This window comes from Pseudoalteromonas sp. CNAT2-18.1 (assembly GCF_022347865.1).
GTDB classification, from domain to species: Bacteria; Pseudomonadota; Gammaproteobacteria; order Enterobacterales; family Alteromonadaceae; genus Pseudoalteromonas; species Pseudoalteromonas ruthenica.
The window spans coordinates 1-41,220 of record NZ_JAKRFR010000012.1; the positions used below are offsets into that span (position 1 = coordinate 1).

33 protein-coding genes are annotated in these 41,220 nt (G+C 47.7%); 21 read left to right on the plus strand and 12 right to left on the minus strand.

Translation table 11 applies throughout. From position 1 onward, the window contains the following. Positions 1 to 208: 208 nt before the first annotated feature. Together gppA and rhlB are read right to left on the minus strand one after the other, a co-directional pair. A complete protein-coding gene (gppA, locus tag MHM94_RS18210; protein WP_235420165.1) occupies positions 209 to 1,702 on the minus strand; it encodes a guanosine-5'-triphosphate,3'-diphosphate diphosphatase in 1,494 nt (497 codons plus the stop codon). A gap of 55 nt (positions 1,703 to 1,757) precedes the next feature. Continuing rightward, positions 1,758 to 3,029 carry an ATP-dependent RNA helicase RhlB gene (gene rhlB / locus MHM94_RS18215; RefSeq protein WP_235420166.1) on the minus strand — a complete coding sequence of 424 codons (1,272 nt, stop codon included), beginning with the start codon at positions 3,027 to 3,029 and terminating at the stop codon, positions 1,758 to 1,760. Between the two features lie 91 nt (positions 3,030 to 3,120). Between rhlB and trxA the strand changes: the two genes are divergently transcribed. From trxA to MHM94_RS18230, 3 genes are all read left to right on the plus strand, one after another. Further along, positions 3,121 to 3,447, plus strand: a complete 327-nt coding sequence (gene trxA, locus MHM94_RS18220; protein WP_022943568.1) for a thioredoxin TrxA — start codon at positions 3,121 to 3,123, stop codon at positions 3,445 to 3,447. A 173-nt stretch (positions 3,448 to 3,620) separates the two neighbouring features. Then, entirely contained in the window at positions 3,621 to 4,880 is a 1,260-nt protein-coding gene (gene rho / locus MHM94_RS18225) for a transcription termination factor Rho (protein WP_022943569.1), read from the plus strand. Positions 4,881 to 4,996: 116 nt separating this feature from the next. Further along, on the plus strand, positions 4,997 to 6,259 hold the full coding sequence (locus MHM94_RS18230) for a methyl-accepting chemotaxis protein (RefSeq protein ID WP_138508518.1): 1,263 nt from the start codon (positions 4,997 to 4,999) through the stop codon (positions 6,257 to 6,259). On the opposite strand, the gene MHM94_RS18235 is transcribed toward MHM94_RS18230, so the two are convergent. After that, positions 6,251 to 9,037 (minus strand): ATP-binding protein, encoded by a 2,787-nt coding sequence (locus MHM94_RS18235; RefSeq protein WP_045979501.1) that lies wholly within the window; start codon positions 9,035 to 9,037, stop codon positions 6,251 to 6,253. The two genes, MHM94_RS18230 and MHM94_RS18235, sit on opposite strands and share 9 nt — an antisense overlap. 72 nt (positions 9,038 to 9,109) lie before the next feature. Here MHM94_RS18235 and MHM94_RS18240 point away from each other — a divergent pair, with 72 nt between their 5' ends. From MHM94_RS18240 to MHM94_RS18260, 5 genes are all read left to right on the plus strand, one after another. Continuing rightward, the gene (locus MHM94_RS18240; protein ID WP_235420167.1) at positions 9,110 to 9,709 is read left to right on the plus strand and encodes a DNA-J related domain-containing protein; all 600 of its coding nucleotides are present in this window, start codon (positions 9,110 to 9,112) and stop codon (positions 9,707 to 9,709) included. A gap of 51 nt (positions 9,710 to 9,760) precedes the next feature. Further along, positions 9,761 to 11,830, plus strand: a complete 2,070-nt coding sequence (locus MHM94_RS18245; protein ID WP_235420169.1) for a TonB-dependent receptor — start codon at positions 9,761 to 9,763, stop codon at positions 11,828 to 11,830. Between the two features lie 114 nt (positions 11,831 to 11,944). Next, positions 11,945 to 13,339: a M20/M25/M40 family metallo-hydrolase gene (locus MHM94_RS18250; RefSeq protein WP_235420170.1), complete on the plus strand. Its 1,395-nt coding sequence runs from the start codon at positions 11,945 to 11,947 to the stop codon at positions 13,337 to 13,339. Positions 13,340 to 13,402: 63 nt separating this feature from the next. Then, entirely contained in the window at positions 13,403 to 14,254 is an 852-nt protein-coding gene (locus MHM94_RS18255; RefSeq protein ID WP_235420171.1) for a tetratricopeptide repeat protein, read from the plus strand. A gap of 121 nt (positions 14,255 to 14,375) precedes the next feature. Beyond that, entirely contained in the window at positions 14,376 to 15,662 is a 1,287-nt protein-coding gene (locus MHM94_RS18260) for a hypothetical protein (protein ID WP_235420172.1), read from the plus strand. A gap of 109 nt (positions 15,663 to 15,771) precedes the next feature. On the opposite strand, the gene MHM94_RS18265 is transcribed toward MHM94_RS18260, so the two are convergent. After that, complete coding sequence (locus tag MHM94_RS18265) at positions 15,772 to 17,730, minus strand: S9 family peptidase (protein WP_235420173.1); 1,959 nt, start codon at positions 17,728 to 17,730, stop codon at positions 15,772 to 15,774. 745 nt (positions 17,731 to 18,475) lie between these two features. Here MHM94_RS18265 and ubiD point away from each other — a divergent pair. From ubiD to MHM94_RS18280, 3 genes are all read left to right on the plus strand, one after another. Further along, on the plus strand, positions 18,476 to 19,942 hold the full coding sequence (ubiD, locus tag MHM94_RS18270) for a 4-hydroxy-3-polyprenylbenzoate decarboxylase (RefSeq protein WP_053911849.1): 1,467 nt from the start codon (positions 18,476 to 18,478) through the stop codon (positions 19,940 to 19,942). A 69-nt stretch (positions 19,943 to 20,011) separates the two neighbouring features. Beyond that, positions 20,012 to 20,725 (plus strand): NAD(P)H-flavin reductase, encoded by a 714-nt coding sequence (fre, locus tag MHM94_RS18275; RefSeq protein WP_045979494.1) that lies wholly within the window; start codon positions 20,012 to 20,014, stop codon positions 20,723 to 20,725. 150 nt (positions 20,726 to 20,875) lie between these two features. Further along, positions 20,876 to 21,289: a CBS domain-containing protein gene (locus MHM94_RS18280; protein ID WP_138549049.1), complete on the plus strand. Its 414-nt coding sequence runs from the start codon at positions 20,876 to 20,878 to the stop codon at positions 21,287 to 21,289. 1 nt (position 21,290) lies between these two features. On the opposite strand, the gene add is transcribed toward MHM94_RS18280, so the two are convergent. From add to cyaY, 8 genes are all read right to left on the minus strand, one after another. Beyond that, positions 21,291 to 22,295: an adenosine deaminase gene (gene add / locus MHM94_RS18285; protein WP_045979492.1), complete on the minus strand. Its 1,005-nt coding sequence runs from the start codon at positions 22,293 to 22,295 to the stop codon at positions 21,291 to 21,293. A 62-nt stretch (positions 22,296 to 22,357) separates the two neighbouring features. Then, positions 22,358 to 25,024, minus strand: coding sequence for an ATP-binding protein (locus MHM94_RS18290; RefSeq protein ID WP_235420174.1), 2,667 nt, complete (start codon positions 25,022 to 25,024; stop codon positions 22,358 to 22,360). A gap of 27 nt (positions 25,025 to 25,051) precedes the next feature. Beyond that, a complete protein-coding gene (locus MHM94_RS18295; protein ID WP_235420175.1) occupies positions 25,052 to 26,164 on the minus strand; it encodes a heme biosynthesis HemY N-terminal domain-containing protein in 1,113 nt (370 codons plus the stop codon). A 1-nt stretch (position 26,165) separates the two neighbouring features. After that, a complete protein-coding gene (locus MHM94_RS18300) occupies positions 26,166 to 28,004 on the minus strand; it encodes a uroporphyrinogen-III synthase (protein ID WP_235420176.1) in 1,839 nt (612 codons plus the stop codon). Positions 28,005 to 28,019: 15 nt separating this feature from the next. Next, positions 28,020 to 28,961, minus strand: a complete 942-nt coding sequence (gene hemC, locus MHM94_RS18305) for a hydroxymethylbilane synthase (RefSeq protein WP_138549045.1) — start codon at positions 28,959 to 28,961, stop codon at positions 28,020 to 28,022. A gap of 18 nt (positions 28,962 to 28,979) precedes the next feature. Then, positions 28,980 to 29,855 carry a DUF2914 domain-containing protein gene (locus MHM94_RS18310; RefSeq protein ID WP_235420178.1) on the minus strand — a complete coding sequence of 292 codons (876 nt, stop codon included), beginning with the start codon at positions 29,853 to 29,855 and terminating at the stop codon, positions 28,980 to 28,982. 22 nt (positions 29,856 to 29,877) lie between these two features. Beyond that, on the minus strand, positions 29,878 to 30,537 hold the full coding sequence (locus tag MHM94_RS18315) for an alpha/beta fold hydrolase (RefSeq protein ID WP_235420180.1): 660 nt from the start codon (positions 30,535 to 30,537) through the stop codon (positions 29,878 to 29,880). Continuing rightward, positions 30,538 to 30,858, minus strand: coding sequence for an iron donor protein CyaY (gene cyaY, locus MHM94_RS18320; protein WP_026110922.1), 321 nt, complete (start codon positions 30,856 to 30,858; stop codon positions 30,538 to 30,540). A 146-nt stretch (positions 30,859 to 31,004) separates the two neighbouring features. Here cyaY and MHM94_RS18325 point away from each other — a divergent pair, with 146 nt between their 5' ends. From MHM94_RS18325 to MHM94_RS18370, 10 genes are all read left to right on the plus strand, one after another. Continuing rightward, a complete protein-coding gene (locus MHM94_RS18325; protein ID WP_022943589.1) occupies positions 31,005 to 31,190 on the plus strand; it encodes a lipoprotein in 186 nt (61 codons plus the stop codon). A 66-nt stretch (positions 31,191 to 31,256) separates the two neighbouring features. After that, complete coding sequence (gene dapF / locus MHM94_RS18330) at positions 31,257 to 32,087, plus strand: diaminopimelate epimerase (protein ID WP_022943590.1); 831 nt, start codon at positions 31,257 to 31,259, stop codon at positions 32,085 to 32,087. After that, complete coding sequence (locus MHM94_RS18335; protein ID WP_022943591.1) at positions 32,084 to 32,695, plus strand: DUF484 family protein; 612 nt, start codon at positions 32,084 to 32,086, stop codon at positions 32,693 to 32,695. The genes dapF and MHM94_RS18335 overlap by 4 nt, the downstream gene beginning before the upstream one ends. Next, a complete protein-coding gene (gene xerC, locus MHM94_RS18340) occupies positions 32,692 to 33,624 on the plus strand; it encodes a tyrosine recombinase XerC (RefSeq protein WP_138589264.1) in 933 nt (310 codons plus the stop codon). The genes MHM94_RS18335 and xerC overlap by 4 nt, the downstream gene beginning before the upstream one ends. A gap of 2 nt (positions 33,625 to 33,626) precedes the next feature. After that, entirely contained in the window at positions 33,627 to 34,319 is a 693-nt protein-coding gene (locus tag MHM94_RS18345; protein WP_235420182.1) for an HAD-IA family hydrolase, read from the plus strand. Further along, a complete protein-coding gene (locus tag MHM94_RS18350) occupies positions 34,297 to 34,611 on the plus strand; it encodes a GNAT family N-acetyltransferase (RefSeq protein WP_235420183.1) in 315 nt (104 codons plus the stop codon). The genes MHM94_RS18345 and MHM94_RS18350 overlap by 23 nt, the downstream gene beginning before the upstream one ends. Positions 34,612 to 34,862: 251 nt before the next feature. Continuing rightward, positions 34,863 to 37,028, plus strand: a complete 2,166-nt coding sequence (gene uvrD / locus MHM94_RS18355) for a DNA helicase II (RefSeq protein WP_053911862.1) — start codon at positions 34,863 to 34,865, stop codon at positions 37,026 to 37,028. Then, the gene (locus MHM94_RS18360; RefSeq protein WP_235420185.1) at positions 37,006 to 39,069 is read left to right on the plus strand and encodes a GNAT family N-acetyltransferase; all 2,064 of its coding nucleotides are present in this window, start codon (positions 37,006 to 37,008) and stop codon (positions 39,067 to 39,069) included. The genes uvrD and MHM94_RS18360 overlap by 23 nt, the downstream gene beginning before the upstream one ends. Before the next feature lie 8 nt (positions 39,070 to 39,077). Beyond that, entirely contained in the window at positions 39,078 to 40,160 is a 1,083-nt protein-coding gene (locus MHM94_RS18365) for an ABC transporter substrate-binding protein (protein ID WP_235420187.1), read from the plus strand. A gap of 73 nt (positions 40,161 to 40,233) precedes the next feature. Then, positions 40,234 to 41,067 carry a chemotaxis protein gene (locus MHM94_RS18370; protein WP_151172252.1) on the plus strand — a complete coding sequence of 278 codons (834 nt, stop codon included), beginning with the start codon at positions 40,234 to 40,236 and terminating at the stop codon, positions 41,065 to 41,067. Positions 41,068 to 41,220 lie beyond the last annotated feature (153 nt).

Genomic DNA, 41,220 nt, shown 5'->3' on the forward strand with positions numbered 1-41,220 from the left:
CAGTTTTACTTGACTCACCCAACTCGTTGAAGTGCTTGTTTGTAAGCAGTCCGCCGTGTCGGTGGATGCGCATTATAGGGAGATTCGATTTCCACGCAACCCCTTTTTTAAAGAAAACTGCAAAAAATGGATCGTTTGCTTTTAATTTAGGCATTACGGCTTAAATTAATACAAAAAGCCGCTGTTCGGCGGCTTTATTGTGGGACTTTTATTGTTGGATGGTTAACTTCCAACCAGCATTACGTTGGTAGAGTGTCTCTTGGTTAAGTTCGCTTAGCATAAGCGGGTGTTGCTTTAACCATTGCGAGTCTATAGATAAGATGAGTGTCTCACCTTGAGCATTAATGGCTAGTTGCGGCAGTACATCATCTTTACGGCGCATAGAGAGAATAACAGCTAAACGCAAAACTCTAACCAAACATATCGCTAGTTGTTGGTGCGCACCAAGGGACTCAAACTGGTTTGCACTCAAGTCCCCCTTGTGGCTTTGCACTAACATCGTCACTAATAAGTGCTGTTGACGAGTGAACCCTGGCATATCGGTATTTTTAAGAATATAAGCGCCGTGTTTTGGATATTGCTTATATTCAATTAATAAACCCACTTCATGGAGTTTTGCGGCGCTATGCAGTAAAGCGTGATCAGTCTCATTCAAATGCCAATCACTGGCCAGTTGTGTGGCGAGCAATTTGGCGATACAGGCTACGCGCTCACCCTGGCTATGATCTACATGGTAACGGGTAACAAAGCTGTCGATAGTACGTTGTCTAATATCTTTACGCTGTAGTTCGGGGATCATGCTATAGAGCACCCCTTCGCGAAGCGCACCACCGGCCAAGCCCATCGCTTCAATTTCTAACACTTCAAAGATAGCAATCAGGATTGCTAATCCAGAGACAAAGACCAAACGACGTTCTTCGCTTAAGCCAGGAAGTTGAAGGCTATCAATATTGCTATATTGTACCGTTAGCTGTCGAATATCATGGAGCTTATCCAGGGTCAGTGTTTCGTCCTGACGCTGTGCGACCATAATTTCTTGAATTGCTTGTACGGTGCCCGATGCACCAGCGGCATAGTCCCATCCGGTGTGTTTATACTTAGCGGCGATCGGCTCGACAATATTTTTCGCCGCAGCAATAGCAGCATTATAGTTTTCTTGGCTTAAAGCGCCGTCTTTGAAATAAGCTTCTAGGTAGGTAACACATCCCATATTGAGGCTTTGATAATGTATAGGGTGGGACCCTTCACCGATCACCACCTCGGTGCTCGCGCCACCAATATCAATAACCAGTTGCTTGCCACTGCATGAAGAAGTGTGTGCAACGCCTTGATAAATGGTTTTAGCTTCCTCTTCACCACTAATAACATTCACCGGGTGACCGAGAATCTCTTGCGCACGGTTCTTAAACTCTTCGGCGTTAGTGGCTAAGCGCAGCGTTGCCGTGGCAACAATGCACACCTGATGGGCAGGAATATCCTGCAAGCGTTCAGCAAATAAGGCCAAGCACTCCCAACCGCGCTCCATCGCCTCTTGGCTCAGGCACATTTGCGCGTCTAACCCTGCTGCAAGACGTACTTTACGTTTAACCCGACCAATTGTTTGCAAAGAGCCAGCAACGGTCTTAGCTATCAGCATGTGAAAACTGTTTGAGCCAAGATCGATTACCGCATATAAATCATCTTGGAGGGAAGGTTTCACCACTTGTTATTACCTCAAAAAAAGCTTGGCATAGGCCAAGCTTGGGGATCATTTACTTCTAACGCGGCTGACGACGCCGATTCTGCCCTTGGCCTTGGCCTCGACCGCCATTACGAGAGCGTCCTTGCGGCCCTCGGCGTTTAATCATTTTTGGTGCTTTGATGTCATCCAACAATGCACTCTTGTCATAATGGGATAATGGGATGCTGTGTTCTATATACTCTTCTATCTCTTGAAGGTTATATGCATACTGCTCACAGGCAAAGCTAATAGCGTGTCCTGAAGCACCAGCGCGCCCAGTTCGACCGATGCGATGCACATAGTCTTCGCAGTCATCCGGTAGGTCATAGTTAAATACATGACTTACTTCCGGGATATGCAATCCGCGAGCGGCTACATCCGTAGCTACCAGAAAGTCTAAATCACCTTTAGTGAATTGCGCCAGGATAGACTGACGTTTTTTCTGATTGACATCGCCTGTTAATAGGCCAACTCTGTGGTCGTCAGCTTTAAGCCATGCATATACCGTTTCGCAACTGTGTTTAGTATTAGCAAACACAATCGCTTTATCTGGCCATTCTTCTTCAATTAAGGTTAGCAGCAGCTTCATCTTGTCTTCTTGTGAAGGATGGAACAGCTCTTCTTGAATACGCTTACCCGTTTTCAGATCCGGCTCAATTTGCACATGCTCTGGATTTGTCATGTGCTCAAACGCGAGCTCTTGGACACGATAAGACAGTGTCGCGGAGAACAATAAGTTCAGTCGCTCACTTGCTTCTGGCATCCGCCTAAACATATAACGGATGTCTTTAATAAAACCAAGGTCAAACATACGGTCGGCTTCATCAAGGACGACCACCTCAATATCATTGAGGGTGTAACAACCTTGCTTATAAAGGTCGATCAATCGTCCCGTGGTGCCAATTAAGATATCAACACCTTTTTCCAGCTGTGCCCGTTGTTTTTCATAATCCTCGCCACCATATAATAAACCTAGTTTAAGGTTGCAGTGTGGCGCCAAGATTTCTGCGTCTTTGTGGATCTGAATCGCGAGCTCCCGAGTGGGAGCCATGATCAGGGCTCTTGGTTGCTGACCCGATGGCTTTTGACTACGCAATAAGTAATGGCAAGTGGCCGTAAGAAACGCCAAAGTTTTGCCGGTGCCCGTTTGTGCCTGACCAGCAATATCTTGGCCAGCCATAATGTATGGCATACACTTTGCCTGAATTGGCGTGCAGTATTCAAAGCCACTTGCTTGCAATCCGGCAACCACTTCCGGTGCTAAAGCAAAGTCTGCAAATTTTTTATCGGTTAAATGTGTCTTATTCATAGCGATAAAGCATAACGCTTAAACTTGCAATAAGAAACAAGAGTGTTTAAATACGCACTAAATAAATTCGCCAAAATTAACGGAGAACGTGATGAGCGATAAAATTATCCAATTAACTGACGACAGCTTTGACGCTGACGTATTGCAATCAGACAAGCCTGTACTAGTCGACTTTTGGGCTGAATGGTGCGGACCTTGTAAAATGATTGCGCCAATCCTTGACGAAGTAGCTGGCGAATTTGACGGCCGTGTAAGCATTGGCAAACTCAACATCGACCAAAACGCAGGCACTCCGCCTAAGTTTGGTATTCGTGGTATTCCAACTTTATTGCTATTTAAAGATGGCCAAGTTGCAGCAACGAAAGTAGGTGCATTATCTAAAGCTCAGCTAGTTGAGTTCTTAGAGAACAACCTGTAATCACGCCGTTAAAAAAGGGCTTTGGCCCTTTTTTACTCTACAATTGTGTTTAAACACTGGACGATGCGCTTTCGAGCTGCTAGTTTATAACCCCAACAATCCTAAGTTTATCCAAAAACCTCACTCGGGATACTTCCATTTCGAGACGATAAATAGTTAAAGAACCCACCAATATGCATTTACGCGAACTGAAAGACAAGTCTATCAAAGAACTTGTAAAACTAGCCGAGTCTATGGGCTTAGAAAACGTAGCCCGCCTTAGAAAACAAGATATTATCTTCTCAATCTTAAAAGCGCACGCCAAAAGCGGTGAAAACATTTATGGCGGCGGTGTCTTGGAGATTTTGCAAGACGGCTTTGGCTTTTTACGTAGCTCTGAAGCCTCGTACCTAGCCGGCCCTGATGATATTTACGTCTCGCCAAGCCAAATTCGTCGTTTCAGTTTGCGTACTGGCGATACGATTGCGGGACTGATTCGTCCACCTAAGGATGGTGAACGCTACTTCGCACTATTAAAAGTGAACGAAGTTAACTTCGATAAACCTGAAAACTCCCGTACTAAAATCCTCTTCGAAAACCTTACTCCACTGCACGCAAACGAACGTTTACGCATGGAACGTGGTAATGGTAGTACCGAAGACATCACCGCACGGGTGCTGGATTTAGCCTCACCAATTGGTAAGGGTCAGCGAGCCCTGATTGTTGCTCCGCCAAAAGCGGGTAAAACCATGTTGCTGCAAAACATTGCCCAGTCTATCAGCTACAATCAGCCTGATTGTGAGTTGATGGTTTTACTGATTGACGAGCGCCCAGAAGAAGTAACAGAAATGCAGCGCTTGGTGAAAGGTGAAGTAGTAGCGTCAACATTTGATGAACCTGCCAGCCGTCACGTACAAGTAGCCGAAATGGTAATTGAGAAAGCCAAACGTCTGGTTGAGCACAAAAAAGACGTGGTTATTCTTTTAGACTCCATTACCCGTTTAGCCCGCGCCTACAACACCGTAATCCCATCATCAGGTAAAGTACTGACCGGTGGTGTTGATGCGAATGCGCTACATAAACCAAAACGCTTCTTCGGTGCAGCGCGTAATGTTGAAGAAGGGGGTAGCTTGACCATCATCGCTACAGCTCTAATTGATACCGGCTCAAAAATGGATGAGGTCATCTACGAAGAGTTTAAGGGTACAGGTAACATGGAACTGCACCTTAACCGTAAGATTGCAGAGAAACGCGTATTCCCAGCAATTGACTTCAATCGCTCAGGTACACGCCGCGAAGAATTACTCACCAAGGCAGATGAGCTTCAGAAGATGTGGATTTTACGTAAGATTGTCCATGACATGTCGGAAATCGATGCCATGGAATTCCTCATCGATAAGCTTGCCATGTGTAAAACCAACGATGAATTCTTTGATTCGATGAAGCGCAAGTAATAACTGCTTTAGCTTACTCCTAGGCCGTGACTGTTTTGCAGTCGCGGCCTTTTTATTTTGCGCCTAGACGAGATTAGTCTATATCTTAGATAGGGCAAAATATAATCAGTAAGCTAATGAATCTTAGAAATTTTTACCTTCTCTTTGTGGCGGTATTAACATTCACGCAAGTGATAGTGGCCTACCAGTTCACATCATCGTGGTGGCACACCGCACTTATTTTATTGCCCACTGTGGTTATCCTCGCCTTATTTATCTACGTTTTGAAGCAAGGCTCTGTACAAGACCATGAGCTGACCGCTGCCCTAGCACAGCACTTGGTAGATGGAGAAAAAGTGAACGTCAGTTTTCGCTTTGATGACAGCAAACACGCTCCCCAATCTTACCTGGTATTCAATAGCTGCTTAGCCACTATTGAGCACTTAATCATGGAGATTCATGCCAGCTCTGCACGCCTTCTTCCGATGGCTGATGAACTTACCGATACCTATTCCTCTGTAACTCAAAAAGCGATGATGCAAAGTACTCATGGTAACGACATGGTAAACTCATTTAATGACATGCTGCACATTACGACCCAACTCGGCGATGGCATTGACAATATTTGTGGCTCGTTGGAGCTGGCAACAAACTCAGTAAAGCAAACCAAAATCGATGCTGATAAAAGCCAGCGCAGCATGCAAACGCTGTCATCACAGATAGCACAAACCAACGATGAATTAGCGCAGTTGCAACAAGACAGCGAAAAAATTAGTTCGGTGATTGATGTTATCAATGCCATTGCTGAACAAACCAATCTACTGGCATTAAACGCCGCGATTGAAGCGGCACGCGCGGGTGAAATGGGCCGTGGCTTTGCTGTGGTCGCTGACGAAGTTCGCCACCTCGCCGCACGCACAACCAAATCCACCAGTGAAGTGCGGGAAATGGTGCACCATATTCAGCAAGGGACGCAGCGGGTCACCGAGTTGATGCAACAAAGCATCTCGCTGACACAGGAAACCGTTGAATTATCCGCGCAAGCAACTAACGAGGTCGACCAAATAGAGCATTCCATGCTCGACATTAGCGCCCATTCAGAACAAATCCGCAGTCAACTGCAGCAACAGCATACGTTGTCGGATAGAGCGCAAAGCTGCGTCGATGCCATGCAAGAGCTCAACTCAGACGCGCTGTCTAGCTCGCGGATACAATCAGTATCATCACAAGACTTGCTCAATCTCGCACAGTGTATAGAGCAGAAGATAAGCTTATTTATTACCAGTGAAGAACATTATGATACCCGCAAACGTAATGATCCCAGCCGAAAACACATAGATGCGCTGCCGCAAAAGACAAGCCATAGTGAGGACCTTACGGGTGATATTGATTTATTCTAGTTCCAGATTTGCCAAGTCTTCGATTAATACGCCGACTTGCTCTTTATCCTGATACTTTGCCGCAAGTTCAATATCGCATACCAACTCCGCAATGGTTTGGCTGGCAAACATCTGCGCAGCCCCTGCTAAGCGGTGGGCGACGGCCTTAATTTCATCGAGGTCATTACGAGCGTGTGCATTTACTAAGCTTTCGATCTCTCTTGGCAAGGTGTGCATAAAGCTTTCGTGCAAGTCGCTCATATCCACACTCTGAGCCGCACGAGCGTCTATTTCAACATTCAAAAAGTGCTCTAGGGTGCGGCAAAACTCTTCTTTTTCGATAGGTTTCGCCAAGTGATTAGTGAACCCAGCAGCTTTGTACCTCTCAATATCATGGGTCATGGCGTTCGCCGTTAAAGCGATGATCGGTTGCGTATAGCCACATTGGCGCAACAAATTAAGAGCCTCAAGACCATCCATTTTTGGCATTTGGATATCCATCAACACTAAATCAGGGCAGTGCTGCAAAGTAAGCTCTACAGCTTGTTCACCATTAGCAGCGCTGTGCACTTTAATACCTAAGTTGGTAAGTAGACGCTCAATTAGTCTACGGTTATCCTCGTGATCCTCGGCCAGTACCACCTCACCGGAAAAGCTCAGGGCCCGTGCTGCCTGAATCGTGTCGTTGCTGCGCTCGTCCATTTCCATACAACGACAAGGGATATAGAAGCTAAATGTACTGCCCTGCCCCAAAACACTGGAGACGCTTATATCTCCACCCATAATCTGCGCTAGTTGCTGCGATAGGCTAAGACCGAGGCCTGTGCCGCCAAAGCGCCGGCTGATGGAGTTATCACCTTGGCTAAAGTTCGCAAAAATGGCATCAAGCTTATCTTCAGCAATACCAATCCCGGTGTCTTTTACACGAAAGCACACGCCTTGCTCATCAGCAGTAATAGCAAGTTCAACCTCACCTTGCTCAGTGAACTTCACCGCATTAGAGCATAAGTTCACCAGCACCTGTTTTACTCGAATGTAGTCAAACTCCGCGCCGAAGCTTGCTGGCAACTTATTATTAATACGAAAAAGAATGCCTTTTTGTGATGCGCTTGGCTGGAACATGGCATTTATATCCGCAAGCAAGGAACAAATACTCACTGTTGAAATAACCAACTCCAGCTTGTTGGCCTCGATTTTACTCAAATCGAGTACATCGTTAATCAGCTCTCCGAGATGTTGGCTATTGTTGTAGATAACTCGTAGCTCCTTGGCTACTTGCTCGGCGGGCACATCGCCTTCGATTATTGCTTGCGCTTGACCCATAATAGAGGTCAAGGGAGTGCGTATTTCATGGCTGATATTGGCCAAGAATTGGCTTTTTATTTCGTTTGCCGCACTGAGCTGATCGGCTAGCTCCTCCAGCTCTTTGGTGCGTTGCTTTACTTTATCCTCTAGCATTGCCGTGGCTTTGCGCTCGGCAGAGCGCCGGAATAACAGCACTATACTGATAAAAGCCAATATCAATATACCTGCAGCTAGAAATGTCATTTGACGACGCTGCTGCGCTTCGAGTTTATCTAACTGTTGCTGTTGCTTGAGCGAGTCAACCTGTTGTTGTAGTTCAGTGGCATTGTACTTAGCTTGGAAATCATTCAAGGAACTGGCTATTTTGTTGCTTAGCATCTCTTGCTGCTGGCGCTCATAGCGCTCGTATAGCAATGCGCTTTTGACATGATCACCCTGCGCCGCAGTCACGAGTAATTCAATTAAGGAAATCGCAGGAGAGGCTTTGTCATCGGTCACCTGCTCGCGCATGGTGTATACCTCTCGCAGCGCTTGCTGTGCCTGTTTATATTGACCTTTAGCGAACAGCAACTTGGCTTCAATTTCTTTAATATTGCTGTTGTAATGCAAATTATCCATTACCTCAGCCTGCGCTTGGGCATCACGCATTTGCGTATAAGCGGCATCAAAACGCCCTTGCACAAAGTTTAATTCAGCTAAGCGAATAAGATTGACAATATGGTTTGGGCGGTCGCCATTTTCTTGGTACTTCACCAGAGCCTTTTGGTAGTAAATTTCGGCTTGTTCGAAATCCATACGTGATTGGTAAATAGAGCCTAAGTTAGTCTCCATTTGCGCTTGCCCTATGGTATCCCCCAAACGCTCAAAGCTATCACCTATTTGCTCATAAATATCAAATGCAGCTTCAAAGCGGTACCAGTCCATATAAGCAACGGCGATGTTGTGCATGATATTAACTTGGTCATATTCGTCGCCATATTCATCGTATAGCTCTTTTGCCTTTGAATAAGAGGCGATGGCCGCTTCGATTTGGTCTGCGCCAGAATAAGCCAGGCCAATATTATTATATAAATGGGCTGCAATAATGGGTTTGTCGATTTGCTCGATGATCTCGATGGCGCGAAGATAATCTTCGATAGCGGTTAAATCTTGACCCCGGTAGTAGTGGCTAACGCCTTGCATCTGTGCATATCGCGAATGCTCAATTACCGTGCCGTGTTTTGCAGCTAGTTGCTCCGCGCGTAAATAGTAGCGAGCCGCCTTTTCGTAGTTACTGTCTTCAAAAAACTGTTTGGCGATAAAGGCATTGACTGCTAATTGTTGAGGTTCAGAAAGAGGTTGAGCGAGTTTGCTGATGGCGTAATCACGTTGCAATTGCTGAGGTTGGGAGCGAATATCGTCAATCAGCGCATCACCATAGCTCAGGCTAGTAAAAAGTGAGCATACAAGTAACTGGATACACACCAGTAACCGAGGGAGCTTCCTTTGCGACATATTCCATTTCACTGTATTTTAAACCCTGTACACCCTACGCTGGGCAATCTCAATTACGTTAACGGTTTTATTATGGACGACTCACATTACAACCCACTCATAGAGCCTATTTTAGCGCTCTTGACGGACGGTCAAAGTTGGAAAGTCCATACCCTGGCTAGCCAATTAAAAGCACACGGTCACCTTGGCCGCCTGGATGAAGACTCCATGGCCGATTTAGCTAAACGCAACTTCATCATTATGAATGCACTGTTTCAGCTGCAAGATGAATTGCTCAAAAGCGACTGCTATTTGTCCATATCTAGTTTACATATTCAGCTCGTTTACGGCCACCCAAAACAACGACCTAGCAGCAACGATTCATTGCGAGAATATTACCTCAATTGGCAGAATTACGCCTTATCTCGCGAGCAAGTTATAGACTTGTTAGACCAGTTTTGGCAAGCCTTGCCCATTAACACTTTAGACGATACGACCCTAGCACGTATTAACAAACGTTGGAAATTGTCACAGCCGATTCAAATGCAGGCACTAAAAAAGCGATGGCGCGCGCTTGCGCTTGCGTACCACCCGGATAAAAACACCCACAGTAACGCAGACTTTCAACAAATTCATAATGAATACCAACAGTTACTTCAATACGTGCGAGTAAAAAATAACAATTGCAATTGATAATTACTTTCATTAACATGCGCAACGTTGTTTTTTATCTAGGTAATTATTATGAACCGCCACGCGCTCACCTTAGCAATCGCAGCTGCCTTCCCTACCGCGACTCTCGCAACTGAAAACATGGAAAAGATCGAAGTCGTCGGCTCTTATTTTAACGACTATAAAGTGGATAGCGCTTCAGGCGCCTTACGCACAAATACTTCACTGCTAGAGACGGCTCAGTCTGTGACTGTTATTCCTGACACTATCGTTAATGAGCAACTGGCCACCACACTCGGCGAAGTACTGAGTAATGACGCCAGCCTTACATCGGGCTCGAAACAGCGTAACCGAGAAACATTCAACATGCGTGGGTTTGGCTTAAGTTCATCGACTGGCTACTTACGCGATGGCCACCAGCATTGGTCTCATTACCAACAACCAATTGAAATTCTTGAGCGTGTTGAGGTTATCAAAGGCCCTTCGAGTATCCTCTATGGTCAGTCTGGTCCGGGCGGATTGGTCAATATGGTGACTAAAAAGCCCACCGCCAATCAATTTATTAACCTTGCGGCAGATATCGATCAACACGGCTCCACTCGCTTTATGCTTGATGCAAGCTCTGCACTAACCGAAGATGAGCGCCTGCGCGGACGCGGTATTTTAGTCAAGCAAGATGTAAACTTCTGGCGCGAATACCCCAATGGCGAAGAACGCGAACGAGACCGCTTTTTGGGCGCTGTGGTGTTAGATTATGACCTCACGGACGACACCTTAATACGCGTACATTACGACCGCACCGATGATAAAACAGGATTAGACACTGGGGCTTGGCTAAACAACGATGGCGAGCTTATCGGTGACGATAAAACGATTTACGATTTTTCTTGGGCTTTCACTGATATTACTGTGGAAAATATCGGTCTTGATGTACGCCATTTCATTAACAACCAGTGGCAAGTGAAAGTAGGCTACAACGAGCAAACGTTCGAGCGCCAACGTTTTGAGTCAGCACCGCGCAAACCGAGCGACTATCAAGTCGGTGATAGCTACACCTCGCGCCCCTATGATCGCTTTGATGATTGGCAATTTACTACCGCCTACATCGACTTTGTTGGCGAATTTAAGCTGGCCAATATGCAACACCAACTACTGATTGGTGCCAATAGTCTAGATTACTATTATGGACAGCTTCGCACCCGCGCAGATGCAGTGGATTACACACTCGCTCAGCAACAGCCAAGCCGCCCCAATGTAAGCTATCAGAGCGATGATAGCTTATACACCGCAGAATATGACTACTATGGTATCTATATTCAGGATTTGATCACTGTGAACCCACAGTGGCAAGTCTCTATTGGTGGGCGCTACGATAAGCAAAATAAAACCGGTGCCGACAATGAATCTGTACTTCCTAAACTAGGCGTACTTTACCACCCACTGGATACCGCCACGATTTACCTCAGCTACTCAGAAGGCTTCGAGCCGCAGGGCGCCGATAAGCTCAATAATGAAACCGACAAGAATCATAATATGAAACTTGACGCTGTGACTTCTGAGCAAATAGAGCTCGGTGCTAAGTGGCAGTTGTTCGATGACCGTTTACTGCTAAGCGGCTCACTGTTTGATATCAGTAAAGACGGCACCTTAGTCACTGAGCTCGTTGAACACCCTGATTATGATTCAATCACTACACAGGTTGGCGAGCAGCGTCATAAGGGCCTAGAGCTCGCCGCACAGGGCGCGGTCACCGATCGTTTTTTCGTCATGGCGTCCACTATGTATTTAAATGCTCAATACGAACGTGATGAGAATTATGAGGGCAACCGCCCTGCGGATGCACCTAAGTGGTCGGCTTCACTGTGGTCACGCTATGAGCTTAACGATGCCCTGGCCTTTAATGCTGGCGTTTTTTACACCGGAAAACGCTTTGCCGACAGTGCCAATACCGTTGAGAAAGATGCGTATACGCGCGTCGATGTCGGTGCTACCTACGCGTTTAAGCTTGCCGGTAATGACATTGACTTAAGACTCAATATTGAGAACCTATTTGATACTGACTACCTTGCCGGCGGTGGCGTCAGTAATGTCACTGTTGGCGAAGGCACGAACTTCCGCCTCGCTGCCCAGTTCAGCTTCTAACCATAAAGAGGTCGCCAATTGGCGGCCTCCTTCCCTCCCGACCTAGCGCATAAATTATCACCATGAGTATGAATGTGATTAAATACACTTTTATCTCTAGACCTAGGAACAACCATGAAGTTTGTCTCTTTGTTGGCACTGCCCCTACTCGCATTAGCGCCAATACAGCAAGCAGCCGCAGAGCAATTTACCACTGAGCAATTACAACACACCGCACAAATTCGTCAGCAGGCACAAAACAGCGAGTTAAGTTGGCAGCTCGTAGAGTCCCTTACCACCGAGGTCGGCCCTCGCCTGCCGGGTACCGAGAATGATAAAAAGGCCGTCGCTTGGGCCAAAGCTCAATTCGAACGGCTCGGCTTCGATAAAGTGTGGCTCGAAAAAGCCCACTTCCCACACTGGCGTCGCTATCATGAATCAGGACATATACTCACTCCTAGCAAACAGCCACTGCATCTAACGGCTTTAGGCAACAGCGTCAGCACCGCAAAAGACGGCCTAACCGCTCCTATCGTGTTATTTGAAACGCTGGCAGAGTTACAAGCTGCACCCGCCGGCTCGCTAGCAGGAAAAATTGCCTATGTGAACTATCGCATGAACCGTGATATTGATGGCAACGGTTATGGGCCTGCAGTAAAAGCGCGCAGTTCAGGCGCCGTTGTCGCAGCCCAAAAAGGCGCAATTGGCTATATGATGCGCTCAGTCAGCACCAGCCATCACCGTTTTGCTCATACCGGTGGCAGTCACTATAAAGAAGGGGTAAGCAAGATCCCCAATGTGGCTATTGCCAACCCAGATGCCGATCAAATTGCGCGACTTATCGCACTCGGCGAACAAGTCACCGTGCACATCAATATACAAACCGAAGATTTAGGACAGGGCGAGAGCTACAACGTGATTGGTGAAATAACTGGCCACAGTAAACCTGATGAATACGTTCTCTTAGCTAGCCACCTTGATTCATGGGATTTAGGCACCGGTGCCTTAGATGACGGCGCAGGCGTTGCAATCACCATGGCAGCAGCAAAGCATGTGGCAGCGGTGAAACGCCCACAGCGAAGTATTCGTGTTGTTCTCTTTGCCGCTGAAGAGCTTGGCCTGTGGGGTGCTAAAGATTATGTCAAAGCACATAGTGATGAGTTAGAGCACATCGTTGCCGCCGCCGAATCGGATTTTGGCGCCGATGTCGTGTATGCGTTCGAATCGAACGTGCATGCCCAATCCTTACCTATAGTGCGCGCGATTGCTGAGCAACTGAAACCTCTTGATGTAACCTATATCGGCGCAAACTCAGCCCGAGGAGGGCCGGACTTAATCCCGTTTGAACGAGCACAATCGAGCCCTATGTTTGCCTTGCATCAAGACGGCACCGACTACTTTGATTACCATCACACCGCTGATGACACCTTAGATAAAATCGAACCACATAAGCTAAAGCAAAATACCGCTGCGTATGCCGTTTTTGCCTATATGGCCGCCGATGCTAAGGACAAAATTCAAGCAAAATAAAATCTTGCTAACATTTTTTAGTTGCGCTAGTGTGAAAATACTTGCGCAACAAGGAATGTTAGTATGCCAGTTTCTGCCGTCCCCACCGAGCGACTCGCTCCGACTCATATCAATAAACGCTTTGGCCGCTATTCAGTTCTCAGTGCTTATGGCTTACCCTTGATGCCGCTAGGCAGGCCCGGCGCAGCTCTGAGCCATTGGCTCATTTGGGCGACTTACCATAGCTTGGGCTTATGGCTTATTGCAGCATTAGTGGTTTTGTTTGTTAATCATAACCACCAACAAGGGCAACAAATGGCTGCCAACTTAGCTGCGCCCAAAGTTTGGGATGTGTACGTCTTCGAAAAGCAAGGCTTAAGTCGTGCACTTGGCAAAGACGCAGCGCCGGGGTATCAAGTGCTTCAGGTTAAAGCTGTTGATCCAGATACCGTCACTTTCAAAGTCAGTAGTGTCACTTATAAGCGAGAAAGCGGCACAGACAAAGCCATCAGCATGGATAATTTAATGCTTGATAGCTACTTTTTAACAAATTCCATCTCTCTTGAGCGTCAGCAGCTCGCCCCTTTATTTGCGCAGGGCACGATTATTTCAGCCCGTCGCCCAGAGCATATCTACATTGACGGCGGCATCGTTCGTCCACGACCTAAGCCAAAACCTCTCTACGAAGGGCCTAAATTAAATCAAGCCAACCAAAAAGGTATTGAGTATTTTCGTCAAGGCTTGTGGGCTGAGGCATTGAGCGCTTTTCAGCGAGGTGCCGAGCAAGGTGATGCCTGGTCGCAATACAACTTAGGTGACATGTATTTAAAAGGCCAAAGCACTGAACAAGACACTCGACAAGCATGTCTGTGGTTTAAAAAAGCCGCCGAACAAAACCACCCTAAAGCTAAAATAGCGCTAAAGCACTGTAGCTAGTAAGCGATAACTCCTAGCTGTTACTAAAAGCCGGCGTCAAGCAATGTTATGTTGCAATATAACATGTTAATGTTACTATATAACAAAACATGGAGCCAGAATAATTATTAAGGAGCTTGCTTTGCGCTTACGTTATTTACCATTATTAGTTGCGACGACATTATTGTGGGGTTGTGGCGACAGTATCGATGACCTAAATCAACCCACAGAAGCTGCACCTGAAGAGCATTCAGAGCATGAGCATAATGATGAGCACATCGCCGGACGCCTGATAATTTCGGCGGCTGAACAGGCTGAAGTAAGCGTATTTAACGCTGAGGACTTAAGCCTCGTCGAGCTACTACCGACAACTTATGTGGTATCTGGCATGTATGCTACACCCTCATTGCGTTACGCCGCGCTGATCCAGCGAGACCAGGGCTTAGTAGAGTTTATTGATGGTGGCGTTTATAGCGAAGACCATGGCGACCATATGCACCCTTACGAGCAAGCCCCTAGCTTGTCATCGTTACAACTTAGTGGTGCTAAGCCGACACACTTTGACGCTGCAGAGCAACAAGCGGCCTTATTTTTCGATGGTGATAAACAAAACACGGTCAACGCATCAGTCACCTTGCTTGACGATCATCATATTGGCGAAGGTGAGGTAATTGCCCACCATGAGTTTGCTACTTATATGCATGGTGCCGCACAGATACGCGGCGACTACGTGCTAGCAACCTATCGAGAGGCCAGCAGTGACACTGTATTGCCTAGCCAAGTTGAGCTGTTTCACCGCCATGATGATCATCTTCACCATGAACTACGCTTTGCACCAACCTGCCCGATGCTCCACGGCAGCGCGCAAAATGAAGAACATATCGCCTTTGGTTGTAGCGATGGAGTACTGCTAATAGAGCAGCAAGATACGAGCTTCAGTGCTCATAAGATAGCCAACCCAGAGGGGCTTGAGGGTCGCATTGGCACCATCAAAGCAAGCCATAACTCGCATGATCTGCTTGCCATTACCTCAGCAAAGCGATTGTTCAGCCTCGATCCAGAAAATCATGATATGACCGAAGTGTTATGGCGTGATGAAGCCGACGTCGATGCTTTGGCTAGCACCTTTAGCGCTCATCACGGTGCTTACTTTATTCTCGATAATCACGGTGACTTACACGTTTTTGAAGGCGATGGAGGCTGGCATCACAGCACTCACTTCAACCTTTTTTCTGAGGTATCAGAGAACTACCAGTTAGCGGTTGCCGCAGACGAGGAAGCTCTTTACGTGCTCAATCAGCAAGAGAACATGCTACACAAAGTGGACTTAGAGTCGCAGGCCATCACTGCGACCCAAGAGCTTAACTTTGCTGCCAGTAAATTGCAGTGGTTAGGTATCGCTGAAGATGAGCATGACCACGCACACTAGGTTTGTTCCCGTGGCCTGCTTGCCCTTGCGGCTGTAGGCCATTTTCTTACTAAAAGGCCCTGTTTCAAAACAGGGCCTTTTTACATCGCTCAATCACAAGCTAAACCTTTTATAAATTAAGGTGTTCAGTGACAAACGCGATCATCTGCTGGTAATAATGAAGTTGGTGCTCGGCGTTATAAAAGCCGTGCCCCTCATCCTCCAGCAACACATATTGATACGGATGTTCGGCCTTATCTAGGGCGGCTATCAAAGACTCGGCCTGTTCAATGGGGGCGCGCTGATCTTCTCCTCCATGAACAATGAGTACGGGCGCCTTTAATTTGTCGACATTGTAACTCGGTGAGAACGCCTTTAGCTGCTTCTTGTCGCTGCCTAAGACCTTGCGTAAGTAGCGCTGGCCACTATCGCGCGCAGCCACGTCACCCTCATCAAACATCAACGGTAAATCATAGACCCCGACTACGCCCACCGCACATTGGAACATATCGGGTTCAATAATAGCGCTTTGCAATGCTGAGTAGGCGCCAAAGCTGGCTCCCATGATGCACATATTATCTTTATCAACCCAGCCTTGCTCTGTCACGTAGTTAACACCGTCAATGATGTCATACTGAATATCACTGCCCCATTTGCGATACCCTGCACGCTGGAAGTTGCCACCAAAGCCGCCTGAGCCCCTGAAGTTGACCTGCAACACAGCTATGCCCCTGCTAGCCAAGAGCTGTACTTCGGGATCGAATCCCCACCAGTCACGAGGACCATGGGGGCCGCCGTGGGGAAGTACAACTAATGGTAAGTCTTTTAATTCCTTACCATGGGGCACGGTAAAGTAACCGTAAATATTCAGCCCATCACGCGCAGTATACTGAATGGGCTTGGTTTGTGACATTTGCGTAGTATCAATCCAAGGCCGCGACGAGAACAAAAACTTCAACTCGTTGGTACTGGCATTAAACAGGTAAAAGCTACTGGGGTGACGATCGCTACCAGTCCACACCACACTCAGGTTACCGTCTTCGGTGCTGCTGGTGATACGCACTTGGCGCCCGGGGACTGCTTGCAAAAGCCCTTTCAGGCGCTTTGCCATTGGCGCATTCTTATCGACAAAAGCATAATTAGGATATTGCGCTTCATATTCAATCGCGAATACCGATTTATCGACCTCATCAACCCATACCTTGCTAGGAGAGACATGCTCTTCTTGATAGACCAATTCATGGGTTTTAGTCTCTAAGTTCAACTTATAAAGGCCGGCTGGTTCGCCATTTTTAGAGGCACTGGCGTACACCACATCCCCTTTTTGGTTAAAGCCATGCAACTTGATATCTGACAACCCCATGGCCCCGCGCTCAAGCTCAACCCACTGACCCTCATCAAGGTCACGTAAGTGAATCTCTTGATCGGTGTAATTATCAGTAGAGACCGATACCCGCAAGCGTCCTTGCTCGTCAGTTAAAAACTGCGCCATACGCGACGGTGAACGGGTGATCTGACGGCGCAACCCGCGATACACATCCACTTCATAAACGATGGTATGGGGCTCCTTGCTGCCAGTCCAAGGGTAGGTAACCACCAGCATGTGTCGCTCATCATCAACCAATGGGTCAAGAATATAAGAGGTGCCGTATACGGAGGTCGCCTTGCGTAAACGCGAGCCTGTCTGTTGCTCCCCCTGATAGCCCATCAGATATTTAGAGCGGCTACCATCGACGTTTACGCCAAATAATTCACCATAATACTCAGGATGGTCTTTCCAGCCTCGTAAATATTCTTTGCTTAACACCACGCGCTCATTATTGACCCACTGATAATCTCCAACCTGTGCGTTGCCGGGAAAACTGACGCCGTGATGCATTTTGAAGTTTTCGGTATCAAGAATAAACAGAACATCCTTGCCCTCTTTTTTGGTCATCGCCCCTAAGTAGGCGCCATCGGGAGATAATTTAAGAGAATGGTACTGTGCGCTACGGGAGAAATGTTCTAGGGGAATAAGCTCTGTTTTGGCTTCCTCGGCACCAACAGCCGTGCTAACAAGCCCCAACAGCAGGGCAATAAATAATTTCATTATTTCACTCCATGAAATGCATTCTAAAAGTAGTACTTTTTATTTTTGTTAAATAAGTTACAAGAGTGTACCGCGATAGCAATCATGGTTCCAGCTACGGACTAGATGAAAGGGTTGCTAACATCAGCACAAACGCCAGTCTCTAGCCCAACGTTGTGTGCGATGCGGATTCAGCGCAATACCAGCACCGAATGCGCCCGCGATTTTTTGTTTGTGCTGATAACTTCATTTATCGTCGCTCACCCAAAGGGTCGGGCGCTCAAGTCATAGCAAAAAGACGGTGAGCTAACGCAGCTTCAATAAATCCTAAAAAAGGGTAATAGGCCCAGTTAAGTGCATACGCTACACTGTAGTTGTCCACAAAATAGGAGTCTTTCACTTATGAAGCCCTCCCTAATAATATTATTACTTGTCACTTTGTTATCTGCGTGTTCAGAGTTATCCATAGAACCATCCGACAATTTCGTTGGCATTAGCTATCGGTGTGATTCTGGATCGGTATTAAAGGTCGAATATAACGACAGCACGGCCACATTAACGCTTGACGGCGATACTTACAGTTTATCGGGAGAACGCTCAGCCTCCGGGAGTAAATATACTAACGGTGAAATGACCTTCTGGGGCAAGGGCGATGAAGCAATGCTAATGATAGGGAATGAAACCTGGCAGTGTCACCGTAGCCACTGATCGCTTTTCCATTGGGTTACAGTATAATGCTGCAAACACTCAGGCTTAACGAGGCGTAATGAAATATAAAGATCTTCGCGACTTTATCGCGTTACTGGAAAAGCGCGGCGAGCTCAAACGAATTAGCCAGCCCATCGATACTTACCTGGAAATGACGGAAATAGCCGATCGCACATTGCGCGCTAAAGGCCCGGCCCTATTATTTGAAAACCCCAAAGGTTACGACATTCCGGTATTAGCTAACCTCTTTGGCACTCCTGAACGCGTAGCCCTAGGTATGGGCCAAGATAATGTAGAGGCCTTGCGTGAAGTAGGTAAGCTGTTGGCCTTTTTAAAAGAGCCTGAGCCCCCGAAAGGTATTAAAGAAGCCATAGGCCAGCTGCCGGTGTTCAAGCAAGTGCTTAACATGCCAGCGAAGGAAGTGAAGAAAGCGCCATGCCAACAAGTAGTATTAGCTGGGGAGCAAGTAGATTTAACCCGCTTGCCCATTCAGCACTGCTGGCCCGGTGATGCTGCACCGTTGATCACTTGGGGCCTAACCGTTACCAAGGGCCCGTACAAGAAACGCCAGAACCTCGGTATATATCGTCAGCAATTATTGGGGAAAAACAAGATCATCATGCGTTGGCTATCCCATCGCGGTGGTGCGCTTGACTTTCAAGAGTGGTGTAAAGAGCATCCGGGTGAACCTTATCCGGTGTCGGTTGCCCTCGGAGCCGACCCTGCCACCATACTAGGGGCGGTAACACCTGTGCCCGATACTCTGAGTGAATACGCCTTTGCAGGTTTACTTCGTGGCGGTAAGACCGAAGTGGTCAAGTCTGTTTCCAACGATTTACAGGTTCCCGCTAGTGCCGAATTCGTGCTTGAAGGTTACATTGCTCAAGACGAGCGCGCCCCAGAAGGGCCTTATGGTGACCATACCGGGTATTACAATGAGGTCGATGACTTCCCTGTTATGACGGTGACGCATGTTACGCACCGTGAAAATCCTATTTATCACAGCACCTATACTGGCCGCCCACCCGATGAGCCGGCTATTTTAGGCGTCGCCCTGAACGAGGTATTTGTACCTATACTGCAAAAGCAATTCCCAGAGATTGTCGATTTTTACCTGCCCCCAGAAGGCTGCTCATACCGCATGGCCGTAGTGACCATGAAAAAGCAGTATCCAGGACATGCAAAACGAGTAATGATGGGAGTCTGGTCGTTCTTACGCCAGTTTATGTACACTAAGTTCGTCATTGTCTGTGATGACGATGTCAACGCACGCGACTGGAATGATGTCATTTGGGCGATCACCACCCGTATGGACCCCGCTCGCGACACCACCCTAGTGGAAAACACCCCGATCGATTATCTCGACTTTGCTTCACCCGTTTCTGGTTTAGGTTCGAAAATGGGCATGGACGCAACCAATAAGTGGCCAGGAGAAACGGATCGCGAATGGGGTGAGCCTATCGTTATGGATGACAAGGTCAAACAACGCGTTGACGAAATCTGGGATTCCCTAGGTATCGACTAAAGTGCAGACTTATCGCCACAGCCGCTTATGTGATACGCTGTGGCGCAGCTAAAATCATAAAGGTTAATCATGCAAACACTAAAAGCGGATGTGGTAAGCATCACGCCACTGACAGAATTTGTTTCCAAGGTTGTCTTGGCACCAGAGCAGCCAGCTGAGTTTGAAGCGGGTCACTACTTGCAGCTCGTTTTAGCCGAGAAAGATAAGCGCGCCTTCTCTATCGCCAGCCGCCCAAGCCAAAAACAGCAAATTGAGCTGCATATCGGCGCATCGGGCGCTGATAGCTATGCGATGCAAGCCCTCGATCATTTGCGCCAGCACCATGAAAATGGCACCCAAGCGCTGATTGAAGTAGGTTTAGGCGTATCGCAGTTACGCATCGACTGCACCCGTCCGGTGGTATTGTTAGCCGGTGGCACCGGTTTTTCATACGTAAAATCAATGGCCGACCACCTAGCTGAAATTGACTGTGACCGTCCCGTCTTTTTTTACTGGGGTGTGAAGCATGAAGATGCTTTATATGCCAAAGAGGAAATGCAGCAGTGGGCAGCTAAACGCAGTAACTTCACTTTTATCCCGGTGGTTGAGCAGCCTCAAGGTGAATGGCATGGTCATACCGGCCTTGTGCACCACGCGGTGATGAAAGACATTGTTTCCTTGGAGCCTTACTCTATTTATATGGCGGGACGCTTCGACATGATAGGCATTGTACGCGACGACTTCATTGAGCATGGTGCCCAGCGCGAATATATGTTTGCCGACGCATTTGCTTTTATCAAGTAGCGGCAGCAAGCTAAAGCCCTACATTTCATCGATGTAGGGCTAACTCTCACTCAACCATCCGTTAAATCGAACACTTCCATTTATTTATTCCCTTTTACCTATCAAAAAGACAAGCCTACACTGCTCCTAAGACTTAAAGGAGTGACGATTATGTTCGATTTAAAAGTACAGCATGCTATGAGCCGCAGCTTTCTTTCTCTCAGCCCAGACTTGGAACTAACAGCGGCCATTGCGCTGCTCAAGAAGCACCAAGTTATAGGCGCACCTGTTGTTGATGAGCAACAACAGTTGGTGGGTTACTTGTCGGAGCAGGATTGTCTGGCACCGCTGACCATCAATAGCTATTTTTGTGATGGCCGCATTACAGTGGCTGATGTGATGCACCAAGATGTGCTCACAACATCCACACAGACGCCACTGCTGGAGGTTGCGCTAAAAATGCAACAACCTCATAAACCCAAGCAATACCCCGTAGTGGAGCAAAACAAAGTGATAGGCATCGTTAGCCGTACTCAGGTTTTACATGCGCTAAGTCGCAGCTATCAAAGCTGCAATGCAGCCTAATTTATGAACGCTGCGCCGCTTTCACTTTTAATGCAGCTTTATCACCGTCACTTAAATAAGCGATAGTCAGGGCGTTTTCTTGGGCCTGAGTGATATGCTCTTGGCTGAGGCCGGCTTGGTAGGCAGCATGCTGATATTCATTAGCAAGCTCGATACCTTGCACCGCTGGGTCATCGGTGTTGATGCTAGCCAAAATGCCATGCTCTAAAAATTGTTTGAGCGGATGTGTATCAATTTGAGCTACTGTGCTGGTGAGTACATTACTGGTCAAGCAAGATTCAATACCGATACGGTGATCGCGCAAATAATCCATCAGTTTGGGGTCTTTAGCGGCGTTAACGCCGTGGCCGATGCGGTCAGCCCCTAATCCTTCAATGGCTTGCCAGATACTGCGTGAATCTTCGGCCTCGCCAGCGTGAATAGTCGCTCGCAAGTCGGCTTTATGAACTTGCCTAAAGTGATCAACAAACAACTCCCCGGGGAAGCCCAACTCATCACCAGCTAAATCAACGGCGACCATGTGCTCTTTGAAGGCTAAGATGGCATCGAGTTCTTGCTGGCACTTTTGCTGGCCAAAGGTACGCGATAAAATGCCAATTAAGTTGACTTGAACGTCATGCTCTTGCACCGCGCTGTGGATACCATCAACCACCGCTTCCACGACACCTTGCGGATGCAAACCATGACTCATCGCCATGTAATAGGGGCTAAAGCGCAACTCGGTATAGTCAATACCTTGTGCAGCTGCGTCTTCGACATTTTCAATAGCAATACGACGACAGGCGTCATAATCCCCTAACACTTTCACTCCCCAATCCAGCTTAGCCAGAAATGAGACTAAGTCTGGAGCAACCTCGATTACCTGAACATGAGGGCGTAGCGATTCAAGATCGCTGCCTGGAAGGTCAAGATTAAACTGCTGACCAAGCTCTAAAATTGTTTTGGCACGCACATTGCCATCAAGGTGGCGGTGTAAGTCGAGCAATGGTAACTGGCGATTGATCATAATGACCCCCTAGGTTTCGATAAAATTTCGCGGATCATACGCACTTGAGGGATAAATTCAAGCTACGCGTGCTGCTTCGCTGGGTGCTGTTTTAACTGCATGGCGATACTACTAAATAACCGCTCCGCGTCTATGGGTTTGACCACGTAATCATTCATCCCGTAGTGCTCAGCCAGCTTAAAATCATGCTCTTGAGCATTGGCAGAGAGCCCAATAATTGGCAAGTCGTCTAGCAGTAGCTCATTGCGAATAGCTCTAGCTGCGGTTAAACCATCCATGTTCGGCATTTGAATATCCATTAGAACTAAGTCATAGTGGTTTTCACTCACCATCTCAATAGCCTCGACACCGTCATTAGCAATATCAGGCTGAGCTCCTTTGCCCTCGAGCATGGCTTTGGCAACTTGTTGGTTTAACAAGTTATCCTCAACTAACAAAATAGCGACGCCGGTGAGGTCTAACTCCAAAGTGGCTTGCTCTTTCGCCTTGGGCACATCGGGACGCACAGCTAAAGGGCTCTGTTTGGGCAAATAGACACGAAAACACGAGCCTAGCCCCTCTTCACTTTCTAGAGAAATACGCCCGCCCATTAAGGTGACCAGTTTCTGACAGATACTCAAGCCTAATCCTGTGCCGCCGAAGCGTCGTGAGGTGGAGCCATCGGCTTGAGAAAAGGGCTTAAACAATTGCTTTTGAATATCTTCGCGAATGCCCATGCCGGTATCCGTGACACTAAAGCAAAGCTCGTTATCGTGTTCGTCTACCTTTAGGCGGATCGCCCCTTGCTGGGTGAATTTAACGGCATTATTTAATAGGTTTAATAACACTTGCTTAAGGCGAATTGCATCGGTGTGGAATACAGGGTTCACTCCCTCGTTAATTTCATAGTCAATCACTAAACTTTTGTTACCCGCTTCCACACTCATAAGGTGTTTTAGTTCTTTGCACAGCTCTTCAAGTTCTAAAGGCTCTTGATACAACTCTAGTTTGCCCGCCTCCATTTTCGAAAAGTCGAGGATATCATTGAGCACCCGAAGTAATACGCTCAGAGCACTGTCGGCTTGAGTGATATATTGCTGTGCTTGTGGCCAATCTTGTTGTTGCAACGCTAAATAGTGCAAACCTTTAATGCCATTGATTGGCGTACGAATTTCATGGCTCATGTTAGCCAGAAACTGAGACTTAGCGTCATTGGCACTATCAGCTTTGGCTTTTTCTTCTCGTAACACCCGGGTTTGTTTTGCTACTTGGTCACGCACCCGAATATTACTGCCGGTAATAGCGATTAAAAAAGTAATTAGTAACCATACAAACAACATGCCTATGACCTGTGCATACCAGTAGCCAGACCATGCGTGGGCTATTCCTTGACGGTGCAAATTAAGTTGCCATTGGCGGTTAGCGATGGCAAAGTCATGACGCATGATAACGGGTCCGGACTGCGCTAAAGGTAAAATAACTTTATGAGGCTGCGCACTCATATCCACCAGCTCAACCCCAACATTATTAAAGGTCAGGTTGGCCATCGCCGAGCGATACAACAAGGGCAAGCTAACCACCGCAGCCACATACCCTCTGATACTTTTATCTTTGGCTCTGACAGGCGACAACACCAAAAACCCTAAGTCTCCTTGAGGGCTACTCTCTAGCGCAAAGGTATCAGTGACGAAGAGTTCACCTTTATAAGCTTGAAGATGCTTAAAATAAGGCTCAGCACTGATATCTAAACCAAAAACCTGTCGCATTCCCTGAGAAAAGTGGCCGTAGTAAACCGGAAAGTGTGCGCCATTATTGGTATCGCGCTCATAGCGGGCAAACACTTTGAAAGGGTTGCTCATTTCCACCGTGGTAGATTGTTCAAACTGAGCGATATCTTGGCTTTTTACTTTAGGCATCCACACCAGCGCGTTGATTTCTGGATTGTAATTCATCTGTTTAGCCGTAAACTCACGAAACTCGCCACGAGTCACCGACTGTTGATTACCAATGAAGGATGCTAACACTTGAGTATTGGCCCGCAGGCGAGTAAGAATTTCGTCGAATTGGTCAACAACGACCTGAGCTTGAGCTTGGAATAATTCTTGGTCTTTATTGTGCTTATTGGTTGCAGCAGCATAAAAGGTCAGGCTAATGGCTGCATAAATCACCATGGATGGCACAATCACTTGTAAGCGATGACGCATCACCGCGAAGTTGAAGCCTGCCAACAACAACGGTGTAAAAATCATAACTCCGATGCTATCGCCTATCCACCAAGTGACGAAGCTGTCCCATCGCGCCACCTCAGGAATAACGCCATTAGTGATAAGCAGCTCAGTCCCCACTGCAGCGGCGAAGACACAAACAACTGGTCCACCAAAAATAATACTGGTGATGGTCAGTTTGAGGTCTGAGAGATCCAGAGGCGCTTTTATTATTCGAGTGATGACCCAGTAACCTAGAAAGGCCTGAGCAGTTGAAGCTGCGGTCACGGAGGCCGCATGCAAAGCAACCTGCCAGTGTAAGATGTCGGCGACCACTTCAAGGTGAAGTAAGTTGGTCATCAACGCGCCAAGCACAATGCCAACCAACGCTCGCCGCCCTGCAATCAATAATGCCGCTAACGCTATTCCTGAGGGGGGCCAGGAAGCCACCGCATAGCCATCAATAGCCAGTAGCGCGTTGCTTAAAAAGCCGGTAATGAAGTAACCCAGTGCTACTACAAAGGTTAAGTTAAAGAGATTCTTCATTACCTTCCCTGCTTCTGGTCTTAAGTCTTAGCTGTGATCGAGAACCAATAATGCTTTTTCAGCTTGCTGCGTTGCGCGATAACTACGCATCGCACGCTGCGGATGAGGCAGGGTTTGTTGTTGTGCTAGCACCTTATCGAAAATACGCGATGCGAGGTCATGCTCTCCTTGGCTTTGTGCCAAGTAAGCGAGGCACAATAGCATTTCTGCTTCGTCAGGTTGCTTCTTCAATTCTTGTTGCAGTGCCTTTTGCAGCGCTTCAACGTCACCTTGCTCTATCTCACTAAGGATAGACAATAATTGCGAATATTCACCGCGTTTCAATAACTTCTTCAGGGCATCAGTCACCGACGCAATGTCGCCTATGCGCACAACAGCACGTAAATAGTGTGTATGTGCCGCCTCACGGATATGCTTTGGCAGCTCACTTTGGCGCTTATCGAGCTGAGTTTTATCTGCTCCTTGGAAATATTGTCGTAGCGCCCAGTCCCATTGGTATTCATTAAGACTTTGTAATTTCACCAAACGCGGCACTAGCTCTGCAAATTCACTGTACTTTCGTAATCTTAGTAGCACCTGTGCATACAAATTTAGCTGCTGTGAAGTCGCTTTTTTACTATTACACTGTTGCCGTAAGGTCGCTAATACCTCTGCATCTGAGTGGCTCTCTAACCACAGTGCTGCCGGCTTCGCACGGTTGGTATCCGAGAGTTCATCAAGCAAGTTAAGGGCTAGATCTGGCTTATCTTGACGCAAACTTGCTTTGGCACGCATTGCCAATGCAAAATCCTGCCAATGGTCTTCCACCTTGCCTTTGCTCAATGTATGTTGCAGCTGCTCCATGTCGTCATTAATCAGCGCCCAAATCGCTTGTTCCAATACGGCCTGTTTGCGCTCTTTCGCGCGCGCGAAAAAGCCATGACGCAAATTGCGGTAACTGCCCCAGCCATAGCGCACCAAGCTGTAAATTAGGTAGCCAAGAAACAGCGCCAAGGCAGTAAGAATGGTGAAGCTTACAATGCTTCCCTCTACAGTCCACTGACCAAACGCAATAAGAACATAACCTTTCTCATCTATCAGCCAAGGCGCTATCGCTGCAACTGCAGCAATAACAATAAAAACAATTAATAAACGCGCCATATTAAGACTCCCCCACAACCTGAACAGAGCTGAGCGTAACTGGCTGCTGAGGAACCAAGGTTTTTAATTGGAGCTGTTTAAGCTGACCCAAAAACTGGCTGGTCTGCGGTTGTTGCAGGTTAAAGTAACGCGTCACGATATCGGCGGCACTCTGCAAAGCTTGTGTATACAACTTGGGATGTTTATGGCTAGCGGCAAAGCCTGCCTGATCAAGATAAAAGTGAAGTCGCTGTTTAATAAGTCGCTGCTGCTGGTTATCTAATAATGGCTCTATAGCGGCCTCGCGCTTGCGCACTTTTATAAAATCATCCACCAGCTTATCCCAGGTTGCAGCTAAATTGCGTCGCCAATCAGATACATTGTCCGACAATGCCTGTGATTGCTCACCATTGTTTTCGGTAGGCGCCAATTCAACCATATTAAATTGTAACTTATCGACCTGACCACCAAGGCCGTGAAGTCGAAGCACCACCGCTTCAACATCGGCCACTTCGATGCTGGCCAGCTGCTGTAAATCAGTGTGAATAGCGCGTCTTAATTGGGCATTCCCAGGATAACTTGCCAGTAATGCATCGAGTCGCTTCAGCGTTGCTGCAGCGCCTGCGTAGTTCGCTTCCGACCAAAGTTGAAAATCAGCCATGGCGACCAAGCGCTTCACTTCGTTGATGTCTAACGGCGGTTGCTCTTGATTGTTCAAGCCATCAATGGCTTGCTCTATTTGCCCAGCTACGGCACGTTGATTAGCGCTTAGCTCACCATTAACTCTATCACTAAACTGTCGTTGCCATTGCTGAGCACTATGTTGCTGTTGTTGCAGAGCGTTGGCCAATGCTTCGAGGCGTTGGTTGAGCGCTTGATTATCGCTTTGTAGCTGCTCTAAATGCTGTTGTAGTTGGTTCTGTCCTTGGTCTTGCGCCTGCTGTTGTAACCAATATTGATATCCAGTTACCCCAGCCGCAGCCAATGCCACCAGCAACGCTAGAACGGCTGTTTTACTTATTTTTTGTGTCATTGGTTTACTCTGTGATGGTACTGCTTTAGGTTGTGTTGCGCTTGGCGCAGGCTCACTCTTTGGTGTGTTTTTTGGTTGTTCGCTCATGTTTCCTTCCTGCTCGGCACCAATACATGCGGCAATGGCCTCGTTGTCGACATCGGCTGCAACCTTAATGTGCTCGCCTTTCACCCCAAGCTTCACTAGGTGCGCCTTAGTGCGCTCACTTACAATGTAAAATTGCCTTGATTTAAGCCACTGTAACAGGCTTTCATCTTGGCAAGCAAAAATAGCATCTGCACCACTGTTACTGGTGATTACCAACGCCTCAACACCCTGCTGCTGCCACTGCTGTAACCATGCCTTGCTGCTACCGTTGACAGCTTTGCGCTCGTAAGTCACCAGTGAGTTAACAAAAGCACCTCGGTCTTTCAGCGTTTTGGCAATCAAAGTGCGCCCACCTCGGCCTTTGATTAACACGACTGTTTTGCCTTCAACCTTCTGCAGCTCGGGTAATCTCAATAACCCTTCAGAGTCATGCTGTTTTTTTGGCACCTTGGCATTACATAAGAATTGCTGTTCAAGGGCTTGAGCGGTCGTGGGTCCAACCGCAAAGCAAGCCAAATTGGCGGGTAAGGTATCGCGCTGTTGATACAATCCTTGCACAGCATCTTGCGACACAAAAATAGCGATATCAGCCTCATCGAGGGTAGCCAGCTGATTTGCGTCGACTGAGAGATAGTCAATCTGCAGCACAGGTGTGGTACTGACGCGATGACCTGCAGCAATCAACAACTCAGCGAGTGCTTCTCCTTTGCCTTGAGGGCGGGTGACCACAATATGCGCCATAGTAATAAATCCGTATTATTTTAGTTCGCCATATACTTCGGCAAGAATACTTCCCGCCCCTTGCGCTAACAGGTCATCCGCTAGCGAAATACCAAGCTGCTCAGCTTCAGAAGCGGGACCGGAGATCTCAGCTCGTAAAATTTGCTGACCATCCACCGAACCCACTAAACCACGTAAATAAACGTGATCTTCGTTGAGCTCGGCATAGGCTCCTATTGGAACCTGGCAACCTCCCTGAAGTCGACGATTCATCGCTCGCTCAGCATCAACTCGAATCCGGGTTTCGCGATGCTCCAGCGGTGCTAGCAATGCCTTAATCGCCATATCATCACTGCGACACTCGATACCCACAGCCCCTTGGCCATTGGCAGGGAGTGATTGCTCAGCACTGATATAACTGCGAATACGCTCGGGCATGTGCAACCGTATTAAACCGGCCGCAGCAAGAATAATGGCGTCATATTGACCATCATCTAGTTTTGCCAAGCGGGTGTTCACATTACCTCGTAAATCACGCACCTCTAAATCTGGGCGCTGCTCTTTAAGTTGGCACTGCCGGCGTAGGCTGGACGTGCCGACGATAGCACCTGCAGGCAAGCTATCAATGTTATCAAACGTATTCGAAACAAAGGCGTCACGAGGGTCTTCACGCTCACAGATGGTGTGTAACTCGAGACCCTTGGGAAACTCTACCGGGACATCTTTCATTGAATGCACAGCGATATCAGCGCGACCATCCAGCATCGCTTGCTCAAGCTCTTTAACAAACAAGCCTTTTCCACCCACTTTTGCCAGTGGCGTATCAAGAATAATGTCACCCTTGGTGGTCATGGTGACGAGCTCTACGGTAATACCCCTGTGATGACGCTCTAGTTGCGCTTTTACAAACTCAGCTTGCCATAGCGCTAACGCGCTTTTGCGAGTAGCAATACGTACTCGCGCGGTCGAATTGGTCATGAAATTCCTACTTCGAATTTATCGTGAGCCAACCAAGCGAAATGCTCGGGTAGCCAATAGTTTATTATTTTCGTCTCTCAGCTCTACTCGCCATGTGCCGAGCTGGCTTGGCATGATGTTCTTAGACGAGAAGGTACGGTAACGAGTGGTATGAACACCGAGCTCAACGTTGGCCATAGTTTGGTCATTAAAGTACCACACATGCTTTACTTTTTGTCCTTGTAAACCATGTAATTCGGTGAAGAAAAACAGCTGTTGCTGGAAGTCACTGGTTTTTACTTCTTGGCCAAGAGAGTTAATCGGTTCACGGTCTTGCACAGCGGTTGTGAGCACCGCTCGGCTTACCTTGTCGGTGTCAATTTTGGTGCCTTGAGACAAGCTTGCTACTTTAGCCTCAGTATTAAACTCACTCTCGGGCGCAGGCGCATCCACTGTCGTGTCATTCGCCTGTGCCTCAGTTGAGGACGCGGAAGTGGAGCTCTCAACAGTGCTCGTTTCATTGGTACTCACTTGTGCCACCAGCATTTGCTCAGACTCCACCATGGCGCTCTTTGAGTCAGCCTCTACTTCATCTTCTTTGTGGGGCTGGCTCGATTGCACTGTTGCCTGCGCAGCTGACGCGACGGGTGCTGCTTTTGCAACCGTGACCTCTTGCGCACTTTCATTGGGCGCTTCAGCCTGACTCTGTATACCATCGGAGGACGCCGTATTCACCTCGCCCTGCTCGGCGTTGGCAGGCGTAAATGCTAGGTACCAAATCGCAGCCACAGAACACAAACCAAGCGTTGCAGCACCAACGATGCGGCGCCAATGCCATTGATATTGCACTTCCTTGCGCTCAATACGTTGAGTCTTGTTATTCATATTCGCTGTGATCACGATTTTTTGTCCCATTACCGTTGTTCCTGAATCATTATTAACTTAGTCGCTCAAGCAGCCATTGTCGAATAGCGTGCAGCTCGGCATCACAGACTTGGTGGGCCATAGCGTAAGATTGCCAAGATACGTTCATGCCTTCATTTTGCAGGTAAGTATAGGCTTGTTTACCTGCTTCTAAAGGCACCACATTGTCAAAATCGCCATGAGCCATGAAAATATTAAGATCGCGATGGCGGGCCTCATCCGTTAAGCGCTCAGGCTCAGACATATAGGTTGATAGCGCCATAACACCGGCCAGCTTATGATGGTAACGCGGCGCTAAGTGTAAGGCGATAACTCCCCCTTGAGAGAAGCCAGCTAAAATAATTTTATCCGCAGGGATCCCGGCAGCTATCTGCTCGTCTATTAATGCACTGATACTTTGCGCCGATTGTTGCACACCTTGGGCATCTGCACGTTTATCTAGATCAAGAGATTTGATGTCGTACCAAGCCCGCATCTCCATACCACCATTGATGGTCACCGCTTGCACCGGGGCGTGAGGGAAGAGGAACTTGACTCCGAGCTCCGCTGGTAGGTTTAAGTGTGCAGCAACAGGTGCAAACCCTTCACCTGAATCGCCTAAACCGTGAAGCCAGATAACTGTACATTTGTGCTCTGGCGCATCAAACACACTCACGCCGTCAAAGCTACTCACTTAATCATGCTCCCAGCGGATTTCAACACCCGCTTGTTTACTCGCCGCATCACACATAAACTGCCAAAATTCCGCACCAGAGCGGTTATCAATCCAAGTATCGCCGCGTAGTTCAAAATGGTGTCCGTTAAACTTAGTAGCGACCCAAACTTGATGTAATGGCGCTTGTTTATTAATGACGATTTTGCTGCGATCAGCAAAGATAATTTCTAATATGCCAGCTGCAGACTCATAATCTAAATCCGCATCAATATCGTCTATCTGCTCTTCTATTGTTAGCATCAAGGCATCGGCTAACTGATGGTATTCGGTATCGGTCATGGTGGTTTCGCTCATTGTGGCTGCGCTCCTATATGCTCGCAGTAACGTTCGATGGGAAATAATTCAACAGCAACGACTACATTTTTTGTATTTTCTGTTACTCTGCGATTATAAAACGAGTCATATTAATTATCTATCGAATCGCTATGTACAAAAGTCATCGTTTGCTTCGTATCCTTGCAGCCTCCAGCTTAACGCTTCTCAGTGCGTGTGGTCAAAGCGGCGCGCTCTATTTGCCACAACAAGAACAAGTAGATAACCAACAAGCAGAAACACCGCTAAATGCCAAGGAAACCGCAAACGATAACGCAGAGCCGTCGCCACAGCAGTAAAAGCAATGGCCTTGGCGCAACTTTGTAGGCATAGTAACAGCATAGAGTGAGCGATTATAAAGCGTTATGTTAGTTAACTTTTCAAAGATGCATGGTTTGGGTAATGACTTTATGGTCGTGGACAATGTTACCCAAAATATTTTTCTCTCCCGAGACCAGATCAAGCGCTTGGCGGATCGCCATTTTGGCGTTGGCTTTGACCAGCTGCTGATGGTGGAAGCACCTTATTCACCGGATTTAGACTTTCATTACCGCATTTTTAACGCCGATGGCAACGAGGTTGAACAATGCGGTAACGGCGCACGTTGTTTTGCTCGCTTCGTACGTATGAAGGGACTCACTAATCGTCATAAAATCACCGTTTCCACTAAAGGCGGCAATATGACGCTGTATATTGAAAAAGACGGGCAAGTGACGGTCAATATGGGGCAGCCAATATTAGAGCCCAAAGATATACCGCTGCAAGCCAATAAGCGTGAGCTAACCTATATTCTTCGCCACCAAGAACATACATTATTTATGGGCGCCGCATCGATGGGTAATCCACACTGTGTGATCGAGGTTGAAGACATTACTGCCGCCGAGGTGCACACCCTAGGTCCAGCTGTTGAGCAGCATGAACGCTTTCCAAAGCGTGCCAATGTCGGTTTTATGCAGATTATTGACGAGTCTCATATTAAACTCAGAGTGTGGGAGCGTGGCGCAGGTGAAACCTTAGCCTGTGGCAGCGGTGCATGTGCAGCCGCCGTTGTCGGCCAGTTGCAAAGCAAGCTTGGGCGCAACGTCAAGGTCGACCTACCAGGCGGAGCATTGCAAATACGGTGGCAAGGTGAAGGTCATCCAGTCAAGATGACGGGCCCCGCAGAGCATGTTTTTGACGGACAAATAGCCTTATGAGCGAATTAACTACACAGCAAGTCAGTGAATACCTACAACAGAACCCAGACTTCTTTTTAGAAAATCCGGGCGTGTTTGCTTGTATGAACTTTGGCTCTCAGCATGAGAGCGTCGCTTCCTTACAACTGCGCCAGCAGCAGCTATTAAGAGAGCAAAACCTTGCTCTTCAAGAACAATTACAACAACTTGTAAGTCAAGCGAAGCAAAACGAACAGGTTTACCAAGTATTCAGTGCCTGCCATCGCCAACTTATGAGTGACTGTGAGTTTGTCGAGCTTGCCAGTAGCCTAGAGCAACTTATTTGCGAGCAACTGCAGCTTAACGAGTGCAAGTTGGTTCAGTACAATGACGCTCTGCAACCGCTAATAAATAGCCGTTTACACGCACAAGGCCATTATCTAGGACGTCTCTCGGAACAAGAGCAGGCATTGATCTTTAATCATACCTGCAAGAGCGCGGCATTGTACTTAATTGGTGAGCCGGATGCGCCCTTGGCATTGCTCGCGTTTGCCAGCGAAGATGAACTGCATTTTGAGCCCGCGCAGGACAGCTTTTTTATCTTCGAGTTTGTGAAAGCATTACAAGAGCGTCTTGCTACCAGTTCATGAGCGAGTCGCAGGCGCTAACATTTTCGACCATGGCTGACACTTGGGCCACACCTGTCCAGTCGTACAGCGATTATCTTCGTTTTGAAAAACAATATTCGCCACTCACCTTAGAACAATATCAACGGCAACTTCTCGAAGTGGCGCGGTATTATCATGAAGAGCGTGATGGTTGGCTGACCTTGAGCGCGGATGATATTCGCCGGTTCGCCATGTCATTGCGAGCACGAGGCCTAAGTGCACGTACCGTCAGTTTGAAATTAAGTTGTCTGAGGGCTTTTTTTCGCTATTTGAAGCTTTACCACCAGCACCACGACAACCCGGCGCAGTACGTAAAAGGGCCAAAGTTCGATAAGCCCCTGCCTCGTAACTTAGATGTAGACCAAATGCATCAGTTGTTGGATATTGATGATGATGATCCCCTTGCAGTTCGTGATAAAGCCATGATGGAGCTGATGTATTCCAGTGGTTTGCGGATCAGCGAACTGGTGAGCTTAAATGTAACCGATATAGACGTGCGTGGCGGAGAAGTTCGGGTCCTAGGTAAAGGCCGTAAAGAGCGTATTGTTCCTGTGGGCCGCCAAGCCATTAGCGCATTAAACTCGTGGCTAAAAATACGCCCAGCGCTGATCGGCCAAGACTCTGATGCGCTATTTTTATCACAGCGCAAGTTGCGCATTTCTGCTCGTCACGTACGTGAGCGCATGCGGGAATGGGGTGTCAAACAAGGGATTAGTGCCCAGGTACATCCACACAAACTACGCCACTCTTTTGCTTCGCATGTACTTGAGTCCAGTGGTGATTTGCGCGCGGTGCAAGAGTTGCTTGGACACAGCAGCTTGTCCGCCACTCAGGTTTATACCCATTTGGACTTTCAACACCTTGCTAAGGTGTATGATAATACCCACCCTAGAGCCAAAAAACAGAAGTAACTATGATTCGATTCAATCGCGCTTTAGAGCAAGCCAAAGTGCTCAGTTTTGATTTGGATGACACGCTGTATAACAATCACCCGGTCATTAAGGCTGCACTGCAGGCGCAACATGATTACTTACAAACATTGCCGCAATGGCGCGAGCAAGAAGCTGATTTTTGGCAATACTGTCGCGAGCAGGCGTTAATGCAGCAGCCAGCGTTAGCGCATGATGTTACCGCCCTACGTAAGCAGGCACTTACTCACGCCATGAATCACTTGGGTGTTGATAACAGCCATGCTGAACATGCCTATCGGGCGTTTGCCGAGGCCCGCAGTGACATTGTTGTTGCCGACAGTGTGCTGGCATTATTGGACACTTTGCGCCAACGCTTTCGCCTGATAGCCATCACCAACGGCAATGTCGATGTCACCCGCTTTAACCTTCATGGCCAGTTTGATGCCGTGTTTATGGCCGGCCCAGACGGTCGTGCTAAACCCTATAGCGACCTTTACCACAAAGCAGCGCAGGCAATGGCAGTCACACCGCAGCAAATAATCCATATCGGCGATAGCTTAGACACCGATGTACAAGGCGCTAATAATGCTGGTTGCAAGAGTGTATGGCTGAATAACCAAGCGATTAGCTACCAGTACAAGGGGCTAGCGGATATGGAGATTAGCGATATCCATGAGCTCGAGATTCTCACTTAAACCGGTTAGTTTGTCCGAGTGTTTAACAGCTCAGCGTCGTATTCCAGAGCTTGCCACTGGTGCCAGCCTGGTTCGTTATGAGCGAAGAATCGCAGCGGCTCCTTTCCTTGCTCTCGTAGCTTATCAGCAACATCATATTATCGGTTTTAAACTGGGCTTTGCGTTGTCACCACAATGTTTTTATAGCTGGCTTGGCGGTGTGGTGCCCAGTTATCGCTCTCAAGGGGTAGCCAGGGCGCTGCTGCAATATCAAGAGCGCTGGGCCATCAAGAAATTCAAGTTAAGAGCATGATGTGCTTTAGCGCTATGCGTGCCATGTTGGCGAAATATCAGTACCTACAACTCACTGCCAATAGCCAAATTGATGCCGACACTAAGATCGTATTTAGCAAGCTGCTATAAAGCCATCAGGTGCCAGTTCGGGCCTGCAACACCATAGTTAATGACAAAGAGACAGCGCACTGGTTATAAAAACAGTATTCTATTTAGCCAAGCTGGAACTCTTGTTATACTGGTGGCAATTATGACAGGTGGAACGCGGCGATGGATGTATCTGAATTACTTGATGGCTTAAACGACAAGCAACGCGAGGCGGTAGCAGCACCGTTGCAAAATATGCTGGTATTAGCAGGAGCTGGCTCGGGCAAAACCCGAGTCTTGGTGCACCGCATCGCTTGGCTTACTCAAGTTGAAGGAGCCTCGCCTTTTAGCATCTTCGCCGTAACCTTTACCAATAAAGCCGCAAAAGAGATGCGTGCTCGTGTCGAGCAGACCATTCAAGGCTCCGTTGGCGGCATGTGGGTAGGCACATTCCACGGCTTGGCACACCGTATTTTGCGCGCCCATCACCGCGAAGCCAAGCTACCTGAGTCTTTTCAAATTCTTGATAGCGATGATCAACAGCGAATGATCCGTCGCTTACTCAAGGCCATGAATATTGATGAGAAGAAGTGGCCAGCCAAACACCTTGCGTGGTATATCAGCGCCAAAAAAGATGAGGGCCTGCGCCCGGGTGACATCCAAGCCTATGATGTCAACGAGCAGCTATTGCTGCGCGTCTATTCAGCTTACCAAGAGGCTTGCGATCGCGCCGGACTGGTCGATTTTGCAGAAATACTGTTGCGCTGCTACGAGGTACTGCAGCAAAACCCCACTCTGCTGCGCCATTATCAACAACGCTTTGCCCATATTCTGGTGGATGAGTTTCAAGATACCAATACCATTCAATACCGCTGGCTTGCACTGATCGCAGGCGATACCAACAGCATGATGATTGTCGGCGATGATGATCAAAGTATCTATGGCTGGCGTGGTGCCCGTATCGAGAATATCAAACGCTTTTTAGACGACTTCGACGCCGAAACCATTCGTCTTGAACAAAATTACCGCTCGACTGCCACCATCTTGAAAGCGGCGAACTCTCTGATTGAGAATAACGCAGAACGCATGGGTAAAAATTTGTGGACCGACGGCAATCAAGGCGAGCCTATTTCCATCTATGCTGCTTTTAACGAGCTAGATGAAGCGCGCTTTATTGTTGGCAAAATAAAAACCTGGATGGATGCGGGCAATGCGCTAACCGATACCGCAATTCTTTACCGTAACAATGCGCAATCTCGAGTCTTAGAGGAAGCCTTGTTACAAGAGGGGTTAAAGTACCGTATTTATGGCGGCATGCGCTTCTTCGAGCGCCAAGAAATCAAAGATGCATTATGTTATTTGCGCCTGGTCAGTAACCGTCAAGATGATGCCGCCTTTGAGCGTGTGATCAACACCCCAACTCGAGGCATTGGCGATAAGACGCTCAGTCATATTCGTGACTGTGCCCGAGCCGAGTCGCTGCCGTTATGGTATGCCGCCAAGGCTATCTTAGAGCAGAAACATTTGTCTGGTCGCGCCGCCACGGCAGTTAATCGCTTTATTGAGTTGGTTGAGGGGGTGGAGCAGCGTATTGCTGAGTTGACCCTCGCAGAGCAGGCAAAATACACCATAGAGAATACCGGTTTGATGGCCATGTATCAGGCCGAAAAAGGCGAGAAAGGCCGTGCTCGCGTGGAAAACTTAGAAGAGCTTATTAACGCTTGCGAGCAATATGAATTACCCGTTGATGAAGAGTTTTCCTCACCACTGCAAGGCTTTTTAGCCTATACCTCTTTAGAGGCCGGAGAGGGTCAAGCCGAAGAGCACGAAGACGCAGTGCAAATGATGACTCTGCACTCTGCCAAAGGCTTAGAGTTTCCACTGGTATTTATGGTCGGTGTAGAGGAAGGCATGTTCCCATCACAACAAAGCCAAGAGGAAAGTGGTCGCTTAGAAGAAGAGCGCCGTCTATGTTATGTGGGCATGACCCGAGCCATGGATAAACTCTATATTACCCACGCTGAAAGCCGGCGCTTATATGGCCAAGAAAAGTATCACAGCCCGTCACGGTTCCTACGAGAAATGCCGGAAGACTGTGTAGAAGAGATCCGTGTTAAAACAAAAATCTCAGCGCCGCAACAAGCTAACCGCTTTAGCCCTTCATTGACTCAAGCAGCGTTTGCCGACAGTGGCTTTAGCCTCGGCCAGCGAGTTCTCCATGCTAAGTTTGGTGAGGGTACCGTGCTTAACTACGAAGGGGCTGGCCCGCAATCACGGGTACAAGTAAACTTCGACGATGTTGGTAGCAAATGGTTGGTCACCGCTTATGCGCGCTTACAAGCAATCTGAGCTAGCCTCGTTACTGAGTGGCTTAACCCAGCGGCGTTGGCGGCAACTGTTGCTGCTGCGGGGTGAGCCGTCATGGTGCACACAGCAACTGCAATATTTGCAACAGGATACCGACAGCGACTGGCTCACTTTAAGTAAATCTAACCACTGTGTTGATAACCAATGGCCGGAGCATCTGCATCAAATTCTTGGACAAGAGCATAGCTTTGTTGCCTACGATTGCTACAGCGGCTTTTATGCCGATAAGGTAGCCGCAGCCGCTGGCACTGTTAAAGCCGGGGGCCTGATGGTCGTTATGCTGCCAGAAAATACCCACGACTTTGTCGACCCTGGTATCAATAAAATTCTGCCTTATGGCCACCCTCAACCCGAGAGCTGCTTGTTTTGGCACTGGTTTGAGCAACAATTAGTCGACTGTAAGCCACTTAGCCTCTGTCAATCAGCGCATACTCACCAAGCACTTACTTATCAATCGCTAACTTACACGACCGCAAGTTCTCAGGACTACAGCGAGCAAGAGCAAGCTATAGCGATGATCATCAAAACAGCCACAGGGCGTGCCAATCGGCCTTTGGTGCTCAGCGCCGATCGGGGTCGTGGGAAATCAGCTGCACTTGGCATAAGTGCCGCGAAACTGCCTGACAAAGATATCATCCTCTGTGCCATTCAGCGCCGCTCCCTCGACAGCGCTTTTAAGCACTTAGCAGAGCAGACACAACTCGATGCAGACAACGGCAATCAACTGGCTAACGTACGATTTATGCCGCCGGATAAATTAATCAGTGAGCAGCCGCAATGTGACGTGTTGTTTGTTGATGAAGCGGCCACCATACCCATTCCGATACTAAAGCAACTCTTAACTCTTTATCCTCGGGTTGTTTTTGCCAGCACCATGGCCGGCTATGAAGGCAGCGGTCGCGGCTATACATTGCGATTTTTAGACTTCTTGAAAAAAGCCTATAAGAATCACCGCACCTTCAATATGGTTACCCCCATACGTTTTGCTAACGGCGATCCACTAGAGCAAAGCATCAACCGACTGCTGTTACTGGATATGCGCACACCCATGCCCACACAAAGGGTGGACCACAGCGAGGTGGAGCTGCTTAAAGTGCCAGCCCATAGCTTGCTGACTGATGCCGCCTTACTTGAGCAATGCTTTTCCTTATTGGTACTCGCTCACTACCAGACGTCCGCCAACGATTTGCGGCAACTGCTTGATGCACCGTCACAACACCTTTATATCTGCCGGGATGGCGCCAAGATTATTGGCGTGGCCCTTGTCAGCATGGAGGGGGAATTAGACGAGGATATATCAAGCTCAATTGCCATCGGCCAGCGCCGTCCTCAGGGTCATCTATTAGCGCAAAGTATGATTAATATGTCCGGCGACGCACAGCTCGGACAATTAAGTTATGCACGCATAGTGCGCATCGCCATTGTGCCCGAGCTGCACCATCAAGGGTTGGGTCATTTATTGTTGTCCTTTATTGAGGGGGACTTACGGCAGTCGCAAGTAGCGGTTATTGGTACTAGCTTTGGCGCGCATGCAGCGCTGCTCGCGTTTTGGCAATCGGCCAACTATCGCACTATCAAACTAGGTAGTAAACGCGACCATGTCAGTGGCGAACACAGTGCCTTGATGGTTAAAAGTCTCAACCCCCTCGGTGCTTCGAGTGTTGCGACTCTGAGTCAGAGCTGGTGCCAAGATATGCCACTGCTGCTAAGCCACTGCTTTAATGACATAGCACCAAAGTTAACATTACAGCTGTTAAAAGAAGCGCCAACAAGGCCACTCACCGAAGCGGACAGGCTTTGTCTAACTCGCTTTGTGAATAATGAGATACCATTGAACCTATGCTACGGAGCCCTGTACCGCGCAATCGCAGGTAATTGGTCATTGCTGTTCAACGTGGACGATGAAGCCCAAGCGCTTATCTTGTATACCTTAGGTATAAATAAGCGGGTGGTTGATTTGCAGCAAAGCAAAAAGCAGACTAATAAGGTATTAATAGCTTTAGCTTCACTAATACTAACCTAAGGATCAGCATGCTCAGTGCTCTACTGCTTTCGCTCACCCTTGACGTTGCAATGCCCGTGGCGACGAAGCAAAAGCAATCTCTGAGTTTGGGCATGTCATGTGCACTCACCGGCCCCGCACAAGAAGTTGGTAAGGCACTTAAGATTGGCGCCCAACTCTACTTTGATAATCATAATAGACACAGTGATACCATCATCAATCTGACGGTCTTGGATGATGGTTATGAGCCAATTAATACTGTGGCCAATACCCATGAGTTCATCACACAAAGAAAGGTCGATGCCCTGTTTGGCTATATGGGAACACCGACTACTGCAGCCATCGTCGATTTAATTTCCAAACACCAAGTTCCGCTATTATTTCCCTACTCTGGAGCAGCTTTTCTGCGCAATCTAGAAACATCCAACGTTATTAATCTGCGTACTAGCTACGACGATGAAGCTATGGCTCATGCCCAGTACTTTAAAGATCGAGGTGTAAAAAGTGTGGGGATAGTTATTCAGGCTGATGAGTTTGGTCTCGAAGCAGGGTCTAGCACCCTAAAAGCACTAGCCAGCAAAGGGTTAGCTGTTAAACAAACGGCACGATTTCGGCGCAATACACAAGATTTAGCCATCGCGCTAAAGAAGCTTTTGCCTCTGCGTCTTGATGCCATCGTGTTGATAGGAACCTACGTTCCGGTTGCTGAGTTTATAAATACCGCAGCAGAACAAGGGCAGGAACCTTGGTTCGCGGCAATGTCATTTACTTCCGAAAGTGCATTACGGCCTCACCTTAAGCAAAGCTCTCGAGCTATAGTCACAGAGGTAGTGGCAGACCCTAACACGTGTCAGCAACCCCTATGTGAAGCCTTTCGGCGGGATTTCTCCGCCGCAGGCATGAGTAAGGCCAATCGCTTACATTTTGAAGGTTACTTAAATGCTTATGCGATGACACTCATTGCTGAATTCTGCCTGCAAAGGCAAGCCCCTATGCCATCCTGCATTGCTCAAAATGGCGCACTCATCAGCTCTCAAGATCCGCAGCTTGCAACACTCTTCAAGCTTTCAAAGCCCGTTGGTGAGAATAGTTACATCGTTCCACTTAATTAACTGTATTTGCTGGTTAAAAAGTCTATCTAGACTAAGCTTTAGAATAACGATTGCGGGCAACTCTTAGACTTTTATGGACTTTGTTAATTTTCGTATTGGCGCTAAAACCATCTCTTTAAAGATCCTTGATATCTTACTCACTGAGCGTTACGACGATAACCTCACCAGTCTTCCTAATGAGCATAAAGCGTTTCTCGGGGTTAAAGACTATATGGATATACCAACACCGGTATTCGATTTAGGTATTATGCTCAATGGCGTCTCCACAAAGCAGAGTAATGCAAACTTGGCGCATAAGTTGGACCAGTTTATTACATTAAATAAAACGTGGTTTACGGCGCTGGAGAACGCCGTAGAAAATACCCAAGCCATGACCAACGAGTACGACGATGATATTCGTCAGTTTGTGCGCTGGTACCAAAATATGCACGCCCACGACAGTGACCTAAAAGATATTCTACAGCGCTTAAGTGACAGCCATCAGCGTCTATTAGAGCAAGCTAAATTGGTGCGCACTGCCACACAAGAACAAGGGCGTGAAATATTGAGCTATGAAAAGCATCACAGCTTTGCTCACCTCAATCGCTTATTAGAAACCGCCAAAGATCAGATCTTATACAACTATAAGCCTATCATCGTTTTTACCACTAAAGATGGTCTAAACCCCTATATTGGTTTGCTTATAGACAGAGTGGAAGACAGCATCAGTGTCGAGCAAGATGATATTAAGTCACTAAGTGAATTAACGTCGGTTGGGTTCAATATAGATAATGAAACCAAACATATGATGGCCGGATTAATAAAGCTCGGCGATAGTCACTCAGTGATCATAGAGCCCAGTGCTATTTTTAGGCCTGAACACCTTTCTCACAGTCCAGAAGAAACGCCCGCGTATGGATTATTCTAATCAGTAAAGGTTTATCCTGGCTAGGTTGCTGTGTTGTGGGTCAGGATTTATCCTGATTAGGATGACGCAAGGCTAAAGCCTGGCCTACAGGTGTGGTGACAGGGGTTTCGGTGTGTTGTAGGTCAGGATTTACCCTGACTAGGATGATGCAAG

What these genes read in the sequence shown, in the direction of transcription:
- rhlB (WP_235420166.1), bottom strand. Translation starts at nt 3,029, where the DNA reads ATGAATAAGACACATTTAACCGATAAAAAATTTGCAGACTTTGCTTTA.
- trxA (WP_022943568.1), top strand. Translation starts at nt 3,121, where the DNA reads ATGAGCGATAAAATTATCCAATTAACTGACGACAGCTTTGACGCTGAC.
- rho (WP_022943569.1), top strand. Translation starts at nt 3,621, where the DNA reads ATGCATTTACGCGAACTGAAAGACAAGTCTATCAAAGAACTTGTAAAA.
- MHM94_RS18230 (WP_138508518.1), top strand. Translation starts at nt 4,997, where the DNA reads ATGAATCTTAGAAATTTTTACCTTCTCTTTGTGGCGGTATTAACATTC.
- MHM94_RS18235 (WP_045979501.1), bottom strand. Translation starts at nt 9,037, where the DNA reads ATGTCGCAAAGGAAGCTCCCTCGGTTACTGGTGTGTATCCAGTTACTT.
- MHM94_RS18240 (WP_235420167.1), top strand. Translation starts at nt 9,110, where the DNA reads ATGGACGACTCACATTACAACCCACTCATAGAGCCTATTTTAGCGCTC.
- MHM94_RS18245 (WP_235420169.1), top strand. Translation starts at nt 9,761, where the DNA reads ATGAACCGCCACGCGCTCACCTTAGCAATCGCAGCTGCCTTCCCTACC.
- MHM94_RS18250 (WP_235420170.1), top strand. Translation starts at nt 11,945, where the DNA reads ATGAAGTTTGTCTCTTTGTTGGCACTGCCCCTACTCGCATTAGCGCCA.
- MHM94_RS18255 (WP_235420171.1), top strand. Translation starts at nt 13,403, where the DNA reads ATGCCAGTTTCTGCCGTCCCCACCGAGCGACTCGCTCCGACTCATATC.
- MHM94_RS18265 (WP_235420173.1), bottom strand. Translation starts at nt 17,730, where the DNA reads ATGAAATTATTTATTGCCCTGCTGTTGGGGCTTGTTAGCACGGCTGTT.
- ubiD (WP_053911849.1), top strand. Translation starts at nt 18,476, where the DNA reads ATGAAATATAAAGATCTTCGCGACTTTATCGCGTTACTGGAAAAGCGC.
- fre (WP_045979494.1), top strand. Translation starts at nt 20,012, where the DNA reads ATGCAAACACTAAAAGCGGATGTGGTAAGCATCACGCCACTGACAGAA.
- MHM94_RS18280 (WP_138549049.1), top strand. Translation starts at nt 20,876, where the DNA reads ATGTTCGATTTAAAAGTACAGCATGCTATGAGCCGCAGCTTTCTTTCT.
- add (WP_045979492.1), bottom strand. Translation starts at nt 22,295, where the DNA reads ATGATCAATCGCCAGTTACCATTGCTCGACTTACACCGCCACCTTGAT.
- MHM94_RS18290 (WP_235420174.1), bottom strand. Translation starts at nt 25,024, where the DNA reads ATGAAGAATCTCTTTAACTTAACCTTTGTAGTAGCACTGGGTTACTTC.
- MHM94_RS18295 (WP_235420175.1), bottom strand. Translation starts at nt 26,164, where the DNA reads ATGGCGCGTTTATTAATTGTTTTTATTGTTATTGCTGCAGTTGCAGCG.
- MHM94_RS18300 (WP_235420176.1), bottom strand. Translation starts at nt 28,004, where the DNA reads ATGGCGCATATTGTGGTCACCCGCCCTCAAGGCAAAGGAGAAGCACTC.
- hemC (WP_138549045.1), bottom strand. Translation starts at nt 28,961, where the DNA reads ATGACCAATTCGACCGCGCGAGTACGTATTGCTACTCGCAAAAGCGCG.
- MHM94_RS18310 (WP_235420178.1), bottom strand. Translation starts at nt 29,855, where the DNA reads ATGGGACAAAAAATCGTGATCACAGCGAATATGAATAACAAGACTCAA.
- cyaY (WP_026110922.1), bottom strand. Translation starts at nt 30,858, where the DNA reads ATGACCGATACCGAATACCATCAGTTAGCCGATGCCTTGATGCTAACA.
- MHM94_RS18325 (WP_022943589.1), top strand. Translation starts at nt 31,005, where the DNA reads ATGTACAAAAGTCATCGTTTGCTTCGTATCCTTGCAGCCTCCAGCTTA.
- dapF (WP_022943590.1), top strand. Translation starts at nt 31,257, where the DNA reads ATGTTAGTTAACTTTTCAAAGATGCATGGTTTGGGTAATGACTTTATG.
- MHM94_RS18335 (WP_022943591.1), top strand. Translation starts at nt 32,084, where the DNA reads ATGAGCGAATTAACTACACAGCAAGTCAGTGAATACCTACAACAGAAC.
- xerC (WP_138589264.1), top strand. Translation starts at nt 32,692, where the DNA reads ATGAGCGAGTCGCAGGCGCTAACATTTTCGACCATGGCTGACACTTGG.
- MHM94_RS18345 (WP_235420182.1), top strand. Translation starts at nt 33,627, where the DNA reads ATGATTCGATTCAATCGCGCTTTAGAGCAAGCCAAAGTGCTCAGTTTT.
- MHM94_RS18350 (WP_235420183.1), top strand. Translation starts at nt 34,297, where the DNA reads ATGAGCTCGAGATTCTCACTTAAACCGGTTAGTTTGTCCGAGTGTTTA.
- uvrD (WP_053911862.1), top strand. Translation starts at nt 34,863, where the DNA reads ATGGATGTATCTGAATTACTTGATGGCTTAAACGACAAGCAACGCGAG.
- MHM94_RS18360 (WP_235420185.1), top strand. Translation starts at nt 37,006, where the DNA reads ATGCGCGCTTACAAGCAATCTGAGCTAGCCTCGTTACTGAGTGGCTTA.
- MHM94_RS18365 (WP_235420187.1), top strand. Translation starts at nt 39,078, where the DNA reads ATGCTCAGTGCTCTACTGCTTTCGCTCACCCTTGACGTTGCAATGCCC.
- MHM94_RS18370 (WP_151172252.1), top strand. Translation starts at nt 40,234, where the DNA reads ATGGACTTTGTTAATTTTCGTATTGGCGCTAAAACCATCTCTTTAAAG.